This window comes from Serpens gallinarum, assembly GCF_014836765.1.
GTDB lineage: Bacteria > Pseudomonadota > Gammaproteobacteria > Pseudomonadales > Pseudomonadaceae > Serpens > Serpens gallinarum.
This window is the reverse complement of sequence record NZ_JACSQG010000001.1, coordinates 1,037,373-1,094,067: the sequence shown is the minus strand read 5'-3', so window position 1 is coordinate 1,094,067 and position 56,695 is coordinate 1,037,373. Positions and strand designations below refer to the sequence as shown.

Here is a 56,695-nt window from a genome sequence, read left to right as displayed (position 1 = left end):
CTTTCCGGCCAACCGATGGACCGCCTGATTTGCGGCGACGTCGGCTTTGGCAAGACCGAAGTGGCCATGCGCGCCGCGTTCATTGCCGTGCACAGCGGCAAGCAAGTGGCGGTACTGGTGCCCACCACCTTGCTGGCCGAGCAGCATTACAACAGCTTCCGCGACCGTTTTGCCGACTGGCCGGTGACGGTCGAGGTGATGAGTCGTTTCAAGTCGACCAAGGAAGTGGAAAGCGCTACGCAACAGCTGGCCGACGGCAAACTGGACATCGTCATCGGCACTCACAAGCTGCTGCAGGATGATGTCAAATTCAACAACCTCGGCCTGGTCATTATCGACGAGGAACACCGCTTCGGCGTGCGCCAGAAGGAAAAGCTCAAGGCGCTGCGCAGCGAGGTGGACGTGTTGACGCTGACCGCTACGCCCATTCCGCGCACCCTGAACATGGCCGTAGCCGGTATGCGCGACCTGTCGATCATCGCCACCCCGCCGGCACGCCGGCTGTCGGTGCGCACCTTCGTCATGGAACGCCACTCGGCGGTAATCAAGGAAGCTCTGCTGCGTGAATTGCTGCGCGGCGGTCAGGTCTACTACCTGCACAACGATGTGAAAACCATCGAGAAATGTGCCGCCGAGCTGGCCGAACTAGTGCCCGAGGCGCGCATCGGCATTGGTCACGGGCAGTTGCGTGAACGCGAACTCGAACAGGTGATGAGCGACTTCTACCACAAGCGCTTCAACGTGCTGGTGGCCTCGACCATCATCGAAACCGGCATCGACGTGCCCAGCGCCAACACCATTCTGATCGAGCGCGCCGACAAATTCGGTCTGGCCCAGCTGCACCAGCTTCGCGGTCGCGTGGGACGCAGTCATCACCAGGCCTACGCCTACCTGCTGACGCCGACACGCAAGTCCATGACCGACGATGCTCAGAAGCGCCTGGAAGCCATTGCCAATGCCCAGGACCTGGGCGCCGGCTTCGTGCTGGCCACTCATGACCTGGAAATACGCGGCGCCGGCGAACTGCTCGGCGAAGGCCAGAGCGGGCAGATCCAGGCTGTCGGCTTCACGCTGTACATGGAAATGCTCGAGCGTGCGGTCAAGGCGATTCAGAAAGGCGAGCAACCAAACCTGGATCAACCCCTTGCCAGCGGCGCGGAAATCAACCTTCGCGTGCCGGCGCTGATTCCCGAGGACTACCTGCCCGACGTCCATGCGCGGCTGATCCTCTACAAGCGCATCGCCTCGGCCGAGGATGAGGACGCCCTGAAGGAACTGCAGGTGGAAATGATTGATCGCTTCGGCCTGCTCCCCGAACCCACCAAGCATCTGGTACGCCTGACGCTGCTCAAACTGCAAGCCGAGCAGTTGGGTATCGTCAAGATTGACGTGGGGCCCCAGGGCGGACGCATCGAATTCGCGGCCACGACGTGCGTCGATCCACTGACGCTAATCAAGCTGATCCAAAGCCAACCGAAACGCTACAAGTTCGAAGGCGCTACGCTGTTCAAATTCCAAGTGCCAATGGAACGCCCGGAAGACCGCTTCAACACCTTGGAGGCGCTGATGGAGCGCCTCGCCCCACAACCTGCTTGAAGGACTCGCACCATGCGCCTGCTTCGCCACTTCGCCCTGCTGCTGGCCCTACTCTCGCCGCTGGCTGGCGCCGAAACCGCCCGCTTCCAGATCGAGACGATCCTGTTCCGCCAAGGCGAGCCGATTATTGCCGGACAGACGGCGCCGGATGACTGGGCCAATGGCGCTCCGACCAAGGCCAGCGACAGCTTCAGCGCGAAACACCTCAATGACGAAGCCAGCAAACTGACCCCCGCCAACGGCTATCAGGTGCTGCTGCACCAGGCCTGGCAGCAGACACTGAGTGAAACGCCCGTGAAAGTCGCTTTAAGCGAAGGTGCCGAGCAGTTCGGCCATTTCCCGGTACAAGGCACCTTGCGCCTCAAGTTTGACCGCTTGATCGACATGCAGGCTGACCTCTGGGTCAACCGCCTGGAAGACGGTCATCCCCTGGAAAGCGAGCATCTCCAGCAAAAACGTCGCCTGAAACCCGGCGAGTTGACCTTTATCGACAACACCAGCCTGGGGCTGCTTATCCGGGTCACACCACTGCAGTAATGCGGAGTTCCGGCGGGCTGCCCGGATGATTTCGCGACTGCACAAAACATGCAGTGGGTTGAACGTCAGGAAATCAAATCAGCAGCCCGCAGAGCCGTCACGGCGGCCAGCCAGCGCGGATGCTGGTGATACTCGGTGGTGGCAAATCCCCGCCCGCGCATGGGTGCCAGATTCGTCGGGGCCTGCACCTTGAGTCGCTGCAGCGCGCTCAATGCCAGCTCGGCGGCGGCGCGATCGTTGCACACCAATCCCATATCGCAGCCGGCCAACAAGGCTGCCTCGATTCGCGCCGCAGCGTCGCCCGCCACATGGGCACCGGCCATGGACAGATCGTCGCTGAAAATCACGCCGTTGAACCCCAGCTCGCCGCGCAGGATGTCCTGCAACCAGCGGCGGGAGAAGCCTGCCGGGCGCTCATCAACCTGCGGGTAAATGACATGCGCCGGCATGATCGCTGCCAGTTGCCCTGCCAGCCTCGTGAACGGCTGCAGATCCTGAGCACGGATCTGCTCAAGACTGCGCTCGTCAACTGGGATGGCCACATGTGAGTCCGCTTCCGCCCAGCCATGTCCCGGAAAATGCTTGCCGGTGGCAGCCATGCCGGCTGCGTTCATGCCACGGATAAAGGCGCCTGCCAGCTGGGTGGCTCGCTCGGGATCCGCATGGAAAGACCGGCTGCCGATAACCCCACTGCGCCCGCAATCCAGATCCAGCACCGGTGCAAAGCTCAGATCCAGGCCGACCGCCAGCACTTCCGTAGCCATCAGCCAACCGCACTGCTCGGCGAGTAATTCTGCTTCGGCGCACCCGGCAATATCGCCCATCGCCGGCAACCGCACGAAATCGCGGCGCAGACGCTGAACGCGCCCGCCTTCCTGATCCACGGCCAACAACAGATCAGGACGCACGGCGCGAATCGAGGCACTCAGCTCGCGCACCTGCCGTGGGGACTCAATATTCCGCGCAAACAGGATCAGCCCGCCGACTTGGGGTTGACGCAGCAATTGCCGGTCCTCGGTTGTCAGCCAGGTGCCGGCGATATCCAGCATCAGGGAACCCTGCAGGGCAACACTCATGGGCGATCCTTTTTCATTCAGTCAGTGCAGCCGTCGCCCAGTCAGGACAAGGCGCTTCATCAATACGCACCGGACAATGCAGCGGCACCCGGCCGAACAGTTCCAGCAAATCGGTATTACGCAGGCGCACGCAGCCATGGGATAACGGCACGCCCATGGGTTCGCAGTCCGGCGTGCCGTGCAGATAGATATAGCGGCGAAAGGTATCGACCTCACCCAACCGGTTGCGGCCCGGCTCACGGCCGCTCAGCCAGAGGATCCGTGAGAGAATCCAATCCCGACCGGGAGACGCCGCGTGCAACGCTGGCGTCCAGACTTCACCCGTCCAGCGCCTGCCGCGCAACACGGCCCCCAACGGTAGATCTGCGCCGATTTTCGCTCGCACCTGATGCAGGCCACGGGGTGTGCAACCCGAGCCGTAACGCTCGCCTGGGCCATTGACCGCAGTCGATACGCGCAGGCGCAAACACAGCGCCCCTTCGGCAAAGCCGTAAAGGGTCTGGTCAGCCAGTGAAATATGGAGGAAGTCGAGGGCGCGCATGGGCGGCTAGCTTAGCCGATCAGGCCTGCCACGCCCATCGCTGGAGTTCAGACCTTGACCGCTAATGAACCGGTTTTTAGGCGAGGGCGCAGATGCGCCGTCAGCAAGGCGGGGTCGGTGATTCCGGTCTCCGCACGCATGCCTGCCGCGAGGAACGGCACCATCATCCGCATGACCTGCTCGATCGAGGTATGCACCCCATAGTCATTCTCGACCATGGCGCGCAGGGCCTTAATACCCGACATGCTGAACGCTGTCGCGCCGAGCATGAAGTGAATGCGCCAGAACAGCTCCACCGGGGGAATTTTCGGCGCCGCCTCATTGACCAGCAGCATGTAGCGGCGAAACACCTTGCCATAGACCTCTTCGAGGTATTTACGCAGGTGCCCCTGGCTCTGACTGAAGGCCAGGCCAAGCAGGCGCATGAAAATCGACAGATCGTTGCCGCTGCGCGGCTTCACCGAGAGGGCCTGATCGAGCAGCATTTCCAGCAGCTCTTCGAGGGTCGCCTTGTGCTCGGGCTTGGCTTGGCGGCGATCCAGCTCGCGCTCCAGACTGGCACTAAAAGGGCCGAGGAAACGCGAAAAGACGGCTTGAATAAGCGCTTTCTTTGAGCCGAAATGGTAATTTACGGCAGCAAGGTTAACGCCAGCCTTGCTGGTAATCAGACGCAGTGATGTTTCAGCGAAACCTTTCTCCGCGAACAATTGTTCTGCCGCATCGAGAATACGCTCGACCGTTTCAGATTGGGCCATGGCTCACTTACACCTGACAAACACTTGTTTGAAACATACGTTTTCGTCTACGGCACGTCAAGCTACAGCCTCCAGACGGCCATTCTTTCACCATCACGAATCACGCTTCTTTGCGCTCTTCGTATGAGCCAAAGGATTGATTGCCCCTTCTTCAAACTACTGTATATAATCCCAGTCACTGGATAAATAGACAGAGTCTGGACATGCTGAAATTGACGCCCCGCCAAGCCGAGATCCTGGCCATCATCAAGCACAGCCTGGAACAGTATGGCTATCCTCCTACGCGTGCAGAAATCGCCCAGAAACTCGGTTTCAAATCTCCCAACGCTGCCGAAGAGCACCTGAAAGCCCTCGCACGTAAAGGTGCTATCGAGATGACTCCAGGCGCCTCACGCGGTATTCGCATCCCGGAATCTGACGCCATTGCCAGCGAAGATGACGGTCTTCCGGTCATCGGCCGCGTCGCTGCCGGTGCGCCGATTCTTGCTCAGCAGCACATCGAAGACTCCTGCAAACTTGACCCCGGCATGTTCAAGCCACGGGCCGACTATCTGTTGCGCGTCCATGGCATGAGCATGAAAGACGTCGGCATTTTCGATGGCGACCTACTTGCAGTGCACATCACCCGTGAAGCACGCAACGGGCAGATTGTCGTCGCCCGCCTGGATGATGAAGTCACCGTCAAACGCTTCAAACGGGAAGGCAGCAAGGTTTGGCTGCTGGCTGAAAATCCCGACTTCGCACCCATTGAAGTCGACTTGAAGCATCAACAACTGACCATCGAAGGGCTGAGCGTCGGCGTAATACGCCGCTAACTTGGCAAGGAGCTTCCATGCAGTACTCGCATTCGCCAGAACGCCTCCAACCCGGCCTGTTCGGTGCCGTACTGATGGCATCGCCAGGTCGAACCCTGCTCGACACTGCGCCCGTTGATACGACGGAGACCTTCAGCGAGTTAGCGCTACGCGGCTCGTATCAGCATTGCCGATACTTGCTGGGCTCCATTTTTCGCGAGCTCAGCCTGGCTGCAGACGCCCGTTGGCTGACACTCATTGCGCCGCCAGCATTGATCAGCCCGGCCTGGCTGCGCGATGCTCAACTTAATCGCGAACGCATCATGCTGCTGCAACCACGGGGCGAACAAAGCGCTCTGAACCTTGCCTGCGAAGCCTTGCGCCTGGGGCGAAGCCACACCGTGATCAGTTGGCTACAGCCCCTTGCGCCTTCCGCGTGCCGATTACTCGCCAACGCTGCTCACCAAGGCGGCGCGCAAAGTCTGAATATTCGCTTGGATTGAAAGAAGGAACGCCAAGCCACCTAAGTCAATGCAGAACGCGTTCCGCATCCTGAAAGTCACCTTCGGCCATACGTCCGGCCATCTGCAAGCCGACACTCAACATGGCCTTGGCCACCTCGACGTGCTGCTCATTCAAAAAGGCGCGGGCATCAGAGGAGAATTCCAGCGTCACCAGTGCCTCCTCGTCATCCGCACGACGCAGAACAATGCGCCCATCGGACAGTTCAACGATTTCCAGGAAGGCAGTCGACATAATTTCTCGGATTCCTACACAAGGCCGCGCATTGTAGCAGCGACGCAATTCAATGCCCTAGAGTCCGTTGGCCTTTTGTCGCCTCTGATTGTGCTTCGGACTAGCAAAGGAGCATTCCACGCCAGGAAGCAGGCCCGCAGACACCCTGACGCCGCGCCTGAAGCACCCGCAGGCGAGACGGATCAGTTTTCGCTCAAGCCCTCCCTGAAGCGCAGAACCAGCGTTTTGAGTTCACTGCGCCACATATCCAGGAGCTCCGGGGTCAGTGTCGCCTCCTCTTCGCCCAGATTGATCGCAGTGATCAGCGACGATGAAGTTGCCGGTTCGACCTTGGCCGTCTCGCGTGGTGGCTGCAGCAGCAGAGCGTGGGCACGTAGCAATTGGCCAAGCCAGGAATTCTGGCGGCCCGCCAGCTCGGCCAACTCACTCAACTCCGGATTGGGCTTGTCAGTCAGCCGCGCAGCATCCAGAAACGCCTCGATCTGCCCAGCTTCGGGCATGCGGTAATAACCGGCAATTTCGTGACAGAGCGCCAGTACGGCGCCATGCAAATGAAACAGCGCGGCTTCTCGCTCGGCTTGGTCCCGTCCTGAGGCATTCACCGCGCTCAACAGGTTCGCGGCGCGCCAGCTCTCTAGCGCCAGCGCCGCAAAATAAAGCTTTTGATTGGTTCGGGTATAACGCTCACGGGCCATGCTTTTGACTCCCACGGGGACTGGTACAACCAAAAAGGGGGCAACCTCGTTGGCCGCCCCCTTCGTCATTTCATCACGCAATCAGCGCTTGTCTTCGACCTTCCACTTGCCGTCGGCGTAGAACGCCTTCCAGCCCGTCGGCTTACCGTCGATCTCGGACTGCACATACTGCTCCTTGGTCTTGCGACTGAAGCGGATCACTGCCGGATTACCGTCTGGGTCCTTCTGCGGCGCGCTCAGCAGGTAGTGGAATTTCGGATCCAGCTCGGTCTTGTGCGGAATCAACTCGAACACGCGCGGCGCACGGGTTTCACGATTCTTGGGGAACTGGCTGGCGGCCAGGAACAATCCCGAGGCGCCATCACGCAGCACATACGTATCGTTGACCTTTTCGCACTTGAGCTCCGGCATCGGGATCGGATCGCTCTTGGGCGGCGCCGCCTCGCCGCTTTTCAGCAGCTTGCGCGTGTTCTTGCAGTCGCTGTTGGTGCAGCCAAAAAATTTTCCGAAACGCCCAGTCTTGAGCTGCATCTCGCTGCCGCACTTGTCGCATTCCAGGCTTGGGCCTTCATAGCCCTTGATGCGGAACTGGCCCTCTTCGATCTCATAGCCAGAGCAATCTGGATTATTACCGCAGATGTGCAGCTTGCGCTTCTCATCCAGCAGATAGGCATCCATCGCCGTGCCGCACTTGGCGCAGCGATGCTTGCCGAGCAGCACGCGTGATTCCGACTCGCCTTCGTCGTCCGCTGCGATTTCATCGCCCGGAACCAGGTTGAGGGTTGATTTGCAGCGCTCCTTGGGCGGCAGACTGTAACCGGAGCAGCCCAGGAACACGCCCGTGGAAGCCGTGCGGATCATCATCGGCCGGCCGCACTCCTTACAGGGAATATCAGTCAGGGTCGGCTGATTGGCGCGCATGCCGCCTTCGCTGGCTTCGGCCACGTCGAGATTCTTGCGGAACTTGCCATAAAAGGTGTTCAGCAGGTCCTTCCAGTCGCGCTGGCCCTGGGCGACGTCATCAAGGCGCTCTTCCATACCGGCGGTGAAGCCGTAATCCATCAGGTCGGAGAAGCTTTCTGCGAGGCGGTCGGTGACGATATCGCCCATTTTTTCAGCATAAAAGCGACGATTCTGCACCGTCACATAGCCACGATCCTGAATGGTCGAGATGATCGCTGCATAGGTGGACGGTCGCCCGATGCCGCGCTTCTCCAACTCCTTGACCAGGCTGGCTTCGGAGAAGCGTGCCGGCGGCTTGGTGAAATGCTGGCTGGGGTCAAGCTGGATCAGCGCCAGAGCTTCGCCTTGCGCCATGTCCGGCAGCACTGCGTCTTCGCCCGGTTTGCTCTGTTGCGGCAACGCACGGGTGTAGCCGTCGAATTTGAGAATGCGGCCCTTGGCGCGCAGCTCGAAATCACCTGCAGCAACGCTGACGGTGGTTGACAGGTACTTAGCCGGCGGCATCTGGCACGCCACGAACTGGCGCCAGATCAGTTCATACAGCCGCTCGGCGTCACGCTCCAGGCCAGACAACTGGGTCGGGCGCAGATTGACATCCGAGGGGCGAATGGCTTCGTGCGCTTCCTGGGCGCCTTCCTTGCTGGAATAGACGTTGGCTTTTTCCGGCAGGTACTGATCACCGTACTCGCTGCTGATAAAGCTGCGCACCATCTCGACGGCATCCTGCGAGAGATTGGTCGAGTCGGTTCGCATATAGGTGATGTAACCTGCCTCGTAGAGACGCTGGGCCATCATCATGGTTTTCTTCACCCCGAAGCCCAGGCGAGTGCTTGCTGCCTGCTGCAGGGTCGAGGTAATGAACGGCGCCGACGGCTTACTGGATGTCGGCTTGTCCTCGCGTTTGACGACGCTGTAGCTGGAAGCCTTGAGCTTTTCCAGCGCGGCCATGGCATGGGTTTCGTTGAGCGGCTTGAAGGCGTCGCCCTTTTCGCGCACCACTTCAAAGCGCACCTGATCTTTTTTGGCGGTGCCCAGATCAGCATGCACCTCCCAGTATTCTTCCGGGACGAAGGCGCGAATCTCTCGCTCGCGTTCAACCACCAGTTTCACCGCCACCGACTGCACGCGCCCGGCGGACAGGCCACGGGCGATCTTTGACCAGAGCAGTGGCGAGACCATGTAACCCACCACGCGGTCGAGGAAGCGGCGTGCTTGCTGGGCATTGACGCGATTGATGTCCAGCTCGCCGGGCTGGGAGAAGGCTTCCTGGATGGCCTTTTTGGTGATCTCGTTGAACACCACGCGCTTGTAGCGACTGTCGTCGCCACCGATGGACTCGCGCAAATGCCAGGCAATCGCCTCCCCCTCTCTATCCAAGTCGGTTGCGAGATAGATGGTGTCGGCATCCTTGGCCAGGCGGCGCAACTCCTCGACAACCTTTTCCTTGCCCGGCAGGATTTCATAGCGGGCCTTCCAACCCTGCTCGGGATCAATTCCCATACGCGTGAACAGCTGGCGCTTGGCTTTTTCCTTGGGTGACAGCGCAGGCGCCTCACCGGCCGCAGCCTTGCCGCGTTTGGCCGGCTCCTTGTTAGCCGTTGAACCGCTGGTAGGCAGGTCACGGATATGGCCGATGCTCGACTTCACCACGTACTGGTTGCCCAGGTACTTGTTGATGGTCTTGGCCTTGGCCGGTGATTCCACGATGACCAGCGATTTACCCATGGATCGGAAAGTTCCTGAATTCAATAAAGAGGAGGCGGGCCACTTATGCGGCACCGCTATATATAGTGGTGATCAATACGAGGTCAAGGGACTGACGTCAATCTTCAATCCGGGCGCTGGCCGATCTGCGGCTCTTCCGCTTGGATCAAGGCAAAACGTGGCAAACGCTCGCCGTTGACTTCAACCGTCTCACAAAACATGCTCATCGGCCTGACCCACAGGCCGTATTCACCGTACAGCGCTTGGTAGATCACCATCCATTCTTCGCTTTCGGAATGCTGAGCAACACCGAAAACGCGATACTCGTGACCTTTGTAATGGCGATAAAGGCCGGCTGTTAACTTCATCGGCAAACCTTCGTAACCCTGTAGGGAATTATTTTTGCTGTAAACGAAAACCGGGGCACAAGGCCCCGGTTTCGTCATCCGCCGCGAGCGCTTTAAACGCGTTCGAAGACGGTGGTGATGCCCTGGCCGAGACCAATGCACATGGTCGACACGCCCAGAGTACCGCCGTTCTGCTTCATTACGTTAAGCAGAGTACCGGAGATACGCGCACCAGAGCAACCGAAGGGGTGGCCCAGAGCAATGGCGCCGCCATTCAGGTTGACCTTCTGCTCCATCTTGTCAAGAAGCTTCAGGTCTTTGAGGACCGGCAGCGCTTGGGCCGCGAAAGCTTCGTTGAGCTCGACGTGATCGATGTCATCCATGGTCAGACCGGCACGCTTGAGCGCCTTCTGAGTGGACGGCACCGGGCCGTAACCCATGATCGCCGGGTCGACACCAGCAACCGCCATGGCGCGAATCACCGCCATTGGCTGAATACCCAGATCCTTGGCCCGCTGGGCGGACATGACGATCATGCAGGACGCGCCGTCAGTGATCTGCGAGGAGGTCCCCGCCGTCACGGTGCCGCCCTTGGGGTTGAACGCCGGCTTCAGGTTCGCCAGGCTTTCCAGGGTGGTTTCCGGGCGAATGGTTTCGTCGTAGTCGAAAACCTTCAGGAAACCGTTCTCGTCGTAGCCTTGCATCGGGATGATTTCATCCTTGAACTTGCCTTCGACGGTGGCCTGGTGAGCCAGACGATGCGAACGCTCACCGAAGGCGTCCTGCGCCTCGCGGCTGATGCCATGCATCTTGCCAAGCATTTCTGCGGTCAACCCCATCATCCCCGAGGCCTTGGCGGCATACAGGGACATGTGTGGGTTCGGATCGACGCCGTGCATCATGCTGACGTGACCCATGTGTTCCACACCACCGACGACGAATACATCGCCGTTGCCGGTTTGGATGGCCTGCACGGCAGTGTGCAACGCACTCATCGACGAACCGCACAGGCGGCTGACGGTTTGCGCAGCACTGGTGTGCGGGATCTGGGTCATCAGCGACGCCATGCGGGCGATGTTCCAGCCCTGCTCCAGGGTCTGGTTGACGCAGCCCCAGATCACGTCTTCGACTTCGGCCGGGTTGACCTTGTCGTTACGGTTCAGCAGCTCACGGATCAGGTGCGCCGACATGTTCTCGGCACGGGTGTTGCGGTGCATGCCGCCCTTCGAGCGGCCCATCGGGGTGCGGCCGAAATCGACAATAACCGCGTCTCTCGGATTAAGACTCATATCTCTCTATCTCGCTCTGTTCTGTCCGCGTTAACCGAAGAACTTCTGGCCGTTGGCGGCCATTTCACGAAGCTTGGCAGTCGGGGTATACAGCGGGCCAAGGTCGGCATACTTGTCGGCCAGGGCAACGAATTCAGCTACACCGATGGAATCGATGTAACGCAGCGCACCGCCCCGGAAGGGCGGGAAGCCGATGCCGTAAATCAGACCCATGTCAGCTTCGGCAGCCGTCTCGACGATGCCGTCTTCCAGGCAACGCACGGTTTCCAGGCACAGCGGAATCATCATGAAGTTGATGATGTCCTCGTCGGTGACTTCGCGCTGTTCGTAAACGATCGGCGCCAGCACTTCCTGAACGGACGCATCCACGACTTTCTTCGGCTTGCCGCGCTTGTCGGTCTCGTAAACGTAGAAGCCCTTGCCGTTCTTCTGCCCCAGGCGGTTGGCTTCATACAGGGCATCGATGGCGGAGCGACGATCATCCTTCATGCGATCCGGGAAGCCTTCGGCCATCACATCGCGGCCATGGTGGCCGGTGTCGATGCCGACCACGTCCATCAGATACGCGGGGCCCATGGGCCAGCCGAAGCGCTCCATGATCTTGTCGATGCGCACGAAGTCCACACCGGCGCTGACCAGCTTGGCGAAGCCGCCGAAGTACGGGAACAGCACGCGGTTGACCAGGAAGCCGGGGCAGTCGTTGACCACGATCGGGTTCTTGCCCATCTGCTTGGCGTAGGCCACGGTGGTGGCAACCGCCTCTTCGCTGGACTTCTCGCCACGGATCACTTCCACCAGCGGCATCATGTGCACCGGGTTGAAGAAGTGCATACCGACGAAGTTCTGCGGACGCTTGAGCGCCTTGGCCAGCAGATTGATGGAGATGGTCGAGGTGTTGGAGGCCAGGATTGCATCCTCACGCACCTGCTCTTCTACTTCAGCCAGCACGATCTGCTTGACCTTCGGGTTCTCGACCACGGCTTCGACGACGATGTCGACGTTGCCGAAATCGCCATAGGACATGGTCGGACGGATGGCGTTGAGCGCCTCGGCCATCTTCGCGGCGGTCAGGCGGCCCTTGTCAACGCGATTACCCAGCAGCTTGGAGGCCTCGTTCAGCCCCATCTGGATACCCTCTTCACGGATATCCTTCATCAGGATCGGCGTGCCCTTGACCGCCGACTGATAGGCGATACCGCCCCCCATGATGCCAGCGCCCAGAACAGCGGCCAGTTTCACGTCGCGCGATTGCTTGTCGTAAACCTTGGCCTTCTTCTTGAGTTCCTGGTCGTTGAGGAACAGACCGATCAGGCTGGCCGCAACCGGCGTCTTGGCCAGTTTGACGAAGCCGGCAGCTTCGATTTCCAGCGCCTTGTCGCGACCGTGGTTGGCGGCCTTCTGGATGGTCTTGATGGCTTCAACCGGCGCCGGGTAGTTCGGGCCGGCCTTACCGGCGACGAAGCCCTTGGCGGTCTCGAAGCTCATCATCTGTTCCATGGCGTTGAGCTTGAGCTTTTCCAACTTGGGCTGACGCTTGGCCTTGTAATCGAGCTCACCGGAAATGGCGCGCTTGATCAGGTCCAGGGCGGCGGCTTGCAGTTTGTCTGCGGCAACCACGGCATCCACAGCGCCGACTTTCAGTGCAGCATCCGCTCTGTTTTCAGCACCACCTGCGATCCACTCGATGGCGTTGTCGGCACCGACGATACGCGGCAGGCGCACGGTGCCACCAAAGCCCGGGTAGATGCCCAGCTTCACTTCCGGCAGGCCGATCTTGGCGCTGTCGGCCATAACGCGGTAATCGGCGGCCAGGCACATTTCCAGACCACCACCCAGGGCGATGCCGTTGATGGCGACCACGGTGGGCACGTTGAGGTCTTCGAAATCGCTGAAGATCTTGTTGGCTTCGAGGTTGGCGGCAATCAGCTGCTCATCGGGCAGCTGGAAGTTGTCGACGAATTCGGTGATGTCGGCGCCGACGATGAACACGTCCTTGCCACTGCTGACAATGACGCCCTTGACCGACGCATCGGCCTTGAGCGTGTCGACGGCTTGACGCAGCTCGTTCAGGGTGAGGCGGTTGAACTTGTTGACGGACTCACCCTTGAGGTCGAAATTCAATTCGACGATGCCGCCCTCAAGAGCCTTAACCGTGATGGCTTTACCTTCGTAAATCATCAACTGATCTCCAGGTATGGAAGCTGAACAGTTATACATCGGACGCCGGTTGCAACAGGCAAACGGCCTGCCATTGCCGGCACACCCATCGATGCATCTAGTCGTGCGTTTAGAGTGCTGCGCATGGCAAACGCTCAATTCATACGATCGTTTGATTCGGGTGCGCTCACCTTCGTGGAAAAGGCTCCGCTTGTCAATTAGGGGATTTACAGAGAAACGCGATCCGTTTAGCGCAGCACAGGGACAGACTCTTCATGCGCCTATGCGGATGGCCGCTGCATGACCGCCATGGACTGCGTGTTCTCCATGGGTTAGAACCCTGGTGGGCGCTATCTGTCTTGCAAGGTCATACTTAGAGTCACCCCGCACTCGCACGTTCAAGGAGAGACACCATGGTTTATCAGCACATTTTGGCGGCCATCGACCTGACCGAGGAATGTCATGCGGTCATAGAACGGGCCCAGTCTCTGGCGCAGGCCCATCAGGCGCGCTTGTCACTGGTACATATAATCGAACCGATGGCCATGGCCTTCGGCGGCGATGTGCCCATGGACCTGTCAATGCTGCAGCAACAGCAGTTCGATCAGGCCCGCGAACGTCTGAATGGTTTTGCCGGACGCTATCCGCAACTGACCGAGGACCACATACACCTGACCTATGGGCAGCCGCGCCAGGAAATTCACCGTTTGGCCACCGAGCAGAATTGCGACGTGATCGTGGTCGGCAGCCATGGTCGACATGGCCTGGCGCTGCTGCTCGGCTCCACCGCCAACGACCTGTTGCATGGCGCGCCTTGCGACGTGCTGGCGGTTCGGCTACGCAAGGCCGAGTAAGCCGTTGCGCCAAGGGGTAACCACAGGTTACCCCTGCATTGTGCCCACGCCAGCCAAGCGCCTCCTTTACTCCAGCCCGTCCCCCGAACTCATCACTTGCGGACGAATTTTCTGTAGCTGAGTCTCCAGGGAAACCGTCATGCTTGAGGCCAAAGAAAAGAAGGTCAGAAAGGCCTTGAGGTTGGAATCGGCCTTGCACGTTGTGTGAATCCGCTGCCAGAACGCCTGGTTGACCAACTGTAATTGCTGGAACAGCTTGACCAGCCCGCGCAGCTCCCAGTCCGGTCGCCGACCTTCGCGGAAGTTGAAATACTGGCGCGCCAGATACAGGGAAACCGCACGCAGGATAAACTCCTGATTGCTGGCAAACGGCAGATGCTGCTGAGCCATGGGCTTGAGCCGCGACAAAGCCGGACAGGCGCTGGTCGCCATGATTACACCGAGCAATGAGCGCAGGCCTTCTTCCAGGCTCACCAGCTTGTGATATTCCCGCTCGGGAGTGCGCACCCAGACTATGGCCCGGGTGAAGGCCGGCAAGCCCTGAAAATCCTCGATCACTTGATGCAGGTCCACTGCCGCCGGGCAATGGCTGTAGTCATTCTTGCTCAGCGGGCAATTGCTGCACTGCTGATGTTCAAGTCGCGTCCAGGCCGGCGCTGCGACCGCAAGATTGCGGTCATAGGCACGGTCCAGTTGGATCCGGTAACTGAACTCGTGCTCTTCATCGAGAATGATCCGGTACTCGATCGCCATTCAGCGCTCCATGGTCAATGTTCCAATTCGGCCCACCGTTCAAGCAGACCATCTAACTCCTGCTGCAGGCTTTCCAGCTGCGCCAGCGCTGTGCTGACCTCCTCCGCCGGACGGCTGTAGAACGCCGGATCGGAAGTCTCCACTTGCAGGGCTGCCAACTGCTGTTCCACGGCATCGATCTGCCCCGGAATCGCCTCCAGCTCGCGCTGCAGTTTGTAACTGAGTTTTTTCTTCGCTGCAGGTACTGGCTCGCTAACTGGCGATGCGGTAGCTGCCGGTTCGCTCTTGGCCGCTGCTTTTTCCGCCTTGTCACTGTCCGCCTTGTCGCTGGCACCCAGCAGCCGTGGCGAGCCGCCCTGGCGCAACCAATCCTGATAACCGCCGACGTATTCGCGTACCTGACCATTGCCTTCGAACACCAGCGTGCTGGTCACCACGTTATCCAGGAAGACCCGGTCGTGGCTGACCATCAGCACCGTGCCCGGGAAGTTCAACAGCACTTCTTCGAGCAGTTCCAGGGTTTCCACGTCGAGGTCGTTGGTCGGTTCGTCGAGCACCAGCAGGTTGGCCGGCTTACTGAATAGCTTGGCGAGCAAAAGACGTGCCCGCTCGCCACCGGACAGCGCCTTGACCGGGGTACGGGCACGCTGTGGGCTGAACAGGAAGTCGCCCAGGTAGCTGAGCACATGGCGGCTCTGCCCATCGATGGTGATGAAATCACGACCCTCGGCCACGTTATCGATCACGGTCTTTTCCGGCTCGAGCTGGTGACGCAATTGGTCGAAATACGCCACTTCCAGCTTGGTACCCACTTCAATGCTGCCACCCGTAGGTTGCAGATCGCCGAGCAACAGCTTGAGCAGGGTCGTCTTGCCGGTCCCGTTGGCACCGAGCAGGCCAATGCGGTCGCCGCGCTGCAGAACCATGGAGAAATCCCGAATCAGCGGCTCACCACCGGCATGGGCGAAGCTGACATTCTCCACGACGATGACCTGCTTGCCGGATTTGTCCGCGGTTTCCACCTGGAACGTCGCCTTGCCCTGACGCTCGCGACGTTCGGCACGCTCGGCGCGCATCGCCTTCAAAGCCCGTACACGGCCTTCGTTACGGGTGCGTCGGGCCTTGATACCCTGACGAATCCACACTTCTTCCTGGGCCAGCTTTTTATCGAACAGAGCGCTGGCGCTTTCTTCCGCTGCCAGTTGCTGTTCCTTGTGCACCAGGAAGCTGGCGTAGTCGCCGTTCCAGTCGATCAGATGGCCGCGATCCAGCTCGAGGATGCGCGTGGCCAGGTTCTGCAGGAAGGAACGGTCGTGGGTGATGAACAGCACCGCGCCGTTGAAATTCACCAAGGCTTCTTCCAGCCAGGCGATGGCGCCGATGTCCAGGTGGTTGGTCGGCTCGTCGAGCAGCAGCAGGTCGGGTTCTGCCACCAGTGCCTGGGCCAACAGCACCCGGCGACGCCAGCCGCCGGACAGCTCGGCCAGGGTCTTGTCGGCCGGCAGCTGCAGGCGGCTCAGGGTGCTGTCGACCAGTTGCTGCAGACGCCAGCCATCTTTGGCTTCCAGCTCCTGCTGCACGTGCATGAGCTTGTTGAGATCTTCGTCGGTGTGAATGTTCTGGCTCAGGTGATGGTACTGGGCCAACAGCTCACCCACTCCGGCTAGTCCCTCGGCGACCACATCGAATACCGTGCGCTCGTCGGCGCGCGGCAGTTCCTGCGGCAATTCGCCAATTTTTAGCGACGGCGCTCGCCAGATCTCACCGTCATCCGGAGCCTGTTCTCCCTTGACCAGGCGCAGCATGCTGGACTTGCCGGTGCCGTTGCGGCCAATGATGCACACCCGCTCGCCCCGGGCCACCTGCCAGGACACTTGTTCCAATAGCGGCGTGGCGCCGTAAGCCAGGGATACATCGGTGAATTTGAGCAACGTCATGGGCGCCTCCGGAAACAGGGCGCGCATTCTAACAGCTTCGCGCCCGCAGCTCCCGAAATGGCCTGATACAGGGCATTCGTCGGATGATCACGGGTTTGGGCAAGACATCCGGCTAAGCTCTTGCCACCTAGCGTTACGTAGTCAGGGAGCCCCATGTACCGACGTCTGCTTCATCTTTCCTGCCTGGTACTTGCCCTCGGCTCAATGACCCCAGCCCAAGCAGCCAGTCTCGACCAGCAACGCACTTGGTACGACCAGGCCCAGCGCGCGCTGGCCAAGGGCGACGCCGGCCCCTATTACCGGCACCGTGCGGAATTGCAACGTTATCCGCTTGAGCCCTATCTGGCCTATACGGAACTGAATTCACGGCTGAAACAGGCCAGCAACGCTCAGGTCAGCAAGTTTCTCATTGAGCACGGCGACCTGCCTCAGGCCGGCACCCTGAAGCGCAACTGGTTGAAACTGCTGGCTGCACGCAGTGACTGGAAAGCCTTTCTGGACCATTACGATCCGGCCCTCAATGACACCGAACTGGACTGTCTGTACGGTCAATATCAGTTGACCCACGGCCAGCGGGAAGCGGGTCAGGCGACGGCCGAACGCCTCTGGTTGGTCGGCAAATCCCAACCCGAGAGCTGTGACGCCCTGTTCGCGCTCTGGGCCAAACAAGGCCAACCCAGCGAAGGTCTGCGCTGGCAACGTGCCCTGCTGGCCGCCGAAGCGCGCAACCTGGGCCTGACCAGCTACCTGGTCAAGGGCCTTGGCACCCTGCGTCGCGAAGGCGCCCTGCTGCTGGACGTCATCAACAATCCCGAACTGCTGCGCCAGCGGGGCCGGTTTTCCTCCACCAGCACCGCCATGACCGACGTCGTTGGCCTCGGCCTGCGCCGCCTGGCTCGCCAGAACGCAGATCTGGCTTTGGAGCTGCTCGACGACTACGCCGCTCGCCTGCGCTTCTCTGCCGAGGAAAAGGTCGCCATCGCCCGCGAAATCGGCCTGACCCTGGCCAAGCGTTTCGACGCCCGCGCCTTGAAAGTCATGGCCGAGTACGACCCGGAGCTACGCGACGATACGGTCAGCGAATGGCGGGCTCGCCTGCTGCTGCGCCTGGGTCGCTGGGATGAAGCCCACCAGCTGACGTCGCGCCTGGGCGGTGATCTGGCCAGCAGCAGTCGCTGGCGCTACTGGAACGCACGCAGCCTGCAACTGGCGCAACCCGGTAATCGGGATGCTATGGACCTGTACCGTCTGGTGGCAGGCGAGCGCGACTTTTACGGCTTCTTGGCCGCTGACCGAATCAAAAGTCCTTACAACCTCAATCATCAGCCCTTGAGTATCGATCCGAAGACCCTGCACAGCGTGCGCAGTACGGCCGGCATCCGTCGTGCCCTGGAGCTCCATGCGCGCGGGCACTATGTCGATGCCCGCCGCGAGTGGTATCACATCAGCCGCGTATTCAGCCGGGAGGAGCTGATCGCCCAAGCCAAGCTCGCCCACGACCTGGACTGGCATTTTCCCGCCATCCGCACCCTTAGCCAGGCGCGCCACTGGGACGACCTGGACGTCCGCTTCCCTATGCCCTACCGCAGCAGCCTGACGAGCGCCGCAAAATCACGCGGCCTACACTCCAGCTGGGTGTACGCCATCACCCGCCAGGAAAGCGCTTTCATGGACGACGCACGCTCCCATGCCGGCGCCATCGGCTTGATGCAACTGATGCCTGCCACGGCGCGGGAAACCGCACGCAGGTTCGGCATTTCCTTGAACTCGACCTACCAGGTGCTCAAGCCAGAAACCAATATCCAGTTGGGCACCGCCTATCTGAGCCAGGTCAGCGCCCAATTCGACGGCAATCGAATCCTCGCCTCGGCTGCCTACAACGCCGGCCCCAGCCGAGTTCGCCAATGGCTACGAGGTGCCGACCACTTGGAATTCGATGTCTGGGTGGAGAACATTCCGTTCGATGAAACCCGCCAATACGTGCAGAACGTGCTTACCTACTCGGTGATCTACGGCCAGAAACTCAACGCCCCGCAGCAGTTGGTGGAGCGTCACGAGCGCAGCTTGCAGTGGCAGCGAACCGCCGGTCGATCAGTTGAGTAACTCGACGGGCATTCCCACTTCCAGCCGCCCCTCGCCCTCGACGAGCAGGTTTTGCCCGAACATCACTCCCTTTTCACCACGCCGGTAGGTCTGCAGCGTGGCCAGCGGCTCCAGGTCAACGCTGCGCTCGCCGGTATCCGGATCGAGGGTAGTAATCGCACAGCGCGTGCAGGGTTTGACCACCTGGAATTCGACCTCGCCAATGCGAATACGCCGCCAGCCATCTTCGGCATAGGGTAGGCTGCCGTCGATAACCAGGTTCGGCCGGAAACGACGCATCTCCAACGGGCGGCCCACGCGTGCCGACAGGTCCTCGAGCGAGGCCTGACCAATCAGCAACACGGGAAAACCATCGGCGAAGGCCACGCGCCGACCGTCGCCGGCATAACGCCTGTCTACTTGCCGTGTACGGTGCGCAGGTACGTACACCAGGCGGCAGGCGCGGCCCAGCAAGCGGCTCGCCCAGTCCGCCGCCGCATCGCCGGCATCTGGCACGTTCAATTCGTCCTTCCACACACTGACCGAGCGCAGAGCCTGGTCGGCCGCAGGCAGGTCCACCAACAGCGGTGACATTTCCGGCGCGCTAAGCAACAACTGCTGCTCACTCTGCCAGCGAGCCTGCAGCCGGGTCATGGCCGGCAGTACACGTTGCGAGAGAAACCGCCCACTGTCCGCATCCACCAGCATCCAGCGCCGATCGCCGTGCAAGCCGAGCTCGTCTACCGGGGAGGCCTGCAGGCGTTCGCCCATGGCAGACTTGAGCGGATAACGATACAGCGCGGACAGGTGCATGACAGGATCTCCAGGGGGCACGCAATGGACAAGCCGCCAGCATAACGGACAGGCCTGTTCTTGCGCACCCGCGCCGGCGTACCCGGCGTACTCAGTCTCGCAGCAGGCGGTCGCGAATCACGTCTACCAGGCGGTCCGGCTGGAATTTGGAGAGGAAGTTATCGCACCCGACTTTCTTCACCATCGCCTCGTTGAAGTTGCCCGACAGCGAGGTATGCAGCACCACGTACAGATCACGCAGGCGCGGGTCCTGGCGAATTTCAGCGGTCAACCGGTAGCCGTCCATTTCGGGCATCTCTGCGTCGGTAAACACCATCAGCAGCTTATCGGTCAGCACTTCGCCCGCATCGGCCCATTGCTGGAGCTTCTGCAGGCCTTTCAAGCCGTCGCTGGCGGTGTGGATTGTCAAGTTCAGTTGAGAGAGGGTCTCGCTCAGTTGCGCAAGTGCCACGCCGGAGTCGTCCACGATCAGCACTTCACGTCCAGCGGCCTTCTTAAAGATCGGGTCCGCCAGCAGCTCGCTGGACACCTGTGCGTTGTAGGGCACGATCTCGGCCAGCACTTTTTCCACGTCGATGATTTCCACCAGTTGGTCATCGACCTTGGTGATTGAGGTCAGATAATGCTGGCGGCCGGCGCCACTGGGCGGAGGCTGCACCGCTTCCCAATTGAGGTTGAAGATGCGCTCGACGCTGCTGACCAGGAACGCCTGCACTGACCGGTTGTATTCCGTAACGATGATGGTGCTCGCTTCAGACTGCAGCGGACGCATGCCGATTGCCTTGGCAAGGTCGATGACCGGCAGGGTCTGCCCGCGCAGGTTGACCACACCACACACGCATGGATGCCGGTGGGGCATACGGTTCAGGCGCGGCATCTGCAGGACTTCCTGCACCTTGAAGACGTTGATTGCAAAGAGCTGCCGCCCGGACAGGCGGAACAGGAGAATCTCCAGGCGATTCTCACCCACCAATTGGGTTCGTTGGTCTACTGAATCGAGAATGCTGGCCATGCCTGCTCCTGTGTTATCCGACGGATCTAACCTGCTGCTGTCAGGTTATCGGCCGAAGCAGGCGCAGCTGTAGTGCTCTGGCGGGAGGTCAGCTGCCGCGCATTCCGGCATAGCCCGAATGCAAGCGCAACGCCTGCCTCTCGCAGAGCAACGCAGGCTATGCGCAGACGCTAATTCAAGACCTCGCTGAACGGGATGAAACGCACCGGATCGCCTTCGGAAAACGTTGTATTTTCGCGCACCTCCACCAGGCCTTCGGCCCAGGCGGCGCTGAGCAACACGCCGGAGCTCTGGTTCGCATACATCACGGCGCGTCCCTGTTCCACGCGGGCGCGCAGGTACTCGCGGCGCTTGCCCGGTTTGCTCCAAACAAAGCCCGACGGCACGTCGAACCCCAGCGGCACCACGCTGGTCACGCCCAGTCGGCGTAACAGATAGGGTCGGGCCAGCAACGCGAAGGTCACCAGCGTCGAGGCTGGATTACCGGGCAATCCGAGCACCGGAACGCCTCGATAGTGCCCGCAGGTCAGCGGCTTGCCCGGTTTGATCGCCAACTTCCAAAAAGCCAGTTCGCCTGCCTCGCGCAGTACCTGGCCGAGAAAATCCGCCTCGCCGACCGAAACGCCTCCACTGGACAGAATCAGATCGACCTCGCCCAGACGCGCCAACGCTTCACGGGTGGCCTGCGCATCGTCAGGCAGGATGCCGACATCCACCACCGTGCAGCCCAGACGTTGCAACCAGCTGCACAGCACACGACGATTGCTGTTGTAGATTTGTCCAGGGCCCAGCGGCAGCCCCGGCTCCACCAATTCATCGCCCGTCGACAGCACCGCCACGCGTGGCCGGCGGCGCACCCGCAGACTCGCCTGCCCCAGCGATGCTGCCAGGCCTAGCTCAATGGGCCCCAACCGGCTGCCGGCCGCCAGCACGCAATCGCCGATGCGGGTCTCCTGCCCCTTGGGCCGTACGTTTTGGCGCGTCCTGAGCGGTTGCAGAAAACGCACTCGGCCATCCGCCAGCACCTCGACGTTTTCCTGCATTTCAACGCAGTCTGCGCCTTCGGGCAGCGGCGCACCGGTGAAAATCCGTGCACAACTCCCCGGTTGCAACAGCGTCGGCGCGCTGCCAGCGAAGAGTCGCTGCCCGACCGGCAGTGGCTCGCCCTGCCAGTCGGCGAGATTCAGCGCGTAACCGTCCATCGCGCTGTTGTCCCAGGGCGGCAAATCGAGCCCGGCCAATAGCGCATCAGCCAGCACCCGGCCTTGCGCCTGATCCAGAGTCACTTCTTCGCAGTCGATAATCGGCGTCGCGTCGGCCAGCGCCAGCAGCCGCTCCAGCGCAGTATCTAGCGGCAATAAAGCCGAAGGTTCGCTGCTCATCCGCGACTCCCACACGCCTCGGCGCGCACGAGGTGTGCCACGAAGTTACACGGACGGTGGCGGGCATCCAGCTGTTCGGCGAGGATACTGTCCCAGGCTGTGCGACAGGCATTGGTGGACCCCGGCAGGCAGCACACCAGCGTACGGTTGGACAGGCCGGCCAGCGCTCGGGACTGCACGGTGGAGGTACCGATGTCGGCGTAGGAAACCTGCCGGAACAGCTCACCGAAACCATCCACCTGCTTGTCGAACAGGCAGCTCACCGCCTCTGGGGTGCTGTCGCGCCCGGTAAAGCCGGTGCCTCCGGTGATCAGGACCACCTGAACGCGCTCATCGGCAATCCAGGTCGCGACTTGCGCGCGAATCTTGTAAAGATCGTCCTTAAGCAATACCCGCTCGGCGAGGGAATGGCCGGCAGCCGTCAGGCGGTCAACGAACAGTTGACCGGAAGTGTCGGTTTCCAGACTTCTCGTATCACTTACGGTGAGTACGGCAATACTTAGGGGAACAAACAGCGCATCAGCCTTGTGATTCATGAACAGCTTCCAGTTGTGGGGTTCACGTCGCAGTGTTATATCACAGCCCCCTGCCCCAGGAGCCCCGCCATGCCTGCCCCCTTAGTCCTGCCATCCTGCTCGGTACTTCTGCTGGCGGGCGGACGTGGCCAGCGCATGGGCGGCCGGGACAAAGGGCTGATCGACTGGCAGGGCCGCCCGTTGATTGCCTGGCTGCATGACTGCGTCCGACCGCTGACCGACGATCTGATCATTTCCTGCAACCGCAATATCGATCGCTATCGGCCCTTCGCCGACCGCCTGGTGACCGATCAGAATGATGATTTTCCAGGCCCTCTGGCGGGCATACGCGCCGGCCTTGCAGCTGCCAGGCACGACCACCTGCTGATTTTGCCCTGCGATGCCCCCCTGATCGACGGCGACCTGATCGATGCCATCCGCCAGCAGGCCGTCCGTCACCCACAGCGACCCGTAATGCTGCGCCAGGGTGATCATTGGCAGCCTCTGTTCAGTCTAATTCCGGTGAGCTTGCGTGACAGTATCGAGCACGCCTGGCTTGCCGGTGAACGCGCGCCTCGACACGTTTTAATTCGCCACGGCGCCATTGCCCTGGATTGCCCGGAGGACGATATTCGCCTCGCCAACCTGAACACCCCGGACTTGCTACAGCACGCCGTTCCGGCCGGTAACCCAGGCGGCACATGACCCCGTTTGTCACCGGGCCGCGAAAAAAATCCTCCCTAACCCCTTGTGCATCAAAAGTTTTTCGGTACAATGCGCGCCATCCAAACGGAGCGTAGCGCAGCTTGGTAGCGCGTCTCGTTCGGGACGAGAAGGTCGCAGGTTCGAATCCTGTCGCTCCGACCAAACTCCCGAAAAACCCGCCTTGCTCGGCGGGTTTTTCTATTTCAAGATTTCTCTACCCCTATGCACGTCCGCTGCAAATGGGCTAGAGTGACCCTCGTTAGTTATCAAGTCGACCGTCACCCGGTGTGGATTTCCAGGCGATTCCCGTTCGCCACAGCTGGAAGTCACACTTCGAAAGACCCTCAAAAGCCCGACGAACGATCAGTACGGAACCACAGGGATCAGTACCTTATCCCTGCCGCACGCAAACTTGATAACCCGCCGCACAACTGTCACGTAGCTTGCTTAAGCTTTACCTAGCAGGTTACGGAACCTTCCGTTGGCGGCACTGCTCCGATAAGGAACATTACGACCACTCAGGTGAGTGGCGGGATTCGGAGCCTTCACAAACGGCTACAGTCGTTTTTTGCAAAAGGAACACATAATAATATGTCTATTCAACATCGCGCCCAGGACGCAATCCGCGTTCTATCCGAAGCCTTCGCACCGCTTGACTGCCATTTTCTGGCACCCAGCCGCAAAGGTAATTTCAGCTTTACGCTGGTAAACGAGCACGGCATCGCCTGTCACAGCGAACGCCTCTACCCTGAGCACTATCAGGGCAGCGAGCGATTGCAACGCGTCATCGAACGCGCCCGCAGCAAGACTCTGGCGGCGTAACCGACAACAGAACGATACAGGTAGCTCATGACCTACCATCCTCACCCAAGCCCCGCTATCCCGCGGGGCTTTCTGCTTTTTGGACTCGCGAAATCCGCTCGACGGAATTGAGCAGTCTCACACCGAAAAAACATCAGCACGCTCGTCCAATCTTCGACGCGTCAATCTACCGCGCAGCCTCACCGACAAGCATTTCTCGTGGTACGCCTGGATTCCTGGATGACATCAGCCAGCCGCCCAACGAGCGGCACTTCAGTGCAAGCCGCGTAATCCCGTGGGAACGCTAGGCTCGTCGACCGCCTCCCAAGGACCACCCGGCTGGCCGGCGCAGTACCAGCCATTGCTCCAGCGGTAGTAAAGGCGTTCGCGGTAATAGAGTGATTGACCACTGACGACATAGACCCCCAGCTGATTGTCCCAATGGGCATCCAGGTGTGGAGGCGGCGCGTAACGCGGATGCGTCTTGCGCGTGGCCGGGACTGACGGCGTGCCAGGGGAAGGCGTGGCCGGGACCGCAGGCGTAATCACCGGACGGGTCGGTGATTCAGGCACAGGCGCTGGCTGGCGCTGTGGTTGTGAACCGGGCAAATGGTAGACCGCATCGCTGGCACAGCCCGCCAGTACCACCATCAGCGATCCCAGGACGACTCGACTCAGGTGCAACCAGGGCGCGCGCCGCTGCATCTCTTCTCCAGAGCCGGCCAGAGCCGGCTGTTATTCAGGGCCTATCGGGTTGATCGATGACGAGCTGCTGGAGTTGCGTATTGCTGGAATCCACCGCCTTGCTGCGCCCGATCCACTCTCCACTCTGCGGGTCACCGCCCCGGGAAATTCGCGCCACCAGCTCGACCTTCGGAAAGTTGGACAAGCGCAACTGGGGAAGCATTGCATCGGCATCCGTAAAGGTCAGCTCAGCCGGCAACTCGGCAACGCTAAGCCGCTTGGCTGCCAGGGGGGCCGGCGGCCCATCGACGGCGCGGGCGAACACGAACACGGTATCGCCCGGCTGGACCTGATCGCGCACTTGCGCACCCAGTTCTACCCGCATCTTGAGCTGAACGTTAACCGGGGCCGCCTGGGTGCCCTGCGACTGATCGCCCGCCTGGGCGCGGGCACGCTCGATACCGCTTTGAATCGCCGCACGCGACGGGTCATCGGCCGGCAAGGTAGCAACCAGTCTTTCCCAGTGCTCGACCGCTTCGGCAAAACGCCCGGCCTCGAAGGCAGAGATGCCCAGCAAGCCCAAGGTCGTCGTTTCTTCAGGATCAATGTGCAGCGCTTCGCGCGTCAGCGACTGGATTTGCTCGGACCACTGCTGGCCACCGGCGAAGTACAGCGCCTGGGCCCACTGGCCAAGCAATGCGGGATCACGGCCTGCCAGCGTCACAGTACGCTCGAACGCCTTGGCCGCATCGGCCGGACGCTCTTCGACCATATAGGCTCGCGCCAGGTAGTACCACCCTTCCGCCGCTTCTGGCTGGGCTTTGACCGCCTGCTCCAGACGGGCAACCATTTCGCTCATCGAGGCCGGTGCCTGGTCGAACTGGCGGGACAGTTCCAGCTTGTCGCTGGCGCCCCAGTACATATACAGGCCCAGGCCCAACACCGGCACCAGTACCGCCGCCAGCAACGGCGCGGTGCGGCCCAGGTGCGCACTGCGCTGTACGTCTACGTTTTCCGTATCGGCCAGCAGCTCACGGGCCGCCTCAGCTTTGCCTGCTGCGAATTGTTCATTATTGAGGGTGCCGGCAGCATGCTGGGTCTCCAGCTCGGCCTGGCGCTCCTCGAAAAGCGCCACGTTAAGGGCAGTACGGTCTTCCTCGCGCTGGGCGTGACGGCCGCGCAGCACCGGAATCAATATAAACGCCAAGGCCACCAGCAATAGCACGACGGCGGCAAGCCAGAAATCGATCATGAGTCTTTCTTATCCAGCAAATGAGAGAGACGCTGCTGCTCTTCGGCGGACAGCAGGGCTTTTTGCGGTGCGCTTTCAACCTTGCGCTTGCGCACGACAATGATCAGCAACACCAGCAGCCCACCGCCCAGCAACGCCCAGGGTCCGTACCAGAGCAACAGGGTGCGGGCTTCGACGGGCGGGTTGTACAGCACGAAATCGCCATAGCGGGCCACCAGGTAATCGACGATCTGCTTGTCGCTCTGGCCTTCCCCCATCATCCGGTAGATTTCCCGGCGCAGGTCCATGGCGATGGGTGCGTCGGAATCGGCGATGTTCTGATTCTGGCACTTGGGGCAGCGCAATTCGAAGGTCAGCGTGCGAAACCGCTGACGCTCAGCCTCGCTGGCAAACTCGTAGGTATCAATGGCAGCCCAGCTCAAACCGGACAGTGCCAGGCTGCACAACACAGCGGCAAGCAAACGTTTCATTCGTCGAGCAACTCCTGGTAAAGCGGTGCCAGCTGCTGGCGCCAGACGCGCTCGTCAATGGCACCGACATACTTGTGGCGGATGATGCCGTGCTTGTCGATGAGGAAGGTTTCCGGCGCGCCATAGACACCCAGGTCCAGACCCAGGCTGCCGACTTTATCTTCAATGTTGATCTGGTAGGGATCGAGCAAATCCGTCAGCCACTTGCGCGCCGCCGCGTTGTCATCCTTGTAATTGACGCCATGGATTACCACGCCCTGACTGGCCAACGCATTAAGCGTTTCATGCTCGGCTCGACAGGTCGGGCACCAGGTCGCCCACACGTTGACCAACGCCGGCTTGCCGAGCAGCGCCTCACGGGTGACCGCCTTGCCTTCGTGCACACTCGGCAACTCAAAGGCGGGGAACGGCTTGCCGATCAGGGCTGAAGGCAGCTCCTGGGGATTGAGAAACAACCCCTTGGCCAGGAAGGCCGCGACAATCAGAAAGATCGCTAACGGAATCAGCAGCAATCCACGCTTCATGCCGGTACTCCTGTCAGGCCCAAGGTTTCACGTACGCGACTCTTGACCTTGACGCGGTAGCGACGGTCCAGCGTGGCCAGCACGCCACCAAAAGCCATCATCAACCCGCCCAGCCAGATCCAGCGCACATAAGGTTTGACGTGCAAGCGCACGGCCCAGGCGCCATCTTCCAGCGGCTCACCGAGGGCGACATAGAGATCGCGGAACAACCCGGGATCGATACCGGCTTCGGTCATCGGCATCATCTGCACGGTATACAGACGCTTCTCGGGGTGCAGCACGGCGATCTGCTTGTCGTTCTCGAACACGCGCAGCGTGGCCTTATCGGAGGTGTAGTTGGGACCTTCGTGGTGTACCGCACCTTCAAAGACGAAGCGGTAGCCGGCCAGTTCGAGGGACTCGCCCGGCGCCATGCGCAGGTCGCGCTCGGCGCTCTGCAGGGAAGACAGCACCACGCCAATGGCACACACGGCAATCCCCAGGTGGGCCAAATGCATGCCCCAGTAGCTGCGGCTCAGGCTGCGCATGCCTTTAAACAGCCCCTTGTGACGGGTCTTGTCGAGTAGATCGCGTACGCTGGCCAGCACCACCCAGGCTGCCAGCAAGCACACGGCCAGCACCGCCCAGTGGAAATCGCCCAGCAGCACGGACGCCAGACCACCAAGCACCGCACTGCCGATCAGCACGGGCGTGAGCATGTTCAACAGCCATTTCACCGGCGTGTCCTTCCAGCGCACCAGCACGCCCACCGCCATGGCCAGCATCAGGATCGCCATCAGCGGCAGGAACATCGCATTGAAGTACGGCGGGCCAACGGACAGCTTGGCGCCGGTCAACGCATCGAGCAGCAGCGGATACAGGGTGCCGAGCAAAATCATCGCCGTGGCCACCACCAGCACCAGATTATTGACCAGCAATAAGGTCTCGCGGGACCACAGAGCAAAGCCGACCTGGCTTTTGACCACCGGTGCACGCACCGCGAACAGTGCCAGCGAGGCACCCACCACGATAAGCAGGAACACCAGGATGAACGCGCCCCGCTCGGGGTCGGCCGCGAAGGCGTGTACCGAGGTGAGCACCCCGGAACGCACCAGGAAAGTACCCAGCAGGCTCAGCGAGAACGCAGCAATCGCCAGCAGCACGGTCCAGCTCTTGAACACGCCACGCTTTTCGGTGACCGCCAGCGAGTGAATCAGCGCGGTACCCACCAGCCAAGGCATGAAAGAGGCGTTTTCCACCGGATCCCAGAACCACCAGCCGCCCCAGCCCAGTTCGTAGTAGGCCCACCAGGAGCCGAGCACGATGCCAATGCCCAGGCTCGCCCAGGCAACCAGCGTCCAAGGGCGCGACCAGCGTGCCCAGGCAGCGTCCAGACGACCGCCCAGCAACGCGGCAATGGCGAAGGCGAAGGCTACCGAGAAACCGACGTAGCCCATGTAGAGCATCGGCGGGTGGACGATCAGGCCGAAGTCTTGCAGCAACGGGTTGAGGTCGCGACCGTCCATTGGCGCTTGCGGCAGCAGGCGCTCGAAGGGGTTGGAGGTCATGATCAGGAACAGCAGGAAGCCGATGCTGATGATGCCCATCACCGCCAGCACGCGGGCCAGCATTTCTTCCGGCAGATGACGGGAGAACACCGCCACGGCAAAGGTCCAGCCACCGAGAATGAAGGCCCACAGCAGCAGCGAGCCTTCATGGGCGCCCCACACGGCACTGAACTTGAAGAACCAGGGCAAGGCGCTGTTGGAGTTATGGGCGACATAGGCGACCGAGAAATCGTCGACCAGAAACGCATAGGTCAGGCAGGCCAGGGACACCGTGAGGAAGAAGAATTGCCCCCACGCCGCTGGCTGCGCCAGGCCCATCCACAGGCGATCACCGCGCCACGCACCGATCAGCGGCAGCGTGGACTGTACGATAGCCAGGCAAAAGGCCAGAATCAGGGCCAGGTGGCCAAGCTCGGGAATCATTGGGTCGCCTCCGCATTATTCTGCAGCTTGGCGCTTTCCAGGGCCTGGGTCACTTCCGGCGGCATGTAGTTCTCGTCGTGCTTGGCCAACACCTCGTCGGCGACCAGCACGCCGTCGGCATTCAGGCGGCCCAGGGCGACGATGCCCTGCCCTTCGCGGAACAGGTCGGGGAGGATGCCCTGGTAGCGCATGGTCACTTCAGCAGCACCGTCGCCGGCTACGAACTCGACCAGCAACGAGTCTTCGGAGCGCTTCAACGAGCCTTCCTTGACCATGCCGCCGGCGCGAATACGCACACCTTCCGGCACCTCACCATTGGCAATTTGCGTGGGGGTATAGAACAGGTTGATGTTCTGCTGCAACGCCGACAAGGCCAGGCCGACCGCAGCGCCAACCCCGACGACGATGGCCAGCACGATGATCAGACGCTTCTTGCGCACAGGATTCACTTCATTTCCTCCCGGCGCAGACGACGCGCCTCTTCTTGCAGATAACGCCGGCGCGCCAGCAACGGCTGGGCGACGTTGAACAGGATGACGGCCAGGCTGATGCCGTAGCACGTCCACACGTACAGACCATGGTTGCCCATGGCGACAAATTCGGAGAAGGAGGCGAAATTCACCGACGTCCCTCCAGTTGGGCGCGCAGCTCGGCTTTTACCCAGCTGCTGCGCGATTCACGTTTGAGCACTTCAAGGCGCATGCGCATCAACACCACCGTGGCGAGGAAACAGTAAAAGCCGATGACCATGACCAGCAACGGCAGCCACATTTCCATCGGCATCGCCGGCTTCTCGGTGAGCTTGAAGGTGGCCGGCTGGTGCAGCGTGTTCCACCAGTCCACCGAATACTTGATGATCGGGATATTGACCACGCCGACGATGGCCAGCACGGCGCAGGCCTTGGCGGCGCTGTCGCGGTTGGTGATCGCGTTACCCAGAGCGATGACGCCGAAATACAGGAACAGCAGGATCAGCATCGAGGTCAGGCGCGCGTCCCATACCCACCAGGCGCCCCAGGTCGGCTTGCCCCACACGGCGCCGGTCACCAGGGCGATCACAGTCATCCAGGCGCCCAGCGGCGCGGCCTGCTGCAAGGCCACGTCAGCCAGCTTCATCTTCCACACCAATCCGACGACGCCAGCCACCGCCAGCATCAGGTAGATCGACTGGGCGAGGATGGCCGCAGGCACATGGATGTAGATGATCCGGAAGCTGTTGCCCTGCTGGTAGTCCTGCGGTGCAAACGCCAGGCCCCAGACGGTGCCGACGACCAGCAACAGCACAGCCGCCGCGCCCAACCAGGGCAGCCAGCGGCCACTGATTTCGTAGAACCATTTGGGCGAACCCAGCTTGTGAAACCATGTCCAGTTCATTGCAACACTCTTAGGTCGCGGCACCGGATCGCCGCCCGGCCCTTTCGTCATATCAAGTGGCGCCCGATGCGCCATTTAAATCCTATTCGCCTACGCTGATCCGCAAACCGGCAGCAACGGCGAAAGGGGTCAGGGTGACCGCCAGAGCGGTCAGACTGGCCAGCCACAACAGGTGGCCGGCTGTGGGCAATCCTTGCAGGTCCGCTTGTAACGCTCCGCTGCCAAGAATCAGCACCGGGATGTACAGCGGCAAAATCAGCAGCGCCAGCAGCAACCCGCCGCGCTTGAGGCCTACGGTCAGCGCCGCGCCCACCGCGCCCAGCAGGCTGAGGATCGGCGTACCGAGCAGCAGCGTGGCCAGCAGTACCGGCAGGCAGCGCGACGGCAAACCCAGCATCAACGCCAGCAAGGGCGAAAGCAGCACCAGGGCCAACCCGGTGAACAGCCAGTGTGCCAGTACCTTGGCAAGCACCAGAAGAGCCAGAGGGTGCGGCGAAACGACCCACTGTTCCAGCGAACCGTCTTCGAAGTCGCTGCGAAACAGCCCATCCAGTGAGAGCAGCACGGCCAAGAGCGCCGCCACCCACACCAGTCCCGGTGAAAGCGTTTGCAGCAACTGGCTCTCGGGCCCCACCGCCAGGGGGAACATGGCGATCACGATGGCGAAGAAGACCAGTGGATTGGCCAACTCAGCGGGGCGGCGAAACAACAAGCGCGCCTCGCGCGCGAGCAACAGGGTAAAGACGTTACTCATGCGGCGCGCTGCCCTAAATCAAGTTCCCGATAGCCGGCAGGTTTTTCGTCCAGCGAGTGATGAGTGGTCAACACTACCATGCCGCCCTGCAGACAATGCTGGGCCAGATGGCTCTCCAGTTGCGCTACGCCTTGCTTGTCCAGCGCAGTAAACGGCTCATCGAGAATCCACAAGGGTGGAGCCTGCAGATAGAGTCTGGCCAGCGCTACACGACGCTGCTGTCCCGCGGACAGTGTATGGCAGGGAACATCTTCGAAACCACGCAGGCCGACCGCTGTCAGTGCCTGGCGAATCGCCTCATGATCGGCCGGCTGGTGCAAGGCGCACAGCCAGGCCAGGTTCTCTTCCGGAGTGAGCAAGCCCTTGATCCCGGCGGCGTGACCGATCCACAGCAGATTGCGCGCCAGCTCGCCGCGCCTGGCGGCCAGCGGCTCGCCCTGCAAGCGTACTTCGCCAGCGGTGGGTTGCATCAGCCCGCACAGCAGGCGCAGCAAACTGGTCTTGCCGCTGCCATTGGGGCCCACGACCTGCAGCATGTCACCCGGCAACAGCCGCAGCTCCAGGCCTTCGAACAACACGCGCCAGTCGCGCTCACAAGTCAGCGCTACGGTTTCGAGAAAGGGACTGCTCACGCCATGCCTATCCAAATAAATGCGACAAAACAGCGACACGCCGCGGTATCTGCCGACCACGTGCCTCAAGTCAGTCTGGAGACGGCCGTTACCTGAGAAGAAGGGAGCGCCGATCCGATTGGGGCGGCATTATACATGTGACTCCTCTCACTCAATGCGGGCAATTGGGGCAGGTTGTAAGGGCGTATAACCATTTCATGAGCGAAATCAATTTTTCCCCACCCAGCACGGCGTCGTTGAGCAGTTCGGCGCCGGTTACGACCTTGCAAGTGCGCCTGACCGCGCTGCAACCGCTCGAAGCCTTGCTCGCGCCCGGGCAGCGTGCGCAGGCCGAAGTCACCGCCCAGCGAGATTTATCGACAGGCCAGCACCTGACGCTGCGCCTGACCCTACCCGATGGACGCACCGCACAGCTCCAGGTACGCGCCGGCGACAGCCCCGCGCCCGGCGTAGGCAGTCAACTGCAGCTCACGGCACAGACGGGCAATCGCCTACTGGCCAATCTGATCACGACGGCAGAGCGTCCGTTGCAGCGCCTGGATCTGAGCCAGTTGCCAGCGGGCAGCCTGCTGCAAGCCCGGGTGCTGAGCAACACGCCGAACAGCGTGACGAACCTGCAACAGATCATTGTGCACGTGCTCAGCCCGCCTCTGGCCGGGCGCCAGTTGGTGCTGGAAAGTGCTCACCCTTTAACGGTCGGCAGTCTGTTCAGCGCCCAGGTGCGCGATGGCCAGACGTTGCAGTTTTTACCGTTGGGCGCACGCCTGGAGCAGCTCGACGCGCTGCAACAACTGGCTTCCCAGCATGCTCGTCAAGGCTCGCTGCAAGCCGTGTTCAATGCCCTCGCCCGCCTGGAGCCACACAGCCTGTCACCCGCACTGCGCCAAAGCATCGAGCAGTTGCAAAACAATCTGCCAACCCTCGGCCAACTGGGTGATGCGCAACGATTGGCCCAGGCGATGAAAGACAGCGGCCTGGGACTTGAGCAACGACTGTTAAGCAGCCAGGCGGGCACCCTGACCCACGACCTTAAGGCTAACCTGCTGCGCTTGGTTGCCCAGCTTGCGCCCGGGCTTAATAGCCTGGCGCTGGCCACCACGCCCGCCAGCGCGGCCCTGGCCAGCAGTCTGCCGAGCGTCGCCCGTAGCCTGCTCGGTGTGCTGGGCCAGCAAAATGGGCGCGCGCCGGGGCTGAGTTTTCCCCTACCGAGCCGCCTGGCCGCCGAACTGGAAAGCGAAGGTGATGTGCAAAGCCTGTTGAAGCTCGCCGCTGCGGCCATTTCCCGGGTTCAGACCCATCAGTTGTCCAGCCTGGCGCAGACCCAGGGCGGACCCGACAACCCCCTTACCACCACCTGGCAGATGGAGCTGCCGCTGCGCGATCAGCCCACGCCTTTGCAGCTGAAAATCCAGCGCGAGCAGCCCGATGCTCGCCCAAGCGAGTCGGATCGCGAAAGCCTGTGGAAGATCGACCTGGCCTTCGACCTCGCGCCCTTGGGCCCATTGCAGGTTCAGGCGCAGTTAAGCCGGGGCCAGTTATCCGGCCAACTGTGGGCCGCGCACGCACAGACCGCAACCCTCATTGCACAGGAACTCGGGCAACTGCGCGAGCGGCTGCAGGCCGCTGGCCTAACGGTGGGCGAGCTGAACTGCCGGCAGGGCGTACCGCCGCAGCCGTCTGCGACCCCTGTTGAACACTGCTGGATAGACGACAACGCATGAGTGACCACACTACCCGCCACGCCATTGCCCTGCGCTACGACGGCCAGCACACCCCCACCCTGACCGCTAAAGGCGAGGATGCCCTGGCCGAGGCGATTCTCGCCTTGGCCCGCGAGCATCAGGTGCCTATTTACGAAAATGCCGACTTGTTGCGCCTGTTGGCGCGCCTGGAGCTGGGCGATGAGATCCCCGAAGCGTTGTACCGCTGCATCGCGGAGATCATTGCCTTCGCCTGGTATTTGAAGGGCAAGCGTCCTGTGGGGTTTATCCCGGACTAATGGAATGTCGTTGGTCGTGTGGATCACGCGTTACCGATCCACCGGGTGGCGATCCACCGGGTGGCGGTCCACCGAGTGGCGATCCACCGAGCGGTGGTCATGGTGGATGTAACAACGCCATCCACCCACGGAACCACATTGAACAGGAGTCTGGGAGAAACGCCCTGCTCTCACGAATCTACTGGCCGGTGATGCTCAGGTTGAGCTGATCAAACACCGTCACCAGCGCGGGGTTGCTGGTCACTTCGAATAGCTCGGCCAGTTTCACGGGCTGCTGCGGACTGGCAGCCAGGGTCAGTTCACGCAACTGGCCGCGCAACAGCGGCTCGACCAGATCGCAGGTCGGCGCCAGCGTCTCGGGCAGGGAGTAGAGAACGAACTGGCAGCCTGAACGGCTATTTTCGATCCATTGAGTGAACTGCTCCTCGCTGAAGCCGTTGTTGCCACGCCAGGCCGTCAGCGCAAAGGGCAGCAGACCTTGGTCCTCGAGCCGCAGGCTGAACGCGTCGAGACTGCCCTTGAGCAACACATCGAGCACCTGCTGAATATCCTTAGCGGACAACTCCTCCGGCGTGGTCTTGGCCATCAGCTGTGCATTCAGGCGTTTGCTCTGCGCGCGCAGGTCATACAGGTCCGTCATGCTCAGGTGCACGTCGGCGCTGATGACACCCGGCATGGTCAGGCTGAACTCCGACAAGGCCTCGCCGGTGACATCGTTCTGATCGCTGACCACCAGCAGATCAACGGGCGCGATCTGCAGCGTCTGCGCTTCGCTGAGGTTCAATAGCGCCGCCTGGTCGCGCAGCATCTGGTTGATCTCTTCGAGCTCCGCTCCCTGCTGGATCAAACCGCTGATGCGCACGCGACTGCGTAGCCGCTCAGCGTTTTCCAGATAGTCGGAAATCACCACTTCGCGGGCGCTCAGCGGGTCCGCGCCGTCCAGCGTCAGGGTAACCCCTGTCAGCGTCAGAGACTGGTCGAGCAGGGAAACCGAAGACGACTCCCAGCTCATGCGCTCTTCCAGCTCGTTCTCCTCCAGCCAGCGCGTCAAGGCGCCCTGGATTTCCTGCTCAACGTAGCTGTGGGCCGAAAAGTAACCACCAACCAGCACGAATGCCGCGATGATGAGGATCAGTTGTAAGCGTTTGCTCATGAAGGAGGGAGTCCATTACGGGGCGACGCCCGACAAGGAAAGAGGAAGGTCAGGCCCGTTGTCCGGGCCCAACGCTTGCGCGTGCCGGTTTTTATTCCGGGCGGCGCGCCTGGTGCAGCTTGCTGACCAGTTCGGCCTCGCCCTTGGTCAGGCCGCAGGACTGGGTCAGGTCCTCGATGCTCGCGCCGAGCCCCACCAGGCGCGACGCCTGGATAAACGAGACCATGGTCGGATCACTCTGCTCGAGCTTGCCCAGGCGTTCCGGCAGGGGCGTCACCAGTTGGCGCAACTCCTGCAACTCGTCGCCCATCTTCACGCAGACGCCAATATAGGTTTCGAGCTGCTTGCTCAATTCCTGCATGCGCTTGTCACGCTTGCTATGACGCTCGGCATGCTGGCGGAACTGATGTTCGACACCTGCATTCAAGCGACGCAGGTGGGCGGCTAGCCAGATCACTGTGCCCAGGGCAGTCAGCGAGATCACGGCCAGTGCGATCGCGACGAGGTTCAAGATCATTTAGAAGTTCTCAAGCTCCAGCCATTCGTCTTCACTCATCATCTTCTCCAGTTCAACCAGAATCAGCAACTCGCCGTTCTTGTTGCACACGCCCTGGATGAACTTGGCCGACTCTTCGTTACCGACGTTGGGGGCGGTTTCGATTTCCGACTGGCGCAAGTAAACCACTTCAGCAACGCTGTCGACCAGTATGCCAACGACTTGCTTGTCCGCCTCGATGATCACGATACGGCTGTTGTCGGTGATGTCCGCCGAGTCCAGGCCGAAGCGCTGGCGGGTGTCGATGACCGTCACCACATTGCCGCGCAGGTTGATGATCCCCAGCACATAGCTGGGTGCTCCCGGCACGGGCGCGATCTCGCTGTAGCGCAGCACTTCCTGCACCTGCATGACATTGATGCCATAGGATTCGTTATCCAGGCGAAAGGTCACCCACTGCAGAATGGGATCGTCAGAGCCTTGCGCTGTCATGTTTTTCATTGTTCAAACCTCGTCAAGAACCGTTTATGGCGATGCGCGCGGCCAGTAGGCCGAATGCGTGTCCAGGCCCGTGGGGCCTTGAAATATCAATCAACTCTTTCGCGTATGGGCACCGCTGCGGATCAGATCGGCCAGTGCGGCGACATCCAGCAGCGCGCACATGTGCTCAATCACGGTGCCCGCCAGCCACGGCCGCTGGGTCCGCTGCGTGCGCCATTTAACCTGCCCGGGGTGCAGATGAATCGAGCGGTCAACCTGATGCACCGCCAGCCCCCAGTCGTAGCCCTGAATGGTGATCACAAACTTCAAGTGGTCGCGAAATTCATCGCGGTAACGCTCGGGCATCACCCAACGCGCCGTATCGAGCACTTTGAGGTTGCCGGAGTGAGTGCTCAGCATGCCGAGAAACCAGTCCGGCTGGCCGAAGATCGGCGTCAGCTCCTGGCCCTGCAGCGAATGCACTGTGCCCAGGCACACCAGCGGCACAGCCAGTGTCAGGCCGGCCACATCGAACAGCAGGCACTCAAACGGCTCCTCACCCCAACTCGGCCGTGCGGCACGAATGAGCGGTGGCGACGGTGGTGCGGCAACAGGGGCCGCAATGGTCGCGGCCGGGGTAGCGACGGGGGGCTGTAGCGGCGTCTTGGACGGCGGAGCAATGGGCGCTGCCTTGGCGACAGGCGGCGCGACGGGCGCCGACCGTTCAGCCGGTGGGGCAATGGGTGCAACGCTGGCTACAGGCGCTACCGGGACGGCCACGGGCATCTCAACCGGCGCTACCACCTTCGCCGCGACGGAGGGCGTACGCTGCGGCGCCTGACGGTCCCGCTGCAGCTCTTCGCGCACTGCAGCCTGAAATTCATCCTCGCTGGCCTGGCTCTGTTCCAGCTCCAGTGCGGCATCCTGCAACAGTTCATCCAGATAGGATTGTAGGGCCTGCTGGGGGGCCGACAGCGTAACCACGCGCGTGCTTATCTCTTGCATTCGCTAAACCCTCCTTTACCCGCTATCGACCGCACCGGTGCATTGCTTGAGAGTCGGCGCATCATGTCGGCTGCGCTCCCGCTTGCCGGCCCAGCAAGGTTTTCAGCAGCGACCGATAGGCAATCACGCCGCGGCTTCCGGGGTCGAACTGGGAGGGCACGAGCCCAGCACGGCTGGCCTCATGCAGGCGCGTATCGACCGGTATGTAGGCGGGCCAGATGTGCTCGGGATAGCGTCCACGCAGCAGTTTCAAGGTGGATAGCGAGGCGTGCGAGCGACGGTCGAACAAGGTCGGCACGATCATGTAAGGCAGGGCCTGGCGGCGCGAGCGGTTGATCATGGTCAGGGTGTTGACCATGCGCTCCAGCCCTTTGACAGCCAGAAACTCGGTCTGCACCGGCACGATCAGTTGCTGGCTGGCGGCCAGGGCGTTGACCATCAACACGCCAAGCAACGGCGGGCTGTCGATCAGCACATGATCAAAATCGTTCCACAGTTGCGCCAATGCCTTGGACATGACCAGCCCCAGACCACTCTTGGCAGGCGATTGCCGCTCCAGCGTGGCCAGCGCAGTGCTGGCGGGCAACAGCATGATCCGCCCATGGCTGGTGCGCACAAGCAATTCGCGCGCTAGCCCCTGGGGCACCTGGCCACTGTGCAAAAACAGATCGAAGCCGCTGCGCTCGAGCTTGTCGGGGTCATAACCAAAATAACTGGTCATCGAACCGTGGGGATCGAGATCCACGACCAACACGCGCTGGCCTGCATCGGCCAGCAACCCCGCCAGGGCGAGGCTTGAGGTGGTCTTGCCGACCCCTCCTTTCTGATTGGCTACTGCCCAGACTTTCATTCACCGCCCTCTAAAACCCGCTGCGTTCAGCGCGAGCCACTGCCGGCCTGCATGGCGACAGCCGGGGAATTGACAGCACTGTCCGCTGTTCCCTGACCGATCGGTGATTTTGCAGGTTGCATGCCATTCACTGCCTGACGCTGATTCCCTTGCGCATCCGCACTGCGCCGCGTATCGAGGAAGCGCGAGATGACCAGCACAACGCGGCGGTTCTGCGCCCGTCCACTGGCGGTGCTGTTGTCGGCAACCGGTTGATGTTCGCCGTAACCGACGGCGGCCATGCGCTGCGCTGCAACCCCATCCATGTGCAACATGCGCACGATGCTCGCCGCGCGCGCTGCGGACAATTCCCAGTTGGTCGGGTACAACGGCGTGCTGATAGGCAGGTTGTCGGTAAACCCCTCCACCTGGATGGGGTTGTCGAACGGCGCCAGGATTTTGGCGACCTTCTCGATGATGTCGAACGCTGCGTCTTGTGGCAGGGCATCGCCGCTGGGGAACAGCAGGCTGGATTTAAGCTCGATTTCCACCCAGGACTCGGTGCCGCGCACGATCAGTTGTCCGGCTTCGATCAGCCCGGCAAAGGCCTGCTCGACGCTGCGCGTGATCTGCGCCAGCGGGTCGTTTTCCTCGTCCGGCATCGGACCGCCGTCATCGCGCAATAGCTCTTCTTGAGTGCGGGTGCGTGGGCGCTCATCCCCGATCGGGATGGGTTTGGTGGCCCGCTCCTGCTGCTTGAACACGCCGACCAGGCTATCGGAGAGCACCTTGTACTTGTTTTCGTTGACCGTCGAACTGGCGTACATCACCACGAAAAAGGCGAACATCAAGGTAATGAAATCGGCATAGGACACCAGCCAGCGATCATTGCCGGAGGGCTCGTCGTTGAGCCCGCGATTGCGACGTCGAAGCGACATGGCTAGTCCAAAAACCCTTTGAGCTTCAATTCGATGGAGCGCGGGTTCTCACCCTCGGCAATCGACAGAATGCCCTCGATGAGCATTTCCCGATAACGCGACTGCACGCGGACCACTGCCTTGAGCTTGTTGGCGATCGGCAGCAGCAACAGGTTGGCAAACGCCACGCCATAGATGGTCGCCACGAACGCCACAGCAATACCGCTGCCCAGCTGGGAAGGATCGCTCAGATTGCCCATCACCTGGATCAGGCCCATGACTGCCCCAATGATGCCAATGGTGGGCGAATAACCCCCCATCGCTTCGTAGAACTTGGCGGCCTGCAGGTCGCGCTCTTCCTGGGTGAACATGTCGGCTTCGAGAATATTGCGGATATTGGCCGGCTCGACCCCATCGGCCAGTAACTGCATGGCCTTGCGCGCAAAGGGATCGGGCTCGTCGTCGGTCATCGGTTCAAGGCCCAAGAGGCCTTCCTTGCGGGCGACCAGGCTCCAGCGGGTGACTTTCTCGATGCCTTCGGTGAGCTCCACCCGAGGCGGCAGGAGAATCCAGTGACTGATCTGCAAGGTGCGCTTGAGCACCGGCAAGCGGCTCTGCAGCAAGCTGGCCGCCAGCGTCCCGCCCACCACAATCAGCGCCGCCGGCGCATTGAGCAGCGAGCCGATCGTACCGCCTTCGAGAATATTGCCACCCAGGATCGCCACAAACGCCAGCAGGATCCCGATCAGACTCAATACATCCATTACTGGCACACCTCGGTCAAATGTCGGCCGATATCGTCAAGGCTGAAAATGGCATCGGCCAGGTTGGCCTTGGCTATGGCCATGGGCATGCCATAAATCACGCTGCTCGCCTCATCCTGCGCCCACACCTGGCTGCCGCTCTGCTTGAGCAGACGGGCGCCTTCGCGCCCATCCGCCCCCATGCCGGTGAGCACCACGGCCAGTACCTTGTCCTGGAAGGACTTGGCCGCCGAGCCGAAGGTCAGGTCTACGCTGGGCTTGTAATTGAGGCGCTCATCGCCGGGAAGAATCTTCACCGCGCCACGCGTGTCGATCATCATCTGCTTGCCACCCGGCGCCAGCAGCGCCAGGCCGGGGCGCAGGATATCGCCGTCCTCGGCTTCCTTGACGCGGATCTTGCACAGTTTGTCGAGCCGCTCGGCAAAGGCGCCGGTGAACGCTGCCGGCATATGCTGGATCAACACGATGGGCGTGGGAAAATTGGCCGGCAACTGGGTCAGTACACGTTGCAACGCGACCGGCCCACCGGTCGAGGTGCCAATGGCCACCAGCTTGTAAGCCTTGCGCTTGGGCGCAGGAAGCCGCTCGACAGCGCTCGTTTCGACGGTTCGTGTCGGCGCTTCGCTGCGCAGCGGCAGACGCTCGGCGCGCACATGCGCCGCAGCGCTGCGGCGCATGTGCCGGCCGCCGTTGGCAACCGTCAGCACCTTTTCGCACAGCAGCGTTTTGACCTTCTCGACATTGCGCGAGATGTCTTCAAAATTCTTCGGCAGGTAATCGACCGCCCCAGCATCCAGCGCATCCAGGGTTACCCGGGCGCCTTCATGGGTCAGCGAAGAGAACATCAATACCGGAGTAGGGCAACGCTGCATGATCGCGCGCACAGCGGTGATACCGTCCATCAACGGCATCTCGTAATCCATGGTGATCACATCCGGCTTCAATGCCAGCGTTTTATCGATCGCCTCTTGCCCGTTGTTGGCCGTGCCGACCACTTTGATCCGCGGATCGGAGCCGAGGATCTCGGTGAGCCGACGACGAAAAAAGCCGGAATCGTCCACAACCAGGACATTGATAGCCATAACTACTCCTAAAACGCGCCGGCCCCTAAGGACCGGCGTTTGGCATCAGATACGACGTCCGTAGTGCTTGAGCATGCTCGGCACATCGAGAATCAGGGCAATACGCCCGTCGCCGGTTATGGTCGCGCCAGCCATGCCGGGCGTGCCTTGGAGCATCTTGCCCAGCGGTTTGATGACCACTTCTTCCTGCCCCACCAACTGGTCGACGACGAAGCCGATGCGCTGATTGCCGATCGACAGAATCACCACATGCCCTTCGCTCTGCTCCTGGTCCGCGACCTCAGGCACCAGCCAGCGCTTGAGATAGAACAGCGGCAAGGCCTTGTCGCGCACAATCACCACTTCCTGGCCATCCACCACGTTGGTGTCCGACAAGTCGAGGTGGAAGATTTCGTTGACGTTGACCAGCGGGAAGGCGAAAGCCTGATCGCCAAGCATAACCATCAGCGTCGGCATGATCGCCAGCGTCAGCGGCACCTTGATGACCACCTTGGAGCCCAGGCCCTTGGTGGAATGCACCGTGACGCTGCCGTTGAGCTGGGCGATGCGGGTTTTCACCACATCCATGCCCACGCCGCGTCCGGACACGTCGGAAATTTCCTTTTTGGTGGAAAAGCCCGGCGCAAAAATCAGGTTGTAGCATTCGAGGTCGCTCAGGCGATCGGCGGCATCCTTGTCCAGCATGCCCTTTTCCACAGCCTTGGCACGCAGAACCTCGGCATCCATGCCCTTGCCGTCATCGGTGATCAGCAACAGAATGTGATCGCCTTCCTGCTCGGCGGACAGCACCACCTTGCCGGTGCGCGGCTTGCCGGCGGCTTCGCGCTCTTCAGGCATTTCGATGCCGTGGTCCACCGCGTTGCGCACCAAGTGCACCAACGGATCGGCCAGCGCCTCGACCAGATTCTTGTCCAGGTCGGTGTCTTCACCGATCAGCTCGAGATTGATTTCCTTCTTGAGCTGACGGGACATGTCGCGGATCTGACGCGGGAAGCGGCCGAACACCTTCTTGATCGGCTGCATGCGTGTCTTCATCACCGAGGTCTGCAGATCGGCCGTGACCACATCGAGGTTGGATACGGCCTTGGCCATTTCCTCGTCGCCGCTGTTCAGACCCAGGCGCACCAGGCGGTTACGCACCAGCACCAGCTCGCCGACCATATTCATGATCTCGTCCAGGCGCGCGGTATCCACACGGACGGTGGTTTCCGCCTCGCTCGCCGGCTTGGCCGGGGCACTCGCAGGCTTGCTCGGCTTGGCGGCAGCCAGCGGCTGCGCAGACGGGATCGCCGGAGCACGTTCTACCGGCGTGGCGACCTGCTCGGGCTTGAACTGACCCTTGCCATGCAGCTCGTCCAGCAGGCTTTCGAATTCGTGGTCAGTGATGTCCTCACTCGCGGCCGGCTGCACCGGCGCTTCAATGGCATCCGGCACAAACTTGCCTTTGCCGTGCAGCTCGTCCAGCAGGCTTTCAAATTCGTCGTCAGTGATGTCCTCACTCGCGGCCGGCTGCACCGGCGCTTCGATGGCGTCAGGCACGAACTTACCCTTGCCGTGCAGCTCATCCAGCAGATTCTCGAACTCGTCGTCGGTGATTTCGTCTGTCACCGCTGCCGCCGGCTCGGCGATGGCACTGAGTAATTGATCGAACTCGCTGTCGGTAATGTCCACATCGGCGCCGGGTTTGGCAGCTTCGGATGTCGTGGCCGCAGTCTGAGTAACAGACGCAACAGGCGCAGCGACGGGAGCGGCATTCGAGTCGGCCAGACGCGCCAGCGCGGCCAGCAGCTCGGGCGTGGCCGGTGTCAGTTCAGCCCCTTCGCGCACCTCGGTAAACATGCTGTTAATGGCGTCGAGGGCCTGTAAGACCACGTCCATCAGCTCGGGATCGACGCGTCGTCCACCCTTGCGCAGCATGTCAAAGACGTTTTCCGCAATATGGCAACATTCCACCAGCTCATTGAGCTGCAGAAAGCCTGCACCGCCCTTGACGGTATGGAAACCGCGGAAGATCGCATTGAGCAGATCCATATCATCCGGACGGCTTTCCAACTCCACCAACTGTTCGGACAGTTGCTCGAGAATCTCGCCGGCCTCCACCAGGAAATCCTGGAGGATTTCATCATCGGCGTCGAAGCTCATAACAGTGCCCCCTAAAACCCAAGACTGGAAAGCAGATCGTCGACGTCGTCCTGACCGGACACGACATCATCACGTTTATCGGCATTAAGTTGCGGACCTTCACCCTGTGAAGAATTTTTTTGTTGGTCTAGCTCCGCTCGCAGTTCGGCATGGTCATGCTGAATACCCGTGAAACGATCGACATCACTGGCCATCAGCATCAGCTTGATCAGATCGCTTTCCACTTCGGTTACCAGCGAGGTGACGCGCTTGATGACCTGTCCGGTCAGGTCTTGGAAGTCCTGCGCCAGCATGATTTCATTCAACTGCGCACTGAAACGCTCGCTGTCCTGCTCGCACCGGGCAAAGAACTGCTCAACGCGACGGGCCAGATGGCGAAACCCCTGTGCATCCATTTCACGCTGCATGAAGCGTTGCCACTCCTGGCGCAATGCGCTCGCTTCGTCATGCAGCGCACTGACCATCGGCACGGACTCCTCCACCAGATCCATGGTCCGGTTGGCCGCCCGCTCGGTCATCTCTACCACATAGGACAGGCGCTCGGTGGCGTCGGTGATTTGCGACGCCTCGTTGCCATCCGTCAAACGCGGATCGATATGAAAATTGACAATGGCGGTATGCAGTTCGCGGGTGAGCTTGCCCACTTCATGATACAGACCGCGATCACGCACCTTGTTGAGCTCGTGGATGATCTGCACGGCCTCGCCGAACTGCCGATTCTCCAGGCTGTCCATCAACTGGCGGGCGTTGTGCATCAAGCTGGTTTCCAGCTCCCCCTTCACATCGCGGTTTTCCATTGTTCCTCCGAGGCCTGTCAGCCGTTGACTCGCTCGAAGATCTTTTCGATTTTTTCTTTGAGACCTTGAGCAGTGAAAGGCTTGACGACATAGCCGTTAACCCCTGCCTGCGCCGCTTCGATGATCTGGTCGCGCTTGGCTTCCGCAGTCACCATCAACACCGGCAGGTTCTTCAAGCGCTCGTCGGCACGCACGATGCGCAGCAGATCGATGCCGCTCATGCCGGGCATGTTCCAGTCGGTCACCAGGAAGTCGAAATTGCCGCTTTGCAACATGGGTAACGCCGTCAGGCCGTCATCGGCCTCGGCGGTATTGGTGAAGCCCAAGTCACGCAGCAGGTTTTTGATGATGCGTCTCATCGTTGAAAAATCATCAACGATGAGGATTTTCATGTTCTTGTCCAAATTCGACCTCCACACAGTGTAAAAACGCAGCCGGTCTCCGGACTGCGCCCCCTATATCCCGAAAACCAGCGTACCCCTGATCAGCGTGCCCGCCAGGCGCTCAGCCGCACCCGCAACCGCGCGGCGCACTGGCTGTGCAACTGACTGACGCGGGACTCGCTGACCCCCAACACTTCGCCGATTTCCTTGAGATTCAGTTCCTCGTCGTAATACAGCGACAGCACCAGACGCTCACGCTCCGGCAGATTGGAGATCGCCTCGGCCAAAGCATTCTGAAAGCGTTCATCCTCATGCTCGCGTGCAGGGCTGGGATGGGAATGGTTGGGATCTTCATCCACCGCATTGCCTTCGTTCTCCTGCAGCAGGTCGTCGAAACTGAACAGTCGGCTTCCCAAGGTATCGTTGAGAATGCCGTAATAATCTTCGAGGCTTAACTGGAGTTCGGCAGCAACCTCGTGATCTTTAGCGTCGCGACCGGTTCTTGCTTCAATAACCCGGATCGCGTCGCTGACCATGCGGCTGTTGCGGTGCACTGAACGCGGTGCCCAGTCGCCCTTGCGTACCTCATCCAGCATGGCGCCGCGGATGCGAATACCGGCATAGGTCTCGAAACTCGCGCCCTTGCCCGAGTCGTATTTCTTCGACGCTTCCAGCAAGCCGATCATGCCGGCCTGCATCAGGTCCTCAACCTGCACACTGGCCGGCAGGCGAGCGAGCAGGTGATAGGCGATACGTTTGACCAACGGTGCATGACGCTCAATGAGTTGGCTTTGCGAATCCTCGGGCTGTGCCCGGCTGTACATGCGAAGTCCTTGGGAATTCATACGGAAGTATCACCAGGTCTTTTCACCAGTCGCTCGACAAAAAACTCCAGATGCCCGCGTGGGTTGGCAGGCAACGGCCAGCTATCGACCTGTTGCGCAATGGCCTTGAACGCCTGCGCACATTTGGAACGCGGATAGGCTTCGTAGACGGCGCGCTGCTTTTGCATCGCCTTGCGCACCGTCTCATCCATGGGAATGGCGCCGACATACTGCAGGGCGACATCCAGGAAGCGATCAGTCACCTTGGTCAATTTGGCAAACAGATTGCGTCCTTCTTCCGCGGTACGGGTCATGTTCGCCAGTACGCGAAAACGGTTCATGGCGTAATCACGGTTGAGCAATTTGATCAGGGCGTAGGCATCGGTGATCGAGGTCGGCTCGTCGGTGACCACCACCAGAACCTCCTGGGCAGCGTGCACGAAACTCACCACCCCCTCGCCAATCCCTGCAGCGGTGTCGATGATCAAGACATCGAGGTTGTCACCGAGATCACTGAACGCCTGAATCAGCCCAGCATGCTGCTGAGTGGACAGGCGCACCATGCTCGCGGTGCCGGACGAGGCCGGCACGATGCGAATGCCGCCCGGCCCCTGCAACACCACATCACGCAGCTCGCAGTCGCCGGCAATCACATCGGCGAGGTTGCGTTTGGTGGCCAGGCCAAGCATGACATCCACGTTGGCCAGACCAAGGTCGGCGTCCAGTAGCATCACCCGGCGGCCGAGTTCGGCCAGGGCCAGCGACAGGTTGACCGAGACATTGGTCTTCCCCACGCCACCCTTGCCGCCCGTTACGGCGATCACCTGTACAGGATGCAAGCTACCCATGTTCTCTTAACCTCGCCATTCTGCGCTCACTGCCCGTAACCCCGGGCACCGCTCTTTGGCGTGACATGCTCGTAGGGCCACAACTTGCTTCCCCAGGTCTATCCAACGCGACGCGTCGCGTCACTGTTATAAAGGCCGGCAAACATGTCGGCCATGAGATCCTCACTGGGATCTTCTGTCATCTGCATGCGCACCGCGCGGCTCACCAACTGGTGGCTGCGCGGTATGTGCAGGTCATCCGGAATACGGGGGCCGTCTGCCAGATAGGCCACCGGCAGATTTTGCCCAACCACCACACCAAGCACCTCGCCAAGGCTCAGCGCCTCGTCGAGCTTGGTAATCACGCAGCCGGCCAAGCCGCAGCGTTGGTAGGTGTTATAAGCCGCTTTGAGTACCTGTTCCTGGCTGGTGGCACCCAGCACCAGGTAATTGCGCGACTTCAGGCTGCGACTGGCCAGCGCCTCGAGCTGCATGCGCAGGGCCGGGTCACTGGCGGGCAGCCCCGCGGTATCAACCAGTACCAGGCGCTTTTTGGCCAGCGGCTCGATTGCCGCGACCAGCGACTCGCCGGGCTCGATCTGGGTGACCGACACGTTGAGAATCCGACCGAGCGTCTTGAGCTGTTCCTGGGCACCGATCCGGTAGCCATCCATGCTGGCCAAGGCGACATTCTTTGCGCCGTACTTAAGCACGAAGCGCGCGGCCATCTTCGCCAGTGTGGTGGTCTTCCCCATCCCGGCAGGCCCTACCAGCGCGATCACCCCACGCGCTTCCAGCGGTTCGGTCTCCGGCACCTGAACGCTGCGGGCCAGATGCGCCAGCAGCATGCGCCAGGCCTTGCGCTGGTCGACTTCATCACCAATTTGTTCCAGCAGGTTGCGGGAGATCTCCACCGGCAAACCGATACGCTGCAAACGCCGCCACAGACTGGCGCGCTGCGGTTGTTTTTCCTGAATATTGCCCCAGACCATGGTGCCCAGCTGCATCTCGATCAGTTCGCGCAGGCCGCTCAGCTCGTCACGTACAGCATTGAGCGCACCCTCCGCCTGAGTCTCGGCGCGCGGGTGTGGTTTTTCCACCAACGGGGCGGCAAACACCTGATTCTCCGGGGCACTTTCCCCTTCGCTGCGAATGGCCAATTCGACCTGGGCCGAGGCAATCATTTCCTGAGTCTTGCGCAGTTCGGCTTCCAGCTGCAGGTTCGGCTCGCGCACCAACTCGCTCGGCAGCTGATAATTCAGCGCCGCCATCAATTCCACGCCGCCGGAAATACGCCGATTGCCAATAATCGCGGCATCGGCGCCCAGCTCATCGCGCACCTGTTTCATGGCTTGTCGCATGTCGGCGGCGAAGAAGCGTTTGACCTGCATGCTCTTTTTCCCTCAGTTAATTCTGGCCCACGGTGGCAACAATGGTGACTTGCTTGTTGTCCGGGACTTCCTGGTAAGACAGCACGTACATGCTGGGTACAGCCAGCCGTGCAAAACGCGAGAGCATCGCGCGAATCGGGCCGGCCACCAGCAGTACCACCGGTTTGCCAAGCGTCTCTTGACGTTGCGCGGTCTCGACGAGGGAACGTTGCAGTTTCTCGGCCATGCCCGGCTCGAGGAGGAATCCTTCTTCGCCTCCCTGGGCGGCTTTCTGGACGCTATTTAGCAAGATCTGTTCCAACCGTGGATCCAAGGTAATCACCGGCAGCTCCGGCTCTAGTCCCACAATGCTTTGCACGATTCCGCGCGCGAGCGCCACGCGCACCACGGCGACCAGCGCGCCAGGATCTTGACTCTTGCCGGCCGCACTGGCGATCGCCTCGGCGATGCTGCGGATATCACGCACCGACACCTGTTCCTGCAACAACGCTTGCAGCACCTTGAGCAGGGTGGACAGCGAGACCATGCCCGGTACCAGCTCTTCGGCGAGCTTGGGCGAAGACTTGGCCAGCAGTTGCAGCAATTGCTGGACTTCTTCATGGCCGAGCAATTCGTGGGCGTGCTTGTAAAGCACCTGGTTCAGGTGCGTGGCCACTACCGTACTGGCATCCACCACGGTGTAACCGAGGGTTTGCGCCTGCTCGCGCAGCCCGGGGTCGATCCACACCGCCTCCAGCCCGAAGGCCGGGTCCGTGCCAGCGATGCCGTTGAGCGTGCCGAACACCTGGCCTGGGTTGATGGCCATTTCCCGATCCGGGTACAGCTCAGCCTCAGCCACGCTGACGCCCATCAGCGTCAGGCGATAGCCGTTGGGCAGCAGGTCAAGGTTGTCGCGGATATGCACCGAAGGCATAAGGAAACCCAGGTCCTGGGAAAGCTTTTTACGCACACCCTTAATGCGCGCCAGCAGCGGCCCTCCCTGATTGCGATCCACCAGCGGGATCAGCCGGTAGCCGACTTCCAGGCCAACCAGGTCCACCGGGGTCACATCATCCCAGCCCAGCTCCTTGGTTTCCGGCGCGGGCAAGGCCGGCAATTGATCGGCAGCCCCAGGCGTACCGGGGGCGCCAGACGCCTCGGCAGCCTTGGTCTTCTGGCCTTTTTTCCAGATCAGCCACGCGCCACCGGCGGCCAGCAGGCCCAGGCCGATAAAGGACATATGGGGCATGCCCGGCACCGAGCCCATGGCAATCAGGATCATCGCCGCGACGGCCAGCGCCTTGGGCGAGGTGAACATCTGCCGGCTGACTTGCTGGCCCATGTCTTCCGAGCTGGACACCCGGGTGACCATGATCGCCGCTGAAGTGGACAACAGCAGCGAGGGAATTTGTGCGACCAGGCCGTCACCGATGGTCAACAGGGAATAGATGCGTCCCGCCTCGCTCAGCGACAGGTCGTGCTGCAGACAGCCAATGGCAATGCCGCCGAGCAGGGTAACAAACATGATCAACAAACCGGCCACGGCATCGCCGCGCACGAACTTGCTGGCACCGTCCATCGAGCCGTAGAAATCGGCCTCCTGGGATACTTCGGCACGGCGCATCTTGGCTTCGTCCTGATTGATGATCCCGGCGTTCAGGTCCGCATCAATGGCCATTTGCTTGCCGGGCATCGCGTCCAGCGTAAAACGCGCGCTGACTTCGGAAATGCGCCCGGCGCCCTTGGTGATCACCACAAAGTTGATGATCAGCAAAATCGCAAACACCACACCACCGACGACATAGTTACCGCCAACCACCACCTCACCGAAGGCCTGGATGACCTTGCCGGCCGCACCCTCTCCTTCCTGGCCATGCAACAGCACCACGCGCGTGGAAGCAATATTCAATGCCAGGCGCAACAAGGTGGCGACCAGCAAAATGGTGGGAAATACAGCGAAATCCAGCGGGCGCAGGGCGTACACACTGACCAGCAGTACGACGATCGACAGCGCGATGTTGAAGGTAAAAAACACATCGAGCAGGAACGGCGGCACCGGCAGGGTCATCATCCCCAGCAGTACCAACACCATGATCGGCACCCCGAGGTTGCCCCGACCCGCCCCCACCAGGCTGCTGCGCATGTTCACCAACCGCGTGCGATCCACCCACTTCTCCTACCGCAGAAACATTTTTTTGACGCACTCGATGGCGTTCAGCTCTGATAGCAAGAAACCGTCCAACTTGTGACGGACATCGAAAAAAGAAGAAAAAACGAAGAGTCGAAGCACTGGCTCCAGCCACGCTTCAGGCGATGACGGCAGCGTTTGCACGCTCCGTACTCGGCACAAGCCTGGCGACAGGGCATTGCGCCCCGCCGCCATCAAGCATTAGCGCTTGCGCAGCACCACGCTGCCAATCGAGTAACCGGCACCGAACGAGCTGAGCACGCCAACCGCACCGCTGGGCAAATCATCCTGGTGCGCGTGGAAGGCAATCACCGAACCGGCGGAACTGGTATTGGCGTAAGTGTCCAGAATCACGGGCGCCTCGCTGGGCTGGGCGTCGCGACCGAGCAATCGCCGCGTGATCAGCAGGTTCATGTTCAGGTTGGCCTGGTGCAGCCAGAAGCGCTGGACGTCTTCGACGGCAATACCGGCTTCCTGCAGATGCTGGCCGATCAGCTCAGCCACCATCGGGCAGACTTCCTTGAACACCTTGCGACCTTCCTGGACGAACAGCTTGTCAGGGGCGCCGATGCCCTCTTCCGCCGCGCGGTTGAGGAACCCGAAATTGTTGCGGATGTTGTTGGAGAACTGGGTTACCAGTTTGGTGCCGACAATGTCCCACTGGTTCTGCGAAGTGGCCAGATCGGCGCGCTCGAGAATCACTGCCGTTGCAGCGTCACCGAAAATGAAATGACTGTCGCGGTCGCGGAAGTTCAAATGGCCCGTGCAGATTTCCGGACTGACCAGCAATACCGCGCGCGCCTGGCCCAGTTGCACGGCGTTGGCCGCCGTCTGGATGCCAAAGGTCGCCGAGGAGCAGGCCACGTTCATGTCGAAGCCAAAGCCGTGGATACCCAGTGCAGCCTGGACCTCCACCGCGATGGCCGGATACGGGCGCTGCAGATTGGAGCAGGCGACAATCACCGCATCGATATCGGCAGCCGTTCTGCCGGCGCGCTCGAGCGCCTCGCGAGCGGCGGCTACGGACATCTCGCAGAGGATGCTCCACTCGTCATTGCTGCGCTCGGGAATGCGCGGCGCCATGCGCTGCGGATCGAGAATGCCTGCCTTGTCGATCACGAAACGACTCTTGATGCCCGAGGCCTTCTCGATGAAAGCCGCACTGGATTCACTCAGCGCTTGAACCTCGCCACGCTCGATGGCAGCGGCGTTGTCGGCATTGAACTGTTGAACGTAGGCATTGAAAGAGGCCACCAGTTCATCATTGGAGATGCTCTGGGCTGGGGTATACAAGCCGGTACCGCTGATCACGACGTTATGCACTGTCGTTCCTCTTGGCTGTGATTTGGAGGTAATGGCGAATATTGTGCCCGAAAATTTCCAGCTTTACCGCTCGGTTTCCCATTCAAATGCGCCTTTTCGGGCGACTTAGGCGACAACGGCCATCAATATGGCATTACACCTCAACGCGGTTCACAACCTGTCCGAGGAGCCGGTCGCCAGGCTCCGCAACAGAGCCCTATGGTTTATCCTGTGCAACCCCTTGATCAGCCAGAGATTTGCCATGCATACCGCACTTGCCGAATTGATTCGCCTTGTCAGCTCGGGCTGCCTGGCCGAGCAGGAGATCCTGCGCATCGCCGATGAGGCCGCCCAGGCCTATGCCGATGCCGATGCGTTTCTGGCCAACAATCCTGACATCAACTATGACGACAGCTTTCCCATCCCGCTGGGCGAGTGGGTAGTGGTCGGCAGTTTGCCGGATACCGTGCTGTTCCAGGCCGACTTTTATGAAGAGCTGTTTCAGCAAATCCTGAACTCCTTCGGCCCGGATGTGAATTTCGTACTCAAAGCCAAGCAGCTGGCCAAAACCGAACCCCTGAAGGCGCTCAATCGCATTCAGGTGCAGCTCAACGCGTTGTATCCAGAAAAAGGCGGCTATGTTCTGGTGGACTTCAGCGAACCGCTGGATGATGAGCTGCAGGCCGTACTGGTCTATACCTGCGATCTCGAGCGGGTGATGGCCCTGGCCGTGGAGCTGGGCATCTACGCCGCCCCGGCCTATGAAACGCTGCGTGCCGAACAAGCAGAAGGCTGACACTCATGAGCGACCAAGACACACCCAAACCGCTGGACGATGCGACCCTGGCCTTCGCGGAGCAGGTATTCGACAGTGCTCGCAACGGCGATGCCGAACGTCTTGAACACCTGCTCAGCCAGGGTCTGCCTCCCAACTTGCGCAACAGCAAGGGCGACAGTCTGCTGATGCTGGCCAGCTACCACGGCCATGCGGAGGCAGTGCGCGTGCTGCTGGCCCACGGTGCCGACCCGCAATTAATCAATGCCCGCGGACAAACCCCCTTGGCTGGCGCCGCCTTCAAGGGTGATCTACCCATGATCGAGCTGCTGCTGGCCGGCGGTGCGGACGTTGAGGGCGCCTCGCCTGACGGCAAGACCGCTCTGATGATTGCGGCCATGTTCAATCGCGGGGACATTGTCCGCTGCCTTATCGATCACGGCGCCGATCCGCACGCCCGCGACGCCAACGGCGCCACACCGCTGGCGGCCGCTATCCTGATGGGCGCCGAAGAGACCCAAGCGCTGCTGCGCGCATTGCAAGATTAACCAGGTACTCCAACTCTCACTCGGTGGGCTGTCCACTCCACAACCCAGTTGTTTGATGCGTCGGAACAAGCTGCTCGCGACCGGGATGATGACGCCCAATCTTCGAGCCTTAGCGATGGCAGGACGCCGATACCCATCACCGCTCAAACCAGGCAATGGGCATCGCTGCGTTAACAAGTGCGTATTGCGCCTAGTGCACCTGAGGCACGACCACCTCGTCCAGGTCGATGCGTTTCCAGGTCGGCTTTTCCCCCAGACGCGCATTGAAACGGGTATTGAATGTGAAATCGTCTTCAGTGTGCACACTCAAGGGATTGCCATACAGCTGCTGCAGGCCGGGCAAGTCATAATCGAGCAGGTGCAGCAGCGTCGGAAACAGGTTGTAGTGGCTGGAGCGATTCCGGTTGCCCGCCAGTTCAGCTTCCCAATCCAGGGTCTGCAGTTCGCGACCCTGCATCACCACCAGCGGAACCAGTCCCTCCTCCACCACCGGGTCGCCGCCGCAATGGGTGTTCAGCCCGGGATTGCCGCGTTCATGCAAATCCTGGCCGTGATCGGAGGTGTAGAGCACCACCGTCTTGCTCAGATCGGCCCGCGAGAACAGCCGCGCAAAGAATTCGCCGACATTCCACAGCAAGGTGTTCTTGTAGGCGTTGCGGTAGCGCTGCCAGTCTGCGGCGCTGCCGTCGAACCCGTCACGCTCGCCGGTATCGGTGATATGGGTATAGCGGCCGCGAGGCAGCGCTGGCTGATAGCGCATGAAGGAGTCGGGATATTTGTCGTGGACCGGGAAATGCGCTCCGACCTTGTTGATGATCACCAGTGACGGAATCGCGTTATCCAGCACCTCGACCAGCTTGTCGACCACTGCCATGTCGCGGTCACGCACGGCAACATCCTCGAATTGGATGAACAGGTCGATCTCACGCTGCTCATCGCGGGTCATCAGGTTCTGCAGATGGCCACCGGTGCGCTGGGCATCGATGTAGACGGTACGCAGACCGGCGTTGCGGGCGTACTGCCAGATCGACGGCATGGTGGTATTGATGCGCAAGTAGTCATCGCGAGTACCGCCGTAACGCAGGGTGACATTGGTGTCGGCACTGCAGTTGGCAATGGCGGCCGCATAGCCATAGTTGTAGATGGCCACGCCCTCGGGCGAACGTTTCAGCCCACTGTACACGCCGTGCTCGGAGTTTATGTCGAGGTAATGTCCGGACACACTTTCATCGATGATCAGCACGATGTTGTAGTCGATATCCTTGCCGCCCCGCGCCAGGGTGACTGGCTGACGCGGCCCCACCGTGTTCTGCAACGCCTCATAGGTGTACAGATTGAGGTAGGTCAGCGGCGTGAACATCATCGGCAGCCCGCGGGCGCCTTCACCACCCCGCATGAACAGGATCGCCGAAAGCAGCAGCACTCCGGCAATCGGCGCGCCGGCACTCAGCCAGAGCGGAACACGCGTGGCAGGTGTGGGCTTGAGGCCAATCCCCAGCAACAGCAACAGCCCACTCCCCACTGCGGGGAGGATGCTGGAACTGAACTGCTGCAAGGCATCGCCGATGAAGGCCTGGGAATGCAACAGGGAAACGAAGCCGCTGTAGGTCAGATAATCAGCGGTGATTTGTCGATGGGCTTCGAAGAATACCGCAGCGAGAAAAAATGCCAGAGCATACGTATAACGCAGCATGCGCGGCCGGATGAAGGCACCGAGCAGCAAGGCCGCGAACAGTACTGCAAATACACTGAGGTAAAGCACGCTCCCCAGCCCCCACCCCATCGCCTCCAAGCGTTCCAGGTAATAATCGTAGGCGGAGAGCAAATAAAGAATGATCAGGCCGATTTTGAGGTGAGCCATGTTGCTTTCTTCCCTGCCAGACAAGCCCGTCTCTTCCGCACCTCGGGACGAGGGCAGTTTTAGAAATGGTGACGAGCCCAGTTGAACCCACAGTCTTTGCGGCGCGCGCAAACGTCAGCCACGACACCCAGGCGCACAGAGAAAACACAATTTGCATCCATGCAAGCAGGGGCGACTCCTTCGTAACGCGAATGTCACCTTAGCAGGCTATTTTGAAGCGCAACGTTGCGCCGATGAAATGCGCACAAACGTTGGCATGGGTCGGGGGTATGAGGACTGGCAAGATGGCACCGGTTTTGTTGACCGGCAAACGCTTTACGCCTGGCCTGCAGGCATTCCGAACAGTGCATCGATGCGCGCGCAGTCATTTTCACGGCGCAGTACGGCAAACATCTCCACAGCCTCGGGGTAGCTGCGCGTAAGCATGGCCAGCCATTGCTTGAGCCGGCCCGGCGCATAGCGGGGTGACAGCTTATGACGTGCGCGAATCCAGAAATCGTGCAGCAGCGGTTGCAGTTCCTGCCAGCTCATTTCCACCACTGGCTGACCCGCCCGCGCGGCGGCGATCTGCCTGGCCAGATCCGGACGCGAGACCAGGCCGCGGCCCAGCATGACGTCGTCAACACCGCTGATTTCCCGACAACGGCGCCAGTCTTCCAGGCTCCACACATCGCCGTTGGCGAACACCGGCACCGCCACGACGTCTTGCACCCGTGCCACCCACTCCCAGTGGGCCGGCGGCTTGTAGCCATCCCGTTTGGTCCGTGCGTGCACCACGATCTGCGCCGCGCCGCCTTCGGCCAGGGCTCGCGCGCAATCCAGCGCACCGTCGGGGCTGTCGAAACCCAGGCGCATTTTCGCCGTCACCGGAATCGCTGCGGGTACTGCGCGGCGTACTTCACGCAGAATGGCGTGCAGCAACTCCGGCTCGTCCAGCAGCACCGCGCCGCCGCGTGACTTGTTGACTGTCTTGGCCGGGCAGCCGAAGTTCAAGTCGATCACTGGCGCACCCAGTTCACAAGCAAAGGCTGCGTTGTCGGCCAAACAGGCCGGATCGGAACCGAGTAACTGCAGGCGCATCGGCGTACCCGCTGACGTGCGCGAGCCTTGCTTCAACTCCGGAGCCAGCTTGTGGAAATGCGTGGCCGGCAACAGCCGATCGCTGACCCGGATGAACTCGGTCACGCACCAATCGATGCCACCGACACGGGTCAGCATGTCGCGGAGGATATCGTCGACCAGTCCCTCCATGGGCGCCAGGGCGATTTGCATGGGCAATCTCGTAGAAAGGGGGGCGTAGTGTAAGGAAGCCGCGGCAAGGCGCAACTGCGCCAACCCCGATCGGGCGCAGCCTTTCGCGGGCGAATGCGTGGAAGGAGGATCTTCAGCCTGCGTGCAACGCCTGCCCGTATCCCTCGACGAACTCCACCGGCATACGCTTGGGTTTGCCGCTGGAGAGTTCGATGCACACGAAGGTGGTCTGGGCCCGCAGCAACGTACTGGCATCGTGCGCACGAATCAGTTGGAAGCGCCGCAGCATCTTCAGCTTGTGGTCGGATTCCACGATCCAGGTACCGATCCGCAGGCGCTCGCCTTCATAAGCACTGGCCAGGTAATCGATCTCATGGCGCACCACGGCCATGGCACGGTCCAGGCGACGGTACTCCACCAGATCCAGGCCCAGACTCTGCGAATGCTGCCAGGCGCAACGCTCCATCCAGCTCACGTACACCGCGTTGTTAGCATGCCCCAGTCCATCGATATCCTGGGCGCCCACCTCGATATCGACAATGAACGGCTTGTCCAGATCCCAGTTCACGAGTGCTGCTCCAGGCTGCGCGCCAGTTCACACGCCTCGCGGGCCAGCTGGGTGATCTGGTCCCAGGCGCGGGCACGCACCAGGTTGGCTGGCGCGATCCAGGTACCGCCGACGCAGGCAACATTGGGCAGACTGAGAAAACTCAGCAGGTTGTCCACATTGATGCCACCGGTGGGGCAGAAACGGATGCCGGTGAAGGGGCCCCTGAGGCTCTTGAGCATTTTCACGCTGGCACTGCCATTGGCCGGAAACAATTTCAGGGAGCGATGACCGAACTCCAGCGCCATCAGCACCTCGGAGGGCGTCAGCACACCGGGCAAATACGGCAGTTGAGCATCCAGGGCGGCCATCGCCAGACGCTCTGTGCACCCCGGGCTGACCGCGAATTGTGCCCCGGCATCACGGGCTTCGAGGAACTGTGCGGCATGAATCAGGGTACCGGCGCCGACCAGCAGGTCGGGCAGCGCCTGGCGAATACTGGTCACCGCCTCCAGGGCCCGCGGCGTGCGCAGCGTCACTTCCAGCACACGAACTCCACCGGCATGCAGCGCCTGAGCAAGCTCCACCGCACTTGCCGCATCCTCGATGACCAATACCGGCAGAACCGGACGGGCCTGCTGCAAAATCGCTTCCATTGTCAGGCTCATGGCACGCCTTACCCCGTATGACTGTTAAAAACGCAAGTCTCGTCGTCAGGCAATCCACTCACGACCTGCGCATCATCGCAAATACCTCTGCGACCTCGCCACCCGGAGCGGGACTATCCGACATCGCGCGTCCCGGACAACCACTGAGGCTTTTTCGCGCCCATAAAAAAACCCGTCACGACGGACGGGTTTTTTCCGCATGAAGCATTAGAGCGTGGAGACGTCTTCAGCTTGCAGGCCTTTTTGGCCCTGAATCACCGCAAACTCGACCTGCTGGCCTTCCAGCAAGGTGCGGTGGCCCTCGCCGCGAATCGCCCGGTAGTGGACGAAAACGTCCGCACCGCTTTCGCGTTGAATGAATCCATAGCCCTTGGCGTCATTGAACCACTTGACGGTGCCCAACTCACGATCAGCCATTACTGCATCTCCAACTCATTTTTATTAGACCGCTCCCCTTATGGCGAGGAGCCTGGACAGTTGTCGCCCAACTCAGGTTGAGCCGCAGTGGGCATGATGATGGCCAGGGACAACTGTCCGCGGAGTATAAAGCAACCATCCGGGCTGAAAAGGGGGCTTTTTTGTCGCGTCTATAAATCTCAATGAATTCCGCGAATTGCACATACTTATTGATACGTTTGGCGAGGATGCTCGTATTTCGCGGCAACAGCCGCCTCCTGCTGGAAGGCTGGCTGGTCCAGGTCGTCACAAGTAACGGCGGATCGCCGATGTCGCAGCTGGCGCAAGGCGGCGTCGCTCCTCGCAG

At 61.0% G+C, this 56,695-nt stretch carries 58 protein-coding genes and 1 tRNA gene (1 of these 59 running past the window's edge); 13 read left to right on the top strand and 46 right to left on the bottom strand.

Features of this window, described 5'->3' with window-relative positions; genetic code table 11:
- Together mfd and H9642_RS05135 are read left to right on the top strand one after the other, a co-directional pair.
- Positions 1–1,596: the end of a transcription-repair coupling factor gene (mfd, locus tag H9642_RS05140; protein WP_251835309.1), read on the top strand. 1,845 nt of this gene lie to the left of the window's left edge; only the last 1,596 of its 3,441 coding nucleotides appear in the window; the start codon falls outside the window, past its left edge; the stop codon is at positions 1,594–1,596.
- A gap of 12 nt (positions 1,597–1,608) precedes the next feature.
- Positions 1,609–2,133 (top strand): CsiV family protein, encoded by a 525-nt coding sequence (locus H9642_RS05135; RefSeq protein ID WP_251835308.1) that lies wholly within the window; start codon positions 1,609–1,611, stop codon positions 2,131–2,133.
- Positions 2,134–2,198: 65 nt separating this feature from the next.
- On the opposite strand, the gene nagZ is transcribed toward H9642_RS05135, so the two are convergent.
- Genes nagZ through H9642_RS05120 form a run of 3 tightly spaced genes read right to left on the bottom strand, consistent with a single transcriptional unit; the run spans position 2,199 to position 4,505 of the window.
- On the bottom strand, positions 2,199–3,197 hold the full coding sequence (gene nagZ, locus H9642_RS05130) for a beta-N-acetylhexosaminidase (RefSeq protein WP_251835374.1): 999 nt from the start codon (positions 3,195–3,197) through the stop codon (positions 2,199–2,201).
- Positions 3,198–3,222: 25 nt separating this feature from the next.
- Complete coding sequence (locus H9642_RS05125; protein ID WP_251835307.1) at positions 3,223–3,750, bottom strand: L,D-transpeptidase; 528 nt, start codon at positions 3,748–3,750, stop codon at positions 3,223–3,225.
- A 47-nt stretch (positions 3,751–3,797) separates the two neighbouring features.
- Positions 3,798–4,505: a TetR/AcrR family transcriptional regulator gene (locus H9642_RS05120; protein ID WP_251835306.1), complete on the bottom strand. Its 708-nt coding sequence runs from the start codon at positions 4,503–4,505 to the stop codon at positions 3,798–3,800.
- 203 nt (positions 4,506–4,708) lie between these two features.
- Between H9642_RS05120 and lexA the strand changes: the two genes are divergently transcribed.
- Positions 4,709–5,320, top strand: coding sequence for a transcriptional repressor LexA (lexA, locus tag H9642_RS05115; protein WP_251835305.1), 612 nt, complete (start codon positions 4,709–4,711; stop codon positions 5,318–5,320).
- 17 nt (positions 5,321–5,337) lie between these two features.
- Entirely contained in the window at positions 5,338–5,802 is a 465-nt protein-coding gene (gene sulA / locus H9642_RS05110; protein WP_286010177.1) for an SOS-induced cell division inhibitor SulA, read from the top strand.
- Positions 5,803–5,827: 25 nt separating this feature from the next.
- Here the strand turns inward: sulA and H9642_RS05105 are convergent, their stop codons facing one another.
- The 6 genes from H9642_RS05105 to fadB all read right to left on the bottom strand — a co-directional run bounded on the left by H9642_RS05105 (position 5,828) and on the right by fadB (position 13,231).
- Positions 5,828–6,055: a hypothetical protein gene (locus H9642_RS05105; RefSeq protein ID WP_251835304.1), complete on the bottom strand. Its 228-nt coding sequence runs from the start codon at positions 6,053–6,055 to the stop codon at positions 5,828–5,830.
- 182 nt (positions 6,056–6,237) lie between these two features.
- A complete protein-coding gene (locus H9642_RS05100) occupies positions 6,238–6,750 on the bottom strand; it encodes a DUF6586 family protein (protein ID WP_251835303.1) in 513 nt (170 codons plus the stop codon).
- 81 nt (positions 6,751–6,831) lie between these two features.
- Positions 6,832–9,438, bottom strand: coding sequence for a type I DNA topoisomerase (gene topA, locus H9642_RS05095; RefSeq protein WP_251835302.1), 2,607 nt, complete (start codon positions 9,436–9,438; stop codon positions 6,832–6,834).
- Positions 9,439–9,542: 104 nt separating this feature from the next.
- The gene (locus tag H9642_RS05090; RefSeq protein ID WP_251835301.1) at positions 9,543–9,785 is read right to left on the bottom strand and encodes a DUF1653 domain-containing protein; all 243 of its coding nucleotides are present in this window, start codon (positions 9,783–9,785) and stop codon (positions 9,543–9,545) included.
- Between the two features lie 92 nt (positions 9,786–9,877).
- On the bottom strand, positions 9,878–11,053 hold the full coding sequence (fadA, locus tag H9642_RS05085) for an acetyl-CoA C-acyltransferase FadA (protein ID WP_251835300.1): 1,176 nt from the start codon (positions 11,051–11,053) through the stop codon (positions 9,878–9,880).
- Positions 11,054–11,083: 30 nt separating this feature from the next.
- On the bottom strand, positions 11,084–13,231 hold the full coding sequence (fadB, locus tag H9642_RS05080; RefSeq protein ID WP_251835299.1) for a fatty acid oxidation complex subunit alpha FadB: 2,148 nt from the start codon (positions 13,229–13,231) through the stop codon (positions 11,084–11,086).
- Positions 13,232–13,623: 392 nt separating this feature from the next.
- Between fadB and H9642_RS05075 the strand changes: the two genes are divergently transcribed.
- On the top strand, positions 13,624–14,064 hold the full coding sequence (locus H9642_RS05075) for a universal stress protein (RefSeq protein ID WP_251835298.1): 441 nt from the start codon (positions 13,624–13,626) through the stop codon (positions 14,062–14,064).
- A 66-nt stretch (positions 14,065–14,130) separates the two neighbouring features.
- Here the strand turns inward: H9642_RS05075 and H9642_RS05070 are convergent, their stop codons facing one another.
- Complete coding sequence (locus H9642_RS05070; protein ID WP_251835297.1) at positions 14,131–14,817, bottom strand: DUF6901 family protein; 687 nt, start codon at positions 14,815–14,817, stop codon at positions 14,131–14,133.
- 14 nt (positions 14,818–14,831) lie between these two features.
- Positions 14,832–16,754, bottom strand: coding sequence for an ATP-binding cassette domain-containing protein (locus H9642_RS05065; protein ID WP_251835296.1), 1,923 nt, complete (start codon positions 16,752–16,754; stop codon positions 14,832–14,834).
- A gap of 153 nt (positions 16,755–16,907) precedes the next feature.
- Between H9642_RS05065 and H9642_RS05060 the strand changes: the two genes are divergently transcribed.
- Entirely contained in the window at positions 16,908–18,857 is a 1,950-nt protein-coding gene (locus tag H9642_RS05060; protein ID WP_251835295.1) for a transglycosylase SLT domain-containing protein, read from the top strand.
- Here H9642_RS05060 and H9642_RS05055 read toward each other — a convergent pair.
- The 4 genes from H9642_RS05055 to moaB all read right to left on the bottom strand — a co-directional run bounded on the left by H9642_RS05055 (position 18,846) and on the right by moaB (position 22,579).
- Positions 18,846–19,649, bottom strand: coding sequence for an MOSC domain-containing protein (locus H9642_RS05055; RefSeq protein ID WP_251835294.1), 804 nt, complete (start codon positions 19,647–19,649; stop codon positions 18,846–18,848). The genes H9642_RS05060 and H9642_RS05055 overlap by 12 nt on opposite strands.
- Positions 19,650–19,740: 91 nt before the next feature.
- On the bottom strand, positions 19,741–20,661 hold the full coding sequence (locus tag H9642_RS05050) for a chemotaxis protein CheV (protein WP_251835293.1): 921 nt from the start codon (positions 20,659–20,661) through the stop codon (positions 19,741–19,743).
- A 170-nt stretch (positions 20,662–20,831) separates the two neighbouring features.
- Entirely contained in the window at positions 20,832–22,043 is a 1,212-nt protein-coding gene (locus tag H9642_RS05045) for a molybdopterin molybdotransferase MoeA (protein ID WP_251835292.1), read from the bottom strand.
- Positions 22,040–22,579, bottom strand: a complete 540-nt coding sequence (gene moaB, locus H9642_RS05040; RefSeq protein ID WP_251835291.1) for a molybdenum cofactor biosynthesis protein B — start codon at positions 22,577–22,579, stop codon at positions 22,040–22,042. Before moaB ends, H9642_RS05045 begins: the two co-directional genes overlap by 4 nt.
- 69 nt (positions 22,580–22,648) lie before the next feature.
- On the opposite strand from moaB, the gene mobA reads away from it, so the two are divergent.
- From mobA to H9642_RS05025, 3 genes are all read left to right on the top strand, one after another.
- The gene (mobA, locus tag H9642_RS05035; protein WP_251835290.1) at positions 22,649–23,263 is read left to right on the top strand and encodes a molybdenum cofactor guanylyltransferase MobA; all 615 of its coding nucleotides are present in this window, start codon (positions 22,649–22,651) and stop codon (positions 23,261–23,263) included.
- An 85-nt stretch (positions 23,264–23,348) separates the two neighbouring features.
- Positions 23,349–23,425: transfer RNA gene (locus tag H9642_RS05030), tRNA-Pro, on the top strand.
- A gap of 429 nt (positions 23,426–23,854) precedes the next feature.
- Positions 23,855–24,085: a hypothetical protein gene (locus H9642_RS05025; protein ID WP_251835289.1), complete on the top strand. Its 231-nt coding sequence runs from the start codon at positions 23,855–23,857 to the stop codon at positions 24,083–24,085.
- A gap of 252 nt (positions 24,086–24,337) precedes the next feature.
- Here H9642_RS05025 and H9642_RS05020 read toward each other — a convergent pair whose 3' ends face one another.
- The 10 genes from H9642_RS05020 to ccmA all read right to left on the bottom strand — a co-directional run bounded on the left by H9642_RS05020 (position 24,338) and on the right by ccmA (position 31,724).
- Positions 24,338–24,769 carry a hypothetical protein gene (locus tag H9642_RS05020; RefSeq protein WP_251835288.1) on the bottom strand — a complete coding sequence of 144 codons (432 nt, stop codon included), beginning with the start codon at positions 24,767–24,769 and terminating at the stop codon, positions 24,338–24,340.
- 34 nt (positions 24,770–24,803) lie between these two features.
- A complete protein-coding gene (ccmI, locus tag H9642_RS05015) occupies positions 24,804–26,000 on the bottom strand; it encodes a c-type cytochrome biogenesis protein CcmI (RefSeq protein ID WP_251835287.1) in 1,197 nt (398 codons plus the stop codon).
- Complete coding sequence (locus tag H9642_RS05010) at positions 25,997–26,470, bottom strand: cytochrome c-type biogenesis protein (protein WP_251835286.1); 474 nt, start codon at positions 26,468–26,470, stop codon at positions 25,997–25,999. The genes ccmI and H9642_RS05010 overlap by 4 nt, the downstream gene beginning before the upstream one ends.
- A complete protein-coding gene (locus tag H9642_RS05005) occupies positions 26,467–26,994 on the bottom strand; it encodes a DsbE family thiol:disulfide interchange protein (protein ID WP_251835285.1) in 528 nt (175 codons plus the stop codon). The genes H9642_RS05010 and H9642_RS05005 overlap by 4 nt, the downstream gene beginning before the upstream one ends.
- The gene (locus H9642_RS05000) at positions 26,991–28,964 is read right to left on the bottom strand and encodes a heme lyase CcmF/NrfE family subunit (RefSeq protein WP_251835284.1); all 1,974 of its coding nucleotides are present in this window, start codon (positions 28,962–28,964) and stop codon (positions 26,991–26,993) included. Before H9642_RS05000 ends, H9642_RS05005 begins: the two co-directional genes overlap by 4 nt.
- Complete coding sequence (ccmE, locus tag H9642_RS04995) at positions 28,961–29,413, bottom strand: cytochrome c maturation protein CcmE (protein WP_251835283.1); 453 nt, start codon at positions 29,411–29,413, stop codon at positions 28,961–28,963. The genes H9642_RS05000 and ccmE overlap by 4 nt, the downstream gene beginning before the upstream one ends.
- Positions 29,410–29,586, bottom strand: coding sequence for a heme exporter protein CcmD (gene ccmD / locus H9642_RS04990; RefSeq protein WP_251835282.1), 177 nt, complete (start codon positions 29,584–29,586; stop codon positions 29,410–29,412). The genes ccmE and ccmD overlap by 4 nt, the downstream gene beginning before the upstream one ends.
- Positions 29,583–30,338: a heme ABC transporter permease gene (locus tag H9642_RS04985; RefSeq protein WP_251835281.1), complete on the bottom strand. Its 756-nt coding sequence runs from the start codon at positions 30,336–30,338 to the stop codon at positions 29,583–29,585. Before H9642_RS04985 ends, ccmD begins: the two co-directional genes overlap by 4 nt.
- An 82-nt stretch (positions 30,339–30,420) precedes the next feature.
- Positions 30,421–31,092: a heme exporter protein CcmB gene (gene ccmB, locus H9642_RS04980; RefSeq protein WP_251835280.1), complete on the bottom strand. Its 672-nt coding sequence runs from the start codon at positions 31,090–31,092 to the stop codon at positions 30,421–30,423.
- On the bottom strand, positions 31,089–31,724 hold the full coding sequence (gene ccmA, locus H9642_RS04975; protein ID WP_251835279.1) for a cytochrome c biogenesis heme-transporting ATPase CcmA: 636 nt from the start codon (positions 31,722–31,724) through the stop codon (positions 31,089–31,091). Before ccmA ends, ccmB begins: the two co-directional genes overlap by 4 nt.
- A gap of 197 nt (positions 31,725–31,921) precedes the next feature.
- Between ccmA and fliK the strand changes: the two genes are divergently transcribed.
- Together fliK and H9642_RS04965 are read left to right on the top strand one after the other, a co-directional pair.
- Positions 31,922–33,445 (top strand): flagellar hook-length control protein FliK, encoded by a 1,524-nt coding sequence (gene fliK / locus H9642_RS04970; RefSeq protein ID WP_251835278.1) that lies wholly within the window; start codon positions 31,922–31,924, stop codon positions 33,443–33,445.
- Complete coding sequence (locus H9642_RS04965) at positions 33,442–33,723, top strand: EscU/YscU/HrcU family type III secretion system export apparatus switch protein (protein ID WP_251835277.1); 282 nt, start codon at positions 33,442–33,444, stop codon at positions 33,721–33,723. The genes fliK and H9642_RS04965 overlap by 4 nt, the downstream gene beginning before the upstream one ends.
- A gap of 178 nt (positions 33,724–33,901) precedes the next feature.
- On the opposite strand, the gene H9642_RS04960 is transcribed toward H9642_RS04965, so the two are convergent.
- From H9642_RS04960 to H9642_RS04885, 16 genes are all read right to left on the bottom strand, one after another.
- Entirely contained in the window at positions 33,902–34,876 is a 975-nt protein-coding gene (locus H9642_RS04960) for an aq_1923 C-terminal domain (protein ID WP_251835276.1), read from the bottom strand.
- 91 nt (positions 34,877–34,967) lie between these two features.
- Complete coding sequence (locus H9642_RS04955; protein WP_251835372.1) at positions 34,968–35,387, bottom strand: DUF2802 domain-containing protein; 420 nt, start codon at positions 35,385–35,387, stop codon at positions 34,968–34,970.
- A gap of 6 nt (positions 35,388–35,393) precedes the next feature.
- Positions 35,394–35,873, bottom strand: coding sequence for a chemotaxis protein CheW (locus H9642_RS04950; RefSeq protein WP_251835275.1), 480 nt, complete (start codon positions 35,871–35,873; stop codon positions 35,394–35,396).
- Between the two features lie 90 nt (positions 35,874–35,963).
- Entirely contained in the window at positions 35,964–36,848 is an 885-nt protein-coding gene (locus H9642_RS04945) for a CheW domain-containing protein (RefSeq protein ID WP_433962670.1), read from the bottom strand.
- A 70-nt stretch (positions 36,849–36,918) separates the two neighbouring features.
- Positions 36,919–37,707 (bottom strand): ParA family protein, encoded by a 789-nt coding sequence (locus H9642_RS04940; protein WP_251835273.1) that lies wholly within the window; start codon positions 37,705–37,707, stop codon positions 36,919–36,921.
- A gap of 26 nt (positions 37,708–37,733) precedes the next feature.
- Positions 37,734–38,624 (bottom strand): flagellar motor protein MotD, encoded by an 891-nt coding sequence (gene motD, locus H9642_RS04935; RefSeq protein ID WP_251835272.1) that lies wholly within the window; start codon positions 38,622–38,624, stop codon positions 37,734–37,736.
- Between the two features lie 2 nt (positions 38,625–38,626).
- Positions 38,627–39,367 (bottom strand): flagellar motor protein, encoded by a 741-nt coding sequence (locus tag H9642_RS04930; protein ID WP_251835271.1) that lies wholly within the window; start codon positions 39,365–39,367, stop codon positions 38,627–38,629.
- Positions 39,367–40,449, bottom strand: a complete 1,083-nt coding sequence (locus H9642_RS04925; protein ID WP_251835270.1) for a protein-glutamate methylesterase/protein-glutamine glutaminase — start codon at positions 40,447–40,449, stop codon at positions 39,367–39,369. Before H9642_RS04925 ends, H9642_RS04930 begins: the two co-directional genes overlap by 1 nt.
- Positions 40,450–40,494: 45 nt before the next feature.
- A complete protein-coding gene (locus H9642_RS04920; protein ID WP_251835269.1) occupies positions 40,495–42,591 on the bottom strand; it encodes a chemotaxis protein CheA in 2,097 nt (698 codons plus the stop codon).
- Positions 42,592–42,602: 11 nt separating this feature from the next.
- Positions 42,603–43,388, bottom strand: coding sequence for a protein phosphatase CheZ (locus tag H9642_RS04915; RefSeq protein ID WP_251835268.1), 786 nt, complete (start codon positions 43,386–43,388; stop codon positions 42,603–42,605).
- 17 nt (positions 43,389–43,405) lie between these two features.
- Positions 43,406–43,780, bottom strand: coding sequence for a chemotaxis response regulator CheY (locus H9642_RS04910; protein ID WP_251835267.1), 375 nt, complete (start codon positions 43,778–43,780; stop codon positions 43,406–43,408).
- Positions 43,781–43,872: 92 nt separating this feature from the next.
- Positions 43,873–44,616, bottom strand: a complete 744-nt coding sequence (gene fliA / locus H9642_RS04905; protein ID WP_251835266.1) for an RNA polymerase sigma factor FliA — start codon at positions 44,614–44,616, stop codon at positions 43,873–43,875.
- Positions 44,613–45,443, bottom strand: a complete 831-nt coding sequence (fleN, locus tag H9642_RS04900) for a flagellar synthesis regulator FleN (RefSeq protein WP_251835265.1) — start codon at positions 45,441–45,443, stop codon at positions 44,613–44,615. Before fleN ends, fliA begins: the two co-directional genes overlap by 4 nt.
- A 98-nt stretch (positions 45,444–45,541) precedes the next feature.
- A complete protein-coding gene (gene flhF / locus H9642_RS04895; protein WP_251835264.1) occupies positions 45,542–46,813 on the bottom strand; it encodes a flagellar biosynthesis GTPase FlhF in 1,272 nt (423 codons plus the stop codon).
- 16 nt (positions 46,814–46,829) lie between these two features.
- Positions 46,830–48,959: a flagellar biosynthesis protein FlhA gene (gene flhA, locus H9642_RS04890; RefSeq protein WP_251835263.1), complete on the bottom strand. Its 2,130-nt coding sequence runs from the start codon at positions 48,957–48,959 to the stop codon at positions 46,830–46,832.
- 222 nt (positions 48,960–49,181) lie between these two features.
- Positions 49,182–50,303, bottom strand: coding sequence for a beta-ketoacyl-ACP synthase III (locus H9642_RS04885; RefSeq protein WP_251835262.1), 1,122 nt, complete (start codon positions 50,301–50,303; stop codon positions 49,182–49,184).
- A 241-nt stretch (positions 50,304–50,544) separates the two neighbouring features.
- Here H9642_RS04885 and H9642_RS04880 point away from each other — a divergent pair, with 241 nt between their 5' ends.
- Positions 50,545–51,078, top strand: a complete 534-nt coding sequence (locus H9642_RS04880) for a hypothetical protein (RefSeq protein WP_251835261.1) — start codon at positions 50,545–50,547, stop codon at positions 51,076–51,078.
- Between the two features lie 5 nt (positions 51,079–51,083).
- Positions 51,084–51,605: an ankyrin repeat domain-containing protein gene (locus tag H9642_RS04875; protein WP_251835260.1), complete on the top strand. Its 522-nt coding sequence runs from the start codon at positions 51,084–51,086 to the stop codon at positions 51,603–51,605.
- A gap of 190 nt (positions 51,606–51,795) precedes the next feature.
- On the opposite strand, the gene H9642_RS04870 is transcribed toward H9642_RS04875, so the two are convergent.
- The 5 genes from H9642_RS04870 to H9642_RS04850 all read right to left on the bottom strand — a co-directional run bounded on the left by H9642_RS04870 (position 51,796) and on the right by H9642_RS04850 (position 56,349).
- Positions 51,796–53,466, bottom strand: coding sequence for a sulfatase-like hydrolase/transferase (locus tag H9642_RS04870; RefSeq protein WP_251835259.1), 1,671 nt, complete (start codon positions 53,464–53,466; stop codon positions 51,796–51,798).
- 315 nt (positions 53,467–53,781) lie between these two features.
- Complete coding sequence (locus H9642_RS04865) at positions 53,782–54,738, bottom strand: tRNA dihydrouridine synthase (protein WP_251835258.1); 957 nt, start codon at positions 54,736–54,738, stop codon at positions 53,782–53,784.
- 112 nt (positions 54,739–54,850) lie between these two features.
- Positions 54,851–55,285, bottom strand: coding sequence for an acyl-CoA thioesterase (locus tag H9642_RS04860; RefSeq protein ID WP_251835257.1), 435 nt, complete (start codon positions 55,283–55,285; stop codon positions 54,851–54,853).
- Positions 55,282–55,932 carry a bifunctional 4-hydroxy-2-oxoglutarate aldolase/2-dehydro-3-deoxy-phosphogluconate aldolase gene (locus tag H9642_RS04855; RefSeq protein ID WP_251835256.1) on the bottom strand — a complete coding sequence of 217 codons (651 nt, stop codon included), beginning with the start codon at positions 55,930–55,932 and terminating at the stop codon, positions 55,282–55,284. Before H9642_RS04855 ends, H9642_RS04860 begins: the two co-directional genes overlap by 4 nt.
- Before the next feature lie 207 nt (positions 55,933–56,139).
- Positions 56,140–56,349, bottom strand: a complete 210-nt coding sequence (locus H9642_RS04850) for a cold-shock protein (protein WP_251835255.1) — start codon at positions 56,347–56,349, stop codon at positions 56,140–56,142.
- Between the last annotated feature and the right edge of the window lie 346 nt (positions 56,350–56,695).

Bases quoted from the DNA above. Each gene is read 5' to 3' on its own strand.
- fadB (WP_251835299.1), bottom strand. From the start codon at position 13,231: ATGATTTACGAAGGTAAAGCCATCACGGTTAAGGCTCTTGAGGGCGGC.
- H9642_RS04910 (WP_251835267.1), bottom strand. From the start codon at position 43,780: ATGAAAATCCTCATCGTTGATGATTTTTCAACGATGAGACGCATCATC.
- H9642_RS04930 (WP_251835271.1), bottom strand. From the start codon at position 39,367: ATGGATGTATTGAGTCTGATCGGGATCCTGCTGGCGTTTGTGGCGATC.
- H9642_RS05000 (WP_251835284.1), bottom strand. From the start codon at position 28,964: ATGATTCCCGAGCTTGGCCACCTGGCCCTGATTCTGGCCTTTTGCCTG.
- H9642_RS04870 (WP_251835259.1), bottom strand. From the start codon at position 53,466: ATGGCTCACCTCAAAATCGGCCTGATCATTCTTTATTTGCTCTCCGCC.
- H9642_RS04865 (WP_251835258.1), bottom strand. From the start codon at position 54,738: ATGCAAATCGCCCTGGCGCCCATGGAGGGACTGGTCGACGATATCCTC.
- lexA (WP_251835305.1), top strand. From the start codon at position 4,709: ATGCTGAAATTGACGCCCCGCCAAGCCGAGATCCTGGCCATCATCAAG.
- H9642_RS04850 (WP_251835255.1), bottom strand. From the start codon at position 56,349: ATGGCTGATCGTGAGTTGGGCACCGTCAAGTGGTTCAATGACGCCAAG.
- H9642_RS05045 (WP_251835292.1), bottom strand. From the start codon at position 22,043: ATGAGCAGCGAACCTTCGGCTTTATTGCCGCTAGATACTGCGCTGGAG.
- H9642_RS05020 (WP_251835288.1), bottom strand. From the start codon at position 24,769: ATGCAGCGGCGCGCGCCCTGGTTGCACCTGAGTCGAGTCGTCCTGGGA.
- H9642_RS05100 (WP_251835303.1), bottom strand. From the start codon at position 6,750: ATGGCCCGTGAGCGTTATACCCGAACCAATCAAAAGCTTTATTTTGCG.
- ccmB (WP_251835280.1), bottom strand. From the start codon at position 31,092: ATGAGTAACGTCTTTACCCTGTTGCTCGCGCGCGAGGCGCGCTTGTTG.
- H9642_RS05075 (WP_251835298.1), top strand. From the start codon at position 13,624: ATGGTTTATCAGCACATTTTGGCGGCCATCGACCTGACCGAGGAATGT.
- H9642_RS04965 (WP_251835277.1), top strand. From the start codon at position 33,442: ATGAGTGACCACACTACCCGCCACGCCATTGCCCTGCGCTACGACGGC.
- H9642_RS04875 (WP_251835260.1), top strand. From the start codon at position 51,084: ATGAGCGACCAAGACACACCCAAACCGCTGGACGATGCGACCCTGGCC.
- H9642_RS05060 (WP_251835295.1), top strand. From the start codon at position 16,908: ATGTACCGACGTCTGCTTCATCTTTCCTGCCTGGTACTTGCCCTCGGC.
- flhF (WP_251835264.1), bottom strand. From the start codon at position 46,813: ATGCAGGTCAAACGCTTCTTCGCCGCCGACATGCGACAAGCCATGAAA.
- H9642_RS04920 (WP_251835269.1), bottom strand. From the start codon at position 42,591: ATGAGCTTCGACGCCGATGATGAAATCCTCCAGGATTTCCTGGTGGAG.
- sulA (WP_286010177.1), top strand. From the start codon at position 5,338: ATGCAGTACTCGCATTCGCCAGAACGCCTCCAACCCGGCCTGTTCGGT.
- fliA (WP_251835266.1), bottom strand. From the start codon at position 44,616: ATGAATTCCCAAGGACTTCGCATGTACAGCCGGGCACAGCCCGAGGAT.
- H9642_RS04855 (WP_251835256.1), bottom strand. From the start codon at position 55,932: ATGAGCCTGACAATGGAAGCGATTTTGCAGCAGGCCCGTCCGGTTCTG.
- H9642_RS04940 (WP_251835273.1), bottom strand. From the start codon at position 37,707: ATGAAAGTCTGGGCAGTAGCCAATCAGAAAGGAGGGGTCGGCAAGACC.
- H9642_RS05125 (WP_251835307.1), bottom strand. From the start codon at position 3,750: ATGCGCGCCCTCGACTTCCTCCATATTTCACTGGCTGACCAGACCCTT.
- H9642_RS05065 (WP_251835296.1), bottom strand. From the start codon at position 16,754: ATGACGTTGCTCAAATTCACCGATGTATCCCTGGCTTACGGCGCCACG.
- ccmI (WP_251835287.1), bottom strand. From the start codon at position 26,000: ATGATCGATTTCTGGCTTGCCGCCGTCGTGCTATTGCTGGTGGCCTTG.
- topA (WP_251835302.1), bottom strand. From the start codon at position 9,438: ATGGGTAAATCGCTGGTCATCGTGGAATCACCGGCCAAGGCCAAGACC.
- H9642_RS05120 (WP_251835306.1), bottom strand. From the start codon at position 4,505: ATGGCCCAATCTGAAACGGTCGAGCGTATTCTCGATGCGGCAGAACAA.
- moaB (WP_251835291.1), bottom strand. From the start codon at position 22,579: ATGAATCACAAGGCTGATGCGCTGTTTGTTCCCCTAAGTATTGCCGTA.
- motD (WP_251835272.1), bottom strand. From the start codon at position 38,624: ATGTCGCTTCGACGTCGCAATCGCGGGCTCAACGACGAGCCCTCCGGC.
- H9642_RS04985 (WP_251835281.1), bottom strand. From the start codon at position 30,338: ATGAACTGGACATGGTTTCACAAGCTGGGTTCGCCCAAATGGTTCTAC.
- H9642_RS05090 (WP_251835301.1), bottom strand. From the start codon at position 9,785: ATGAAGTTAACAGCCGGCCTTTATCGCCATTACAAAGGTCACGAGTAT.
- fleN (WP_251835265.1), bottom strand. From the start codon at position 45,443: ATGGGTAGCTTGCATCCTGTACAGGTGATCGCCGTAACGGGCGGCAAG.
- H9642_RS04960 (WP_251835276.1), bottom strand. From the start codon at position 34,876: ATGAGCAAACGCTTACAACTGATCCTCATCATCGCGGCATTCGTGCTG.
- fliK (WP_251835278.1), top strand. From the start codon at position 31,922: ATGAGCGAAATCAATTTTTCCCCACCCAGCACGGCGTCGTTGAGCAGT.
- H9642_RS05050 (WP_251835293.1), bottom strand. From the start codon at position 20,661: ATGGCCAGCATTCTCGATTCAGTAGACCAACGAACCCAATTGGTGGGT.
- H9642_RS04915 (WP_251835268.1), bottom strand. From the start codon at position 43,388: ATGGAAAACCGCGATGTGAAGGGGGAGCTGGAAACCAGCTTGATGCAC.
- fadA (WP_251835300.1), bottom strand. From the start codon at position 11,053: ATGAGTCTTAATCCGAGAGACGCGGTTATTGTCGATTTCGGCCGCACC.
- H9642_RS05010 (WP_251835286.1), bottom strand. From the start codon at position 26,470: ATGAAACGTTTGCTTGCCGCTGTGTTGTGCAGCCTGGCACTGTCCGGT.
- H9642_RS05005 (WP_251835285.1), bottom strand. From the start codon at position 26,994: ATGAAGCGTGGATTGCTGCTGATTCCGTTAGCGATCTTTCTGATTGTC.
- H9642_RS05135 (WP_251835308.1), top strand. From the start codon at position 1,609: ATGCGCCTGCTTCGCCACTTCGCCCTGCTGCTGGCCCTACTCTCGCCG.
- H9642_RS05070 (WP_251835297.1), bottom strand. From the start codon at position 14,817: ATGGCGATCGAGTACCGGATCATTCTCGATGAAGAGCACGAGTTCAGT.
- H9642_RS04880 (WP_251835261.1), top strand. From the start codon at position 50,545: ATGCATACCGCACTTGCCGAATTGATTCGCCTTGTCAGCTCGGGCTGC.
- H9642_RS04925 (WP_251835270.1), bottom strand. From the start codon at position 40,449: ATGGCTATCAATGTCCTGGTTGTGGACGATTCCGGCTTTTTTCGTCGT.
- H9642_RS05105 (WP_251835304.1), bottom strand. From the start codon at position 6,055: ATGTCGACTGCCTTCCTGGAAATCGTTGAACTGTCCGATGGGCGCATT.
- mobA (WP_251835290.1), top strand. From the start codon at position 22,649: ATGCCTGCCCCCTTAGTCCTGCCATCCTGCTCGGTACTTCTGCTGGCG.
- H9642_RS05025 (WP_251835289.1), top strand. From the start codon at position 23,855: ATGTCTATTCAACATCGCGCCCAGGACGCAATCCGCGTTCTATCCGAA.
- H9642_RS05055 (WP_251835294.1), bottom strand. From the start codon at position 19,649: ATGCACCTGTCCGCGCTGTATCGTTATCCGCTCAAGTCTGCCATGGGC.
- H9642_RS04950 (WP_251835275.1), bottom strand. From the start codon at position 35,873: ATGAAAAACATGACAGCGCAAGGCTCTGACGATCCCATTCTGCAGTGG.